This window comes from Levilactobacillus lindianensis (assembly GCF_003946095.1).
GTDB lineage: Bacteria > Bacillota > Bacilli > Lactobacillales > Lactobacillaceae > Levilactobacillus > Levilactobacillus lindianensis.
Genome location: NZ_RHOD01000007.1, coordinates 57,672 through 114,414 on the forward strand (window position 1 = coordinate 57,672; position 56,743 = coordinate 114,414).

General features: G+C 47.4%; 42 protein-coding genes, 1 pseudogene and 2 CRISPR repeat arrays (1 of these 45 running past the window's edge). Of the genes and pseudogenes, 10 read left to right on the forward strand and 33 right to left on the reverse strand.

The window, feature by feature from the left end; genetic code table 11:
• Window positions 1-766, forward strand: the 3' portion of a protein-coding gene (locus tag EKM70_RS04260) for a hypothetical protein (protein ID WP_125545569.1). Its footprint begins 416 nt before the window's first position; 766 of the gene's 1,182 nt are visible here — the last part of the coding sequence; its start codon lies off the left edge, out of view; it ends in the stop codon at window positions 764-766.
• 93 nt (window positions 767-859) lie between these two features.
• Here EKM70_RS04260 and EKM70_RS04265 read toward each other — a convergent pair whose 3' ends face one another.
• From EKM70_RS04265 to EKM70_RS04290, 6 genes are all read right to left on the reverse strand, one after another.
• Window positions 860-1,912, reverse strand: coding sequence for a helveticin J family class III bacteriocin (locus EKM70_RS04265; protein ID WP_125545571.1), 1,053 nt, complete (start codon window positions 1,910-1,912; stop codon window positions 860-862).
• 144 nt (window positions 1,913-2,056) lie between these two features.
• Window positions 2,057-2,257, reverse strand: a complete 201-nt coding sequence (locus tag EKM70_RS04270; protein WP_125545573.1) for a hypothetical protein — start codon at window positions 2,255-2,257, stop codon at window positions 2,057-2,059.
• 122 nt (window positions 2,258-2,379) lie between these two features.
• Window positions 2,380-2,721 carry a phage holin, LLH family gene (locus EKM70_RS04275; RefSeq protein ID WP_164506326.1) on the reverse strand — a complete coding sequence of 114 codons (342 nt, stop codon included), beginning with the start codon at window positions 2,719-2,721 and terminating at the stop codon, window positions 2,380-2,382.
• Between the two features lie 125 nt (window positions 2,722-2,846).
• Window positions 2,847-3,260: a transcriptional regulator gene (locus EKM70_RS04280; RefSeq protein WP_164506327.1), complete on the reverse strand. Its 414-nt coding sequence runs from the start codon at window positions 3,258-3,260 to the stop codon at window positions 2,847-2,849.
• Window positions 3,261-3,286: 26 nt separating this feature from the next.
• On the reverse strand, window positions 3,287-3,511 hold the full coding sequence (locus EKM70_RS04285; RefSeq protein WP_125545579.1) for a hypothetical protein: 225 nt from the start codon (window positions 3,509-3,511) through the stop codon (window positions 3,287-3,289).
• An 8-nt stretch (window positions 3,512-3,519) separates the two neighbouring features.
• Window positions 3,520-3,957, reverse strand: a complete 438-nt coding sequence (locus EKM70_RS04290) for a hypothetical protein (protein WP_125545581.1) — start codon at window positions 3,955-3,957, stop codon at window positions 3,520-3,522.
• Between the two features lie 428 nt (window positions 3,958-4,385).
• Between EKM70_RS04290 and EKM70_RS04295 the strand changes: the two genes are divergently transcribed.
• Window positions 4,386-4,997 (forward strand): LexA family protein, encoded by a 612-nt coding sequence (locus EKM70_RS04295; RefSeq protein WP_125545583.1) that lies wholly within the window; start codon window positions 4,386-4,388, stop codon window positions 4,995-4,997.
• 93 nt (window positions 4,998-5,090) lie between these two features.
• On the opposite strand, the gene EKM70_RS04300 is transcribed toward EKM70_RS04295, so the two are convergent.
• The 4 genes from EKM70_RS04300 to EKM70_RS04315 form a co-directional block, all read right to left on the reverse strand.
• Window positions 5,091-7,055 carry an elongation factor G gene (locus EKM70_RS04300; protein ID WP_125545585.1) on the reverse strand — a complete coding sequence of 655 codons (1,965 nt, stop codon included), beginning with the start codon at window positions 7,053-7,055 and terminating at the stop codon, window positions 5,091-5,093.
• A 23-nt stretch (window positions 7,056-7,078) separates the two neighbouring features.
• Window positions 7,079-8,635, reverse strand: a complete 1,557-nt coding sequence (locus EKM70_RS04305) for a hypothetical protein (protein WP_125545587.1) — start codon at window positions 8,633-8,635, stop codon at window positions 7,079-7,081.
• A 132-nt stretch (window positions 8,636-8,767) separates the two neighbouring features.
• Window positions 8,768-9,919, reverse strand: a complete 1,152-nt coding sequence (locus tag EKM70_RS04310; protein WP_125545589.1) for an MFS transporter — start codon at window positions 9,917-9,919, stop codon at window positions 8,768-8,770.
• Window positions 9,920-10,168: 249 nt separating this feature from the next.
• Entirely contained in the window at window positions 10,169-10,906 is a 738-nt protein-coding gene (locus EKM70_RS04315; protein ID WP_125545591.1) for an SDR family oxidoreductase, read from the reverse strand.
• A 137-nt stretch (window positions 10,907-11,043) separates the two neighbouring features.
• Between EKM70_RS04315 and EKM70_RS04320 the strand changes: the two genes are divergently transcribed.
• Together EKM70_RS04320 and EKM70_RS04325 are read left to right on the forward strand one after the other, a co-directional pair.
• Window positions 11,044-11,541: a MerR family transcriptional regulator gene (locus tag EKM70_RS04320; RefSeq protein ID WP_125545593.1), complete on the forward strand. Its 498-nt coding sequence runs from the start codon at window positions 11,044-11,046 to the stop codon at window positions 11,539-11,541.
• Entirely contained in the window at window positions 11,538-12,029 is a 492-nt protein-coding gene (locus EKM70_RS04325; RefSeq protein ID WP_125545595.1) for a GNAT family N-acetyltransferase, read from the forward strand. The genes EKM70_RS04320 and EKM70_RS04325 overlap by 4 nt, the downstream gene beginning before the upstream one ends.
• 34 nt (window positions 12,030-12,063) lie before the next feature.
• Here the strand turns inward: EKM70_RS04325 and EKM70_RS04330 are convergent, their stop codons facing one another.
• From EKM70_RS04330 to cas3, 10 genes are all read right to left on the reverse strand, one after another.
• Window positions 12,064-12,492, reverse strand: a complete 429-nt coding sequence (locus tag EKM70_RS04330) for a hypothetical protein (protein WP_225416375.1) — start codon at window positions 12,490-12,492, stop codon at window positions 12,064-12,066.
• A gap of 230 nt (window positions 12,493-12,722) precedes the next feature.
• Window positions 12,723-15,293, reverse strand: a complete 2,571-nt coding sequence (locus EKM70_RS04335; protein WP_164506328.1) for a MucBP domain-containing protein — start codon at window positions 15,291-15,293, stop codon at window positions 12,723-12,725.
• Window positions 15,294-15,717: 424 nt separating this feature from the next.
• A CRISPR array of direct repeats spans window positions 15,718-17,822; the repeat unit is 28 nt; unit sequence GGATCATCCCCACATACGTGGGGAGTAC.
• Window positions 17,823-17,851: 29 nt separating this feature from the next.
• Window positions 17,852-18,742 (reverse strand): type I-E CRISPR-associated endoribonuclease Cas2e, encoded by an 891-nt coding sequence (gene cas2e / locus EKM70_RS04340; protein ID WP_125545601.1) that lies wholly within the window; start codon window positions 18,740-18,742, stop codon window positions 17,852-17,854.
• Window positions 18,739-19,692 (reverse strand): type I-E CRISPR-associated endonuclease Cas1e, encoded by a 954-nt coding sequence (gene cas1e, locus EKM70_RS04345; RefSeq protein WP_125545603.1) that lies wholly within the window; start codon window positions 19,690-19,692, stop codon window positions 18,739-18,741. The genes cas2e and cas1e overlap by 4 nt, the downstream gene beginning before the upstream one ends.
• 4 nt (window positions 19,693-19,696) lie before the next feature.
• Entirely contained in the window at window positions 19,697-20,368 is a 672-nt protein-coding gene (cas6e, locus tag EKM70_RS04350; protein WP_125545605.1) for a type I-E CRISPR-associated protein Cas6/Cse3/CasE, read from the reverse strand.
• A gap of 12 nt (window positions 20,369-20,380) precedes the next feature.
• The gene (gene cas5e, locus EKM70_RS04355) at window positions 20,381-21,082 is read right to left on the reverse strand and encodes a type I-E CRISPR-associated protein Cas5/CasD (protein ID WP_125545607.1); all 702 of its coding nucleotides are present in this window, start codon (window positions 21,080-21,082) and stop codon (window positions 20,381-20,383) included.
• Entirely contained in the window at window positions 21,063-22,133 is a 1,071-nt protein-coding gene (cas7e, locus tag EKM70_RS04360; RefSeq protein ID WP_164506330.1) for a type I-E CRISPR-associated protein Cas7/Cse4/CasC, read from the reverse strand. The genes cas5e and cas7e overlap by 20 nt, the downstream gene beginning before the upstream one ends.
• Window positions 22,123-22,725 carry a type I-E CRISPR-associated protein Cse2/CasB gene (gene casB, locus EKM70_RS04365; RefSeq protein ID WP_125545611.1) on the reverse strand — a complete coding sequence of 201 codons (603 nt, stop codon included), beginning with the start codon at window positions 22,723-22,725 and terminating at the stop codon, window positions 22,123-22,125. The genes cas7e and casB overlap by 11 nt, the downstream gene beginning before the upstream one ends.
• Window positions 22,726-22,734: 9 nt before the next feature.
• Window positions 22,735-24,462 carry a type I-E CRISPR-associated protein Cse1/CasA gene (locus tag EKM70_RS04370; protein ID WP_318531966.1) on the reverse strand — a complete coding sequence of 576 codons (1,728 nt, stop codon included), beginning with the start codon at window positions 24,460-24,462 and terminating at the stop codon, window positions 22,735-22,737.
• On the reverse strand, window positions 24,443-27,223 hold the full coding sequence (gene cas3, locus EKM70_RS04375; RefSeq protein WP_191985882.1) for a CRISPR-associated helicase Cas3': 2,781 nt from the start codon (window positions 27,221-27,223) through the stop codon (window positions 24,443-24,445). The genes EKM70_RS04370 and cas3 overlap by 20 nt, the downstream gene beginning before the upstream one ends.
• A 379-nt stretch (window positions 27,224-27,602) precedes the next feature.
• A CRISPR array of direct repeats spans window positions 27,603-30,805; the repeat unit is 28 nt; unit sequence GGATCATCCCCACATACGTGGGGAGTAC.
• A gap of 415 nt (window positions 30,806-31,220) precedes the next feature.
• Here cas3 and EKM70_RS04380 point away from each other — a divergent pair.
• Both EKM70_RS04380 and EKM70_RS04385 read left to right on the forward strand, forming a co-directional pair.
• The gene (locus tag EKM70_RS04380; protein ID WP_125545617.1) at window positions 31,221-32,384 is read left to right on the forward strand and encodes a DUF2075 domain-containing protein; all 1,164 of its coding nucleotides are present in this window, start codon (window positions 31,221-31,223) and stop codon (window positions 32,382-32,384) included.
• A 368-nt stretch (window positions 32,385-32,752) separates the two neighbouring features.
• Window positions 32,753-33,124 (forward strand): nuclear transport factor 2 family protein, encoded by a 372-nt coding sequence (locus EKM70_RS04385; protein ID WP_125545619.1) that lies wholly within the window; start codon window positions 32,753-32,755, stop codon window positions 33,122-33,124.
• Between the two features lie 94 nt (window positions 33,125-33,218).
• Here EKM70_RS04385 and EKM70_RS04390 read toward each other — a convergent pair whose 3' ends face one another.
• A complete protein-coding gene (locus tag EKM70_RS04390) occupies window positions 33,219-34,538 on the reverse strand; it encodes a replication-associated recombination protein A (RefSeq protein ID WP_125545621.1) in 1,320 nt (439 codons plus the stop codon).
• A gap of 190 nt (window positions 34,539-34,728) precedes the next feature.
• Here EKM70_RS04390 and EKM70_RS04395 point away from each other — a divergent pair, with 190 nt between their 5' ends.
• On the forward strand, window positions 34,729-34,917 hold the full coding sequence (locus EKM70_RS04395) for a helix-turn-helix transcriptional regulator (RefSeq protein ID WP_125545623.1): 189 nt from the start codon (window positions 34,729-34,731) through the stop codon (window positions 34,915-34,917).
• Between the two features lie 3 nt (window positions 34,918-34,920).
• On the forward strand, window positions 34,921-35,451 hold the full coding sequence (locus EKM70_RS04400; protein WP_125545625.1) for a DUF3278 domain-containing protein: 531 nt from the start codon (window positions 34,921-34,923) through the stop codon (window positions 35,449-35,451).
• 103 nt (window positions 35,452-35,554) lie between these two features.
• On the opposite strand, the gene EKM70_RS04405 is transcribed toward EKM70_RS04400, so the two are convergent.
• The 6 genes from EKM70_RS04405 to EKM70_RS04430 all read right to left on the reverse strand — a co-directional run bounded on the left by EKM70_RS04405 (window position 35,555) and on the right by EKM70_RS04430 (window position 41,800).
• Complete coding sequence (locus tag EKM70_RS04405; RefSeq protein ID WP_125545627.1) at window positions 35,555-35,704, reverse strand: sortase family protein; 150 nt, start codon at window positions 35,702-35,704, stop codon at window positions 35,555-35,557.
• Window positions 35,705-36,259: a sortase family protein gene (locus EKM70_RS04410; protein ID WP_125545629.1), complete on the reverse strand. Its 555-nt coding sequence runs from the start codon at window positions 36,257-36,259 to the stop codon at window positions 35,705-35,707.
• On the reverse strand, window positions 36,260-36,952 hold the full coding sequence (locus tag EKM70_RS04415) for a class C sortase (RefSeq protein WP_125545631.1): 693 nt from the start codon (window positions 36,950-36,952) through the stop codon (window positions 36,260-36,262).
• Window positions 36,953-36,994: 42 nt separating this feature from the next.
• Window positions 36,995-38,494, reverse strand: a complete 1,500-nt coding sequence (locus EKM70_RS04420) for a SpaA isopeptide-forming pilin-related protein (RefSeq protein ID WP_125545633.1) — start codon at window positions 38,492-38,494, stop codon at window positions 36,995-36,997.
• A gap of 4 nt (window positions 38,495-38,498) precedes the next feature.
• Window positions 38,499-41,051 carry a SpaA isopeptide-forming pilin-related protein gene (locus EKM70_RS04425; protein ID WP_125545635.1) on the reverse strand — a complete coding sequence of 851 codons (2,553 nt, stop codon included), beginning with the start codon at window positions 41,049-41,051 and terminating at the stop codon, window positions 38,499-38,501.
• A 389-nt stretch (window positions 41,052-41,440) separates the two neighbouring features.
• Window positions 41,441-41,800, reverse strand: a complete 360-nt coding sequence (locus EKM70_RS04430; RefSeq protein WP_125545637.1) for a zinc-ribbon domain-containing protein — start codon at window positions 41,798-41,800, stop codon at window positions 41,441-41,443.
• A gap of 1,354 nt (window positions 41,801-43,154) precedes the next feature.
• Between EKM70_RS04430 and EKM70_RS04435 the strand changes: the two genes are divergently transcribed.
• Window positions 43,155-46,769, forward strand: coding sequence for an SEC10/PgrA surface exclusion domain-containing protein (locus tag EKM70_RS04435; protein ID WP_125545639.1), 3,615 nt, complete (start codon window positions 43,155-43,157; stop codon window positions 46,767-46,769).
• A gap of 186 nt (window positions 46,770-46,955) precedes the next feature.
• On the opposite strand, the gene EKM70_RS04440 is transcribed toward EKM70_RS04435, so the two are convergent.
• Window positions 46,956-48,797: a DUF5776 domain-containing protein gene (locus tag EKM70_RS04440; RefSeq protein ID WP_125545641.1), complete on the reverse strand. Its 1,842-nt coding sequence runs from the start codon at window positions 48,795-48,797 to the stop codon at window positions 46,956-46,958.
• Between the two features lie 504 nt (window positions 48,798-49,301).
• Entirely contained in the window at window positions 49,302-50,012 is a 711-nt protein-coding gene (locus EKM70_RS04445) for an SDR family NAD(P)-dependent oxidoreductase (RefSeq protein WP_125545643.1), read from the reverse strand.
• A 70-nt stretch (window positions 50,013-50,082) separates the two neighbouring features.
• Here EKM70_RS04445 and EKM70_RS04450 point away from each other — a divergent pair, with 70 nt between their 5' ends.
• The gene (locus EKM70_RS04450; protein ID WP_125545645.1) at window positions 50,083-50,463 is read left to right on the forward strand and encodes a MerR family transcriptional regulator; all 381 of its coding nucleotides are present in this window, start codon (window positions 50,083-50,085) and stop codon (window positions 50,461-50,463) included.
• Between the two features lie 272 nt (window positions 50,464-50,735).
• Here the strand turns inward: EKM70_RS04450 and EKM70_RS04455 are convergent, their stop codons facing one another.
• The 4 genes and pseudogenes from EKM70_RS04455 to EKM70_RS04470 all read right to left on the reverse strand — a co-directional run bounded on the left by EKM70_RS04455 (window position 50,736) and on the right by EKM70_RS04470 (window position 56,662).
• Window positions 50,736-51,236, reverse strand: coding sequence for a hypothetical protein (locus tag EKM70_RS04455; RefSeq protein WP_125545647.1), 501 nt, complete (start codon window positions 51,234-51,236; stop codon window positions 50,736-50,738).
• Window positions 51,237-51,341: 105 nt separating this feature from the next.
• Window positions 51,342-51,506: pseudogene (locus EKM70_RS04460) on the reverse strand (23S rRNA (pseudouridine(1915)-N(3))-methyltransferase RlmH); the annotation flags it as partial.
• 66 nt (window positions 51,507-51,572) lie between these two features.
• Window positions 51,573-54,350, reverse strand: a complete 2,778-nt coding sequence (locus EKM70_RS04465) for a sigma factor-like helix-turn-helix DNA-binding protein (RefSeq protein WP_125545649.1) — start codon at window positions 54,348-54,350, stop codon at window positions 51,573-51,575.
• Window positions 54,351-54,916: 566 nt separating this feature from the next.
• A complete protein-coding gene (locus EKM70_RS04470) occupies window positions 54,917-56,662 on the reverse strand; it encodes a DNA methyltransferase (RefSeq protein ID WP_164506329.1) in 1,746 nt (581 codons plus the stop codon).
• Between the last annotated feature and the right edge of the window lie 81 nt (window positions 56,663-56,743).

Genomic DNA, 56,743 nt, shown 5'->3' on the forward strand with positions numbered 1-56,743 from the left:
GACCGTTAACCGCGTGTCTAAACAAGCCTTCAGCAAGGTTAGTTCACGACTAAACAAGATTACCTATTACCGTACGACGAAAAAAGTGAAACTTAACGCCGATTTTACGAGCTACATGAATGTCGGTTCTACAACCCTTTCAACGACAATTCCCGCTGGAACTATCGTCGGTGGCTATCGAACGTCTAACGACCTAGCAATTGACACAGACGCTTTAAGCCAAAACTTTTTACGTTCAGGTTATCGGCAAGGGCTGTGGGTCGCTGGTGGGGAACTGATCACCAGCCCCGCTAAAATTAAGGCATTCAAACAAATCAAACGCCCTGCTTATCTTCCCAAATATGACAGCTTTGGTCTCTTGTACTCCGGCGGAATCAACGCTATTCGAAATCAGAAGGCCATTTTATCAAAACAGAGTGTTCAAATTACTTCCAACGGTTATGTAGAAATTCGACAGAACAATCCTCACGGACAGGCTACCGAATACAACTCGCAGCCACTAGCCTCGGTTAAAATCAAACGAACCAAAATCAAAGGCCACACACGTTATTTGTATTTGGCCAAATCCTTAAAGGGCTACAAAACCACCAAGGTTCGCTATCACGGCAAACGACAGTACCGCTTGGCTTTGGTTAACCAGCAAAAGACTTACGCCATCAAGGACCCCGGAACCGACGAATTCACCAGAACGACGTATTACGGCGGCCTAACATTCGGTGGTAAGACGTTCTACACTTCTTATGGAACGGTTTCGAACGCGAAATAAACTGCAAGTTTGATTATTCAGTTACATAAAAGAGGAGTGGATAAATAACATTATCCACTCCTCTTTTATCTTACACTCACCAAATTAAAACCATTAAACTAACGTTTTGTCAAAATGATATAATCGGTTTCTCACTTCATCAGGAGTATTCGTAACCTTGTTCCAAGGATGATACGTAGCACCCATATAGATATCGCCACCTACGATGTGAATACCTTCCAGTTCAACACCATATCCTGGCTTACCTTGTTCCGCCGTATAATTTCCCCAGTTCTCATTAATAAAAATCTTTGGAGAACCAACTGTCTTCGAACCAACTGCAAACTTCCAGATATTCTTAGCTGCTGAACCCACTTCAGGATCACCAGTACCTGCTTCACATACCACGTAGGCATTCCCATTGTTGGTCAACGCAATCCCTTGTAGTGAGCAAACATCCACGGGCTGATTGCTATTTGTAATCTTTGGAGGAACCACATTGAACAGATCTTCCTTCTTCTTGCCATTAAAATCACTAGCATTTCGATAATTGGTTCTCCCAATTGACACCTCATTCGTATTCGACTTTCCAGCTGCCTTGAATAAGGACTTAATGTCGGACATTGCATAAAGTGCCATGTGACTCGTATTACCTGGAACAAAGACCCACAAAACAATGTTAGCCTTTGCGCTGTCTACAGAAAATTCTACTCGCTTAGGTACGCCAGCACTTTTACTAACACCAGCATTATTCATAGACCCAATACGCAGCAGATCATGGTAAGAAACTGTTGCATTCTGATCAACCAAAGAAACAGGCACCTGCGTCAACTGAGTACCATAACTACCATCACTACTCCCCTTAGTCGTAATCAAAAGATACGTTTCACCATTGTCATTGTACACATCCATCGATTCACAATGACCTGCGAAATAAGTCTTATCACCATCCGTATAGCCCTTAATTGTCAACATGGAGAGCGGTGTACTGATACCACCTTCGACGAAGTTATACTTAACAATTTCTTGCTGAGACTTCCCTTTAGAAACGAAAATCCCATAACCAATATTGCTCTGTGCTGGATCCAGTACGAAGTTTTGCATCGCGTTATTCGGCACCAAATCCGTCTTCTCAAAATCAGATAATAAATGTGTTGTAATAGTCATACTTATCATTCACCTTTACAGTTTTTTGTCATCAGCGCCGATAACAATGATAAGTATATCTAGTTTTAAACCGTAGCACGTGCGTATTTCGTGCCTTTTTAAGCGAAAAGAACGGACCAGAAAAACTCTTCTGGTCCACATTTCTTATTCCTCCTCACCTTTGAACAACGTTTTTAACTCCTCATCGTGCCGAGCTAAGGTCACCTCATGCTCGTGGAGCTTGCCATCAATCGCCCTATGTTCCCAATCCTCGTGCTCCCGATTCACATGAACCTCATGGGCTAGCGACTTGACGGCCTCGCTAAGATCTCGGTTCTGTTCATTCAGCGGCCTTAAAATAATCATCCGAAAGAGATAAAATATCCCACCGCATATCGTTGCCATAAGTCCTAATAGACTTGCCCAGTCCTCAATAGTTAGTCCGAAAACCTGCATTCCCAATCACCTCCCTCCAGAATAATCAGCGATCACCGATTATTATTGATCTGCCGCTTATAGTTTTGGTAGGCGGCTTCAACCTTTGCCGTAGCATTTTCTTTCGAAATAGCCTTGCCGAGATTTGCCATCTCATTAATTAAAAATTGCACTGCTGCTTCCCGACGATCGGCGTTGGTCATTCCTGACATCGCTGACAACTCGGCTACAATTGTTTGGGCAAAGTTGTCAGCAATTTCCAGATCACGCTTCAGCCGTTCGTCCTTCTGAGCCGCAATTCTGGCTTTAATCAATGGCCGTAGCAAGGCATAAACAGCGGGGATAACCGTTAAACTAAACGTTAACCAGACTGTCGCATCTATCGTCTGCGCCATTATCACATTCACCTCCCTCTTCTCGGACCCTAGCAAAAAGGACAGACCCATCAGTCTGCCCCTGGCCCTAGCACCATTCTAGGGAAACTTTTACTGTCATCCGTGCGGGTTTTGTGCTTTTTAACCTAGCATCGAAATCCCAGTCGCTTCGCTACCGTATTGAAGAAACGGGTCCGCTTACGACTCGCGGCGCTACGACCGATGTGTAGCTGATACGCGACACCTGTAATTGTTAGTATCGAATCCCGCTTAAAATACAACGCCGTAATAATTGCCTGTGTATCCTCATCACTCTCCGCCAACGTCTCTGCGATCACTGCTTGATTCTCACGTAATAATCGCAGATAGCGATCTGTGGCAATCGTTATGGCTACCCGCGTCTGCCGATGCTTGCTCCCATCTTGCGATCGTTCAATCGTTACCTCGTCACCCGGCCAATAAGGCACTGCGATCTGCTGTTCACGTTCCCGAATGTACTGATCCGTACTCGGATAATCATGTAGGATGTCTTCAATGTAACGAAATGTCCCAATTCTCAAATTACCCCCACCTCTCCAAGTGATCATTAATCTTTAACCTGCCGACTCTCACTCAAAGCGTAGTCATAGATAGATTTTAAGTTAGCTATTGTCAGCACCGTTGACTCACATTTCCAAAATAATAATTGTTGATCGTCAAACGTAATCGTTCGCTGACCATTCAGATACAGCGTCGATTCAATCACCCGCGGATGGGCGTGTCGCAGGCTCTCTGTCGCCTCTAAATTACGAACAAGTTCACTTGTTGTCATTCATGACATCATCCTTTCTCGTTAAGTTGGTACCCCTTACCTTTAGACTCAGTGGCCCTGTTTTCCTTTGATCCAAGCTGGAGCTGATCAACTAACTGAAACGTTGGCTGCAACCACTGGGCATCAATTTCCAAAATAGCCATAACCTCTCGATGACTATACCCCGCCAATCGTAATTGAAAAACATTTTCGCTGATCCGATTGGCCTCATCTACCGGAAGTTCTTGCAACGACCGATGCCGATAGGGGACTGGGACACCACGACAAGCTAGACTTTGTAACGTCTTGAGTTCCTTATCTCCATCTGGAATTGCCACCAACGAACACCCGTGACGACGTTCAACATTGTCAATCTGCTTGATGATTGCCCGCCGATAAGCCAATGCCAGCTGAAGATATCGTTTTTTACGTTGGACATAACGTGCTAAAAGTTGATTTAGTTTCATTCTTTTCACCTCTTTATTATTGCTTAATAAGCTAAAATAACACGCTTTAAAACGGTTTTACCGTAAACGAGTGTATGTAAAGTCCCCCGTTATCTTCATAACGGTTATTCTCGGTTTCCGATTTAGGTCACTAATTTCTTCCTATCAATCCTCACTTCTTACCACACCTCTGCCAGCATTAACACTACGCGCATTTAATCCCACCAAGTTAGTCATCCCATTTACAGAAACGCCGTTTAACAAATTGATTATATAACGGTTTAACCGTAATTACAATGTTTTTTACCGGAAAAATTATCTTTTCATCAGTGAAATATTGCTTTTATCCGTTAAAGTTCTATAATATAAGGTGTAGTGAACCAGCACATTAACTGATAATCAAAACTAGAGACCCACCGCTCACACCAAAGGATCAGGAGGAACTACCAATGAATAACAAAGAAGTCGTGGCACAGAACTTGGATAATCTCATGCACCGCCATAGTGTCACGCGAAGTAAGCTCGCTGACGACTTGGGAATTAAGTATTCCACCCTATCCGATTGGCTGAACGGGCGAACCTACCCGCGCGTCGGGGCTATCACCCAACTGGCAACCTATTTCAACGTCTCCCCCTCTGCCATTGTAGATAGCACGGAGCCCAGTGAAGTCTTACAAGGCGTTGTTTCTATCCCCATTATCGGAACGATTGCGGGTGGCTCACCCATCTTAGCCGACGAACACATCGAGGGTTACGTCAAAGAACTCAAGGCCGGTCTCCCTGTGGGTGAACTCTTCTACCTGCGGGTTAAAGGCCACTCGATGGAGCCCACCATTAAAGATGGATCACTGGTCCTCATCAATCGCCAACCAGAGGTCTCAGACGGCGACATTGCGGCCGTCCTCATTAACAATGAGGCCACACTGAAACGCGTCACCATTCAGGATGGCAAATACATTCTGATCCCCGACAATAAAGATTATCCCCCGATTCTACTCGACCAAAGCAATGAAAACCGCATTCTCGGTAAGGCCATTCGGGTCACCATTAATTTAGAATAAGCCTTCACAAAATAGGGCCACCACAGTTAGTCAAAACTAACCGTGGTGGCCCTTTCTACTTAATAATTATCGTCGTGTTTCACATGAAACATCCTAGCTGAGTTTGGCCAATTCGGCTGGCGTATAGGCATAATCCACGTGCGCCATCCCCGGAACCTCGTCCCAGGGGACGGGATAACCGGCACCGTGCGCACAGAACACGGAACCCGGGGTATTCGGCAAATCCCCGACCGGGTCGTACGCCTGTGCCGCCACCACCTCATCGGCATTGTGACATGGGCGATAGCCATCGATCAGGCACTCCAATTGGCCCTTGCCATGTGTATAGGCATTGACCTCCTGCGCATAGTCCTGCATGGCGGTCACCGGGGCGGTTCCCGTCAGCACAGCCATCTCACCCGCATCCACCGGTGTGTCAAAGTCACCACTCATCCGTTGAATATCCGTCATGGCGCGACCAATTTGATCCTGACCTACTTCCAACCGGAAACGATACCAGGGTTCCAACAGTTGAAGGCCGTCATTTTCACGAAGCATCATCAGGCCCTGACGCACCGCGCGCCACGTGGCCTCCCGGAAGTCACCGCCGACCGAATGGACAATGCTGGCGCGACCAGTCACGAGAGTAACCTTGGCATCTGTAAGGGGTGATCCTGTCAGAACGCCCAGTTGTTCCTTGGCGCGAAGATTCGATAACACTTGATGTTGCCAGTTTTTTCCGAGGATCTCCAACGAACAGTCCGCTGCAAAGGTCAGACCACTGCCCCGGGGCGCCGGTTCAATCAACAGGTGAACCTCCGCGTAATGCCGGAGGGGTTCGAAGTGACCGACCCCCTCAACGGCCTTTGTGACGGTCTCCTTGTACAGAATGCTTCCGGCATCAAAACCAACATCCAATTGAAAACGGTCGTGCAGAATCTGTTGGAGAATTTCCAATTGAACGGTCCCCATGATTTGAACACGAATCTCCTGCAGGTGGCTGGACCATGTGACGTGGAGCTGTGGATCCTCATCTTCCAATTGCCGAAAGATCGTGAGGCAGTCATGCAGATCGTGGCCTTGCGGATCCACCGCATAGGTTAGTACCGGCTGAATCTCTGGCGTGCGCTCATCCGCCACATTACCCAGTCCCTGACCGGGATAGGTGTCTGTTAGATTGGGGATTGCACAGACCTCACCGGCCGCGAAACTCTGCCGAATTTCAAATTTAGTGCCGTTATAGACCCGGAGCTGGTTGACCTTCTGTTCCCCGAGTAGCACGGTCTTGGTGGCCAGCTGGCCCCCAGTGATCCGTAACCAGGTCAGCCGCACCCCCTTGTCGTCATGCGAAATTTTGAAAACCTTGGCACCGAAATCTGGTGTTGTCACAGGATCGCTGGTCCAATGGGCCAAGCCCGCTAGAAAGGCGGAGACGCCCTCGAGCTTTAAGGCTGATCCGAAGTAACAAGGGAAGACCTTGCGCTGGCGAATCAACTGCCGGACAGTCTGGTCGGCAACCGCACCCGTATCCAAGAACTGTTCTAGGACGGCGTCGTCTTGCATTGCCACGTCCTCATAGGCATCCTCGGGAAGTGTCGCCGCCGTTCCCTGGTCAAAGGCCAAGCAGCCCGGCGAGAAGGTCGTTTGAAGCTGGTCGAGAACGCGATCGCGATCGGCCGTCACGGCATCCATTTTATTTACAAAGATAAACGTGGGAATCTGGTAGTGATCCAGCAAGCGCCACAGGGTTCGCGTGTACCCCTGAATACCATCGGTGGCCGAGACCACCAGAATGGCGTAATCCAGCACGCTGAGTACCTGTTCCGTCTGGGAGGCAAAATCCACGTGTCCCGGAGTATCGAGGAGCGTTAGGGTCAGGTCTTGTATAGTCAGGCTAGCTTGATGGGAAAAGATGGTAATCCCCCGTTGCTTTTCGAGGGTGTCCGAGTCCAGAAAGGCGTCGCCGTTATCGACGCGGCCTAACTCCCGCACGGCGCCCGCTTGGTATAACAGGCCCTCCGAGAGCGTCGTCTTCCCGGCGTCGACGTGGGCGACGATGCCCGCTGTGATTTTTGGCATGGATCATGACTCCTTTCTTGAAACTATTTCTTCTGGTGATGCTTCAAAAGCTTTTTAGCCTGTTTCATCGAAATTACTTTTCCCTTAACCTTAGCCTTCTTGTTCCACGTTGGCAATTCTGCTCGCACCACACGCGTGAGTGCTTCGGCTCGTTTAGCTGGGAAAATTTTCTGATCGGCCATCATGGCAAATAGACTGATCAACCCTTCTAATCGTTCAATATAGCCGCCGGGTTTTTCCTCACATAGCCATTGACTATACTGCCGTATCACCGGCGCCGTCCAATCGGCTGGCTTCTGGATGTGCTGCGCATACAAGGTGTCAGCCACATCACTCAGCGCCTCGATAGCATCTGACGAGTGCCAAGACGGCATCACTGGATAGGTCTCGCGTTGTGCCCACAGTTGTAAAGCCAGCTTGATCCCCTGTGAATGTACCTTAAATGCCGTTAACCGTCGCCAATGATGACCATCGACCTGACTTTGATGATTCTGTAGTAGCTTCATCCGATCTTCTTTCCTCAAAAATGCTTCAACTGTATCCGTTAAAGAAGCCGGATCCGTACTGAAATCATACTCTGCGTGCAGCTCATCCAAGAGTTTATCCAAGCCATCAGCAGATACGGCTTGTTCCGCGTACAAGCGATCAACACCGCCGGCCCGGTTCAGATCTGCCATGTAAGCTTGAACTGCAGTGTTATCTGACGGATCGATGTCAGCCTCCCGAAGCCCCTGAAGGAGTAACTTAGATGGGCCAAAGTGCCAGCCATCTTGAGCCTTTGCAATCATTTCTGGGGCAGCGGCGGTCACGTAACGTTGGTAGGTGGCCGCCTTCTTGGCGTTCAGCCAACCATTCTCTCCTACGAATGCCAACAGGCCATTCAAGGCTGGCGCAATCAAGCTATACTCCGCTGGCATCAAATCTAGATTGGACACAAAGTAACCTGTCATGACCCCGGTAATGGCGTATTTAGTCCACGACTTAGGCGTCTTACGATACTCGCCATAGGCTTGGTCTACCAGAGTCTCCAGCACCAGTCCTAATAGATCAGTATTGACCCCTTTCGACCGCTTCTGCCATGCTGCGCTCTTAACATAGGCTGCCAGCCAGTCACTCGTGTATGCTTTTATGTCCTGGGAGGTGCGCTCTTGCCAGGCTGGGAGACCATCGTCACGCGGTGTTGTGAAGTCGAGTCCGGGGCCTTCCATTCCCGTCGCCGCTTCAAAACTTGCAAGTTCGACACCCAAATCATCCGGATTGATTCCCAATTGATTGGTGCGACTCAGGTATTGTAACAAGGCTCGTAAGGTGTCATAGGACACAATGAAAGCCGCGTCATCTTCCTCAGAATTACTATTATCTAGATCATCAGCCGTTGACGCCAGTGGCCCTAGTATTGCAAATAAATCATCGCCATCCCAATCACGTAGCGATTTGGAAGTGACCATCCCCATGAATTCGCCAATGTGGGTGAAGGCCGACTTTACATCCTCTTCTGGATAATAGGCGACATCTTGAAACTCGGGTGATTTCACAAATTTGGGCCAGTATGGAACAAGTTCATTCTCCGGCTTGGGCATGCTTAAAAACTCCCTTTCAGTTGGCTAATTTCGTTTTATTTATTTCCAGTTATTGTCTTCCCAATTATACCGGGTTTTACCCGCAGGATCAGTAAAAGCCGGTCAAGTTTCAACCGGCTTCCGAATATTGACTTAAGCAGCCCCTAATTTGCGAGAATGGCGGCTCAACAGTAACGCCAAGGCAATGTAAATAGCCGCGACCGCCGTGAGCACCAAGAACATCCTCTGATAACCAACAGCTTCGACGACCCAACCCAAGACGACGGCACCTAGACCCATCCCTAGGTCGTAGGAATTCAGGAACATTCCCGTCGCTGTATCTCGATTGGCCAACGTCGTTTCTTTAAAGATCCAGGCCTGAAGCGTCGGATAAATGGCCCCATCGGCCACACCGTAAAGGACACCTGCCACCAACAATAACCAGTTGCGATCGACAAAGGCAATCATCAACACACCCGCGGTCAAAAATACCGTATTCAACAGCAGAATTGCCCGCGGTCCCCGGTGGTCGAAGGTCCGGCCCACGATTGGCCGAATCACAACTCCAGCAATGGCGGCCACGAAGAAGAACCCGGAGATTACACTCAGATGGCGAATTTCCGCGTAAATTGGCGTGAAGGTCATCACGCCACTCATTAAGACCCCTAGGACGAAGACTAAGCCACATTGTGGAAGAAACTGTCTGTCGAATACGGGTGCGGCTTCCACCGCCTCAGCGGCCTGCTGGGTGGGTTTGCTCGTACCAAAGATGGCCAGCATAGCCGCAAAGAGAATCCCGATGCAGGCTAAGAAGAAGACCGCAAAACCGTGACGATGCACCAGATCCAGGGCCAACAGCGGCGCCAGAGAAGCCGTCACCATGGTCCCAATCCCGAAGTACCCCATCCCTTCCCCGATCTTGTCATTCGGCAATTCAGCTGCCGCCGAAGTGGCGAAATAGGTCGTGGTGATGCCGTGACCGAGACCGTTGAACAACCGCAGAAGCACCAGCAGTCCGAAACTACCGAGTAACGGGTACCCGACCGCCGCCAAGAGGTAGAGGAGAATGCCGACGACCAGGAGGACCTTTTTACTGAACCGATCCGAGAACCACGGCACGAATAGCCGCGTGATCAGAGCCGCAAACATGATGGCCCCCACGAAGATCCCAATTTGCGCCGGTGACATCCCCAAGTGCTTTCCGTAGAGAGGCAAGACCGGCACCTGCATGTTGTAAACCATGAATAGCAGGGCATTCCCGATTAAAATTAAAATGAAATTACGACTCCAGTACGACGTTTGCATGAAAAGATTCCTCCCTGAAAGACAAAAAAGGCCAAATAAGATGAGCGATCATCTTATCTGGCCGTAACCCTCCGATACCCTGACGAGTACCTTATCTAACTAAATAGTCTTCCGATAGTGTATTAAGTTACTCAAAGTGTAGCGCATCTGGCTACTGGAGCGCAAGGGGAACTTGACCGACCCCCTAAGCGGTGGGCTGACTTCACTATCGATCACAATTAACACTGTTTCACGTGGAACACGCTATGATTAGCTGTCCTGACGTGTTGCCGCTAAATCAATTTCACGAATATTAACCTCTTGTGGCATATCATAGATGAACTTCACCGTTTGGGCCACGTACTTGGGATCCAGGGTTAAGCCTCCCATGGTTTCTTTCCACGCCTCATAGTCCTTTAAGGCTGCGGCATCGGTCACGTGTGTCAGCAGTTCTGTTTCACCGGCACCAGGTGCCACGAGAGAAATTCGAACGCTGTCGTTAGACACTTCTTGGCGAATTGTTTCCGATAGGCCGTGAACCCCAAATTTGCTGGCAACGTACGCCGCATGGTTGGCGAACGCCTTGAATCCAGCAATGGAAGACATGTTGATGATTGTGCCGTGATGACGTTTAACCATGGCTGGCAAGACAATCTGGGTTCCGTTGAGCACACCCATCACGTTGGTATCGAGCATCGTTTGCCATTCCTTCGGGTCCTGCCGTTGAACATTTCCTAGCAACATCACACCGGCGTTGTTAATTAGCAGATCCGTCTCACCGTACTTGGCCTCGGCTGCATGGATCGCTTCGGCCAGGGCGGCCTGATCGGTCACATCGACAGCAGCGACCATCACATTACCAAAGTTTAATGGCAGTTCGCGAATCTTCTCGACTCGCCGACCCAGTAACAACATGGGATAACCCGCCGCATTAAAGAGTTTGGCATCTTCGGCCCCAAAACCTGAGCTGGCACCCGTGATGACGATTAAAGGTTTCGTATTAGTCATAAGATAATTCCTCCTAAATTTTTAACAGTCCATGGGACGTGACGATTTCACCGCCGCGCCTCAAGCAATAATGGTAGTATAGAATCTAGAGCTAACTCTAGGTCAAGTACTAATTTAAAAATAAAGGAGAAATTGCCATGAGCTATTCAATTGGACAGGTTGCCGATAAGCTATCGATCAGCCCCTACACCTTGCGTTATTACGATAAGGAAGGTCTATTGCCCTTCGTCGACCGTAATTCGGCGGGACGACGGCGGTTTAAGGACAATGACTTTAACTTTCTAGAAGTCATCGTCTGTCTCAAGGAAGCCGGCGTCCCGGTCAAACAAATTGGTAATTTTATCGACCTCTGTATGACCGGTGATACCACCCTTCAAGACCGCTACGACTTTCTCAATGAACACGAGGCCAAGCTGGAAGCAAAGATGGCCCGTCTTCAACATACCCTGGACTTCCTGCGCTGGAAGAAATGGTACTATAAGACAGCGCTCCAGGCCGGGACAGAAAGCATTCACTACCTACCTGGCACCAACCACGTCGACCCGGCTGTGCACGTTGAATTTAATCAGTTAGTAGCGGATGGCGCCGACCCTAAAGACTTGGGCAATCTGCCAGAAGGGACGGCCAAAGCATGATCACTCTGAAAACTTTGACCCCCGCAAGTTCCCTTTGGACCACGGCCGCTACGCAAATTGGCGCGATCTCCTGGTCAGCGGGGCCCCACCTCGCCCAGGTGATGACCACCGTTACCTGGCAACCCTGGGAACGGGTTATTTACGCCACTGACGGAGACCGCTTTGTGGGGTGTTGTGCCCTGTTGGCCAACGATATCGTTCCGGCCACCGACTACACCCCATTTATCAGCACCGTCTACGTCGATCCCGCCTATCGTCAACGGGGCATTAGCCTGAAATTGGTCCAGACGGCTGAACAGGCGGCGATCGCGGGCAACATTACCGGCTTGTACATCGTCACCCGCCACGTCGGTCTTTACGAACACCTGGACTACCGGCTGATCGATCAACAGAACGATCAGTTTGGCCGACCTAGTCGGATACTTTATAAGGCACTCGATGAGACCCAGGCCTTCACCAAATCAGACGACTTGACGAAAAAGCAGTAATTCCACCCTCGTGAAATCACTACTTTTGGACATCTTAGTATCGCTTTAAGATGGGCCCACCGTTCTTGAAATGTTTGACTTGCTTAGCATGGTTCACCTTGGAGAAACCGTGTTTCTTGTAGTACCCGTAGTCGACACAGGCGAAGGTCTTCCCCTTCCGATACACGGCATAATCGGCGTTTCGCGCCAGAATGAAGCCATTCTTGGCGATATGGCCTTTGAGACGATAGAGATGCTTCCCAATCTTTTTGTATTTGAGGTGGGACATGATCTGAACTGGCATGTTGGAAACGCCCATCTCAAACCGAGACTTGATTAGGGTAAACGCGGCCCCGAACCCCTCTGCCGACGAGGTCCGTTTAGCCTGAAAATTACCGCGTAAAGCCTTGGGACTGCCCTTGTGCCACTTGGCCGCACTGGCCGACGTCGGGAACGCCCCACCTATCAAAAGTGTTGTCAGCATAACAAGCACGACTCTGCCGAATTTAGTCATCATTTCTCCTCCAAAACTGTTCTTACCCCTTTATAAAAATAATCATTAATAGGGCTAACGACTGGTTGTCCTCACTATAACTTGTGGTCCAACCAGCGTCAATCAGGACGTGCTATAAATACTGTTATACCGCGCAAAAGGCCCTCCAAAAACGACATGTTTGTCGCTTCTGGAGGGCCTATTTTACTCGTGTTTAACGATTAGTCTTGACGCTTGGAACGCTTGAACCCCAACAGAGATCCAATCACAGCCAGCAGTGTCAAGCCCCACCAGGATGGCGTTGTCTGATCACTAGTCTGTGGTAAGGTTGTGGCCTTGGCAGGAGCTAATTTAGCCGCTGCTTGACCCTTGGTTGCCAGTTGCGTGGTCTTGGCCCCTTGGGAGCCGTTAACGGCCGTCTTCTTAGCTGGCTGGTTCGTTGTTACCTTATCAGCCTGACTGCCCTTCTTGGCCGGTGTAGATGGCTTAGAAGGCTTGTTAGGGGTTATTGTCGCCCCATCGCCCCCGTTATCGAGTGCTTGGTAAGTGTAGATCACGTCTTGGCTAGCTGATGTGTAAACACCACTGGCATTAGCTGGTGTTGCGGCTAGCTTGTAGCCGTCGAGGCTCTTAGGAGCTGTCGTGTAGGCCTGACCAACTGTCCCAGTTAACGTATCATCGGGTGCCAGTTGCTTGCCGGCTGCCGTTTGGTAGTGGACCGTAACCGTGCCATCCGTAACGGGTTGGCCGGGATCGACTGGGGTAACGGGAGGCGTCACGGGCTTACCATTCGCCTTGTAGTAAACATAGATATCGTTGTTAACATCTTGGATGGTTCCGCTGAGCGTCTGATCCGTCAACGTGCCATTCCCCTCAACGCGGTCAAAGTCAAAACCGTCAACTTTAGGCAGGTCAACACTCCAGGCCGTATCTTTCTTTCCGGATTCCTTGACGATCTTGTCACCGATCGCGTTGCCGTCCTCATCAACCAGGTAAATCTTCTGTAGCGGGTTGAAGAGTAGCGTGATGTTTTGGGCATCGCCATCATAGGTCACCGTAGAACTCTCGGTATTGCTGTGGAGATCTTGACTAAGTTTAACGGGCTTTTCATAGGCGAACCCGCGGTCTTCGAGATCCGCGATAGCCTTTTGAACCGAGGCATCATTCAAGACATCCAAGGTTGAACCCGTTTTGCCACTCAGGATGGTAAATGGCGCAATCTTAACGCCACCGTCGAGTTGGAAGGCAACTGTCACGGCGCCAACGCTAGCATCTAAGGTGTAAGGGACGATGATGCTTCCACTAAAGTTAAGCCCATTCGGTGTCTCAGGTCTCGTGAGGTCATTATGCCGACTGGGATCCCAAATCAATTTCACTTGGCCAGTTCCATCGGCATTAGTCGTTAGTTGCTTCCAAGTCGACCAGTTTCCGCCACCAATCATGCCTTCAGTTCCCATTGATTGCGGATCACCCTGCATAAATTCATTGAAGTCGTACAGATTGTCGTAGGCAAAAGACCAGGTCGATAATTCAGACGTCGCAGGATTTAAGGCAACTTGATCTGTTGTCCAAGTTTGGTTATCTGCGGAAATTGTATACATAATTCCATTATCGCCAAATGGTTGCCAATTGAGGCCCAAAAGCGGTGTGATATCAAAAATGTGATTACCACCAAAGATCAAGAAACCTGGCACTGCCGTAATATTGCGTAACGGTGAGAGATCAGAAATATTGTTATTTTGAAAAGACATGCTGGATAAATTGACTAATTTAGCTAATGGCTTCAGACCCGTAACTTTATACAAGCTGTCTGCTTGCTGCGAAAAATTAGCGGATGTTAATGCCGTCAGATTGCTCATAAATGACAGATCCGTGATGTTGTTATAAGACAAATTAAGGGAGGTCAGTCCCGTCAGGCTAGCTAATGCAGCCGTGTCAGCATCACCGATTTGATTCCAGGATAGGTTTAAACTGGTTAACTGAGTGAGTCCTTGGAGCGCCGAAATATCTGATAACTGCCCACGTTTGCTGGTGTTTCCCCACTTTTTGCTAGCGGCCGAATCAGGCACGATAGCCAGCTTTGTCAGGCTCTTGGCGTACTGAAGACCTTCTAAAGATTTGATATTGATAACTGCATTATAGAAATCGCGATCGTTCACCTGCTTGTTAGCCCTGTCGTTCCATATATCAATCTTCGTTAACTCTCTCAAAAGATCCGTGTTGATTTGCGAAACATCTGTGATCTCCGGATGCGCTTGTTGAATGGCATATAAGACCACCTGTTGAAGATTCTTATCTGGAATAAGGTCATCCACTGTTGGCGTGGCTGCCTTTGGAACCGGCATGGACCGCAACATACTGGGCCGCTTTGGCGTCGTTAACGTATTTTCTGGTTGTTGCTTATCCGTATTCGTTGTCTCTTTAGTGTTGGTTGGCGTCTCAACAACTTTCTCAACAGGACCTTCAGGATCTTTGTTTTCCTTATCCTCAGGGGTCGTCCCATCTTCTGTTGTGTCAGGGTCTGATGTAGGTGTCTGGGTATCGTCAACTGAGGGGACAATGGGGTCCTGTTCAGGCTTAGTATCTGTAGCAGGTTTCTTAAGCGAGACTTGTGGCTGTTGTTCTTGACCAGTCACAGTCTTTCCCGGTGTATCGCTAGTTTCACTAGCGGTATCGGCATGTGCGACTTCAGTTGTCGCTAATCCCACAGTTCCCAGCGTTAAAGCAACTGCACTTGTGAGAAGCCAGCGATTTTGATGTTGTTTTCTTGTTAGCTTTTGATCCATTTTCATTTTTAAGTCCCCTGTCATGACGTTTCCCTAGTCGTTATTAGTCAGCAATATGTAATTTATTTAACGCTCACATTTAATATAACACCGTTAACTGTTTTTAACAATACTGTGAACGTTAATTCTCCAAAAAGTTTTTCGGGAGAAATCAATCAAGCGTTACTGTGACAAGAGATCTCACGATTTGAGGTTAGATTTGATAATATATATCTTCATTCCTTATACCAGCCTAAAATGTTGGTGTAACAGTGTTCTTATAGTGTTGGTTTATTCTCATTAGCCCTTCGCTTTTACTGTTTCACTTATTACTATTTGGGGCAACCAAGTGGCACTATTCTGTCAGACATAGACCATTCATCACTGAATTAAAAACCGGCAGGCTCCCTCCTCATACGAGAGTCCCTACCGGTTATATTTATTACTTTTCAATTCACCCCCACATACGTGGGGAGTACACACAGACCCATCGTTAAGCCAGACACGTCTAAGGAGCATCCCCACATACGTGGGGAGTACTCTGCAATCGTCGTAGCAACTGCACTGCCCCCGGGATCATCCCCACATACGTGGGGAGTACAGTTCTTTTCGTCTTTCATATTGCTCTATCGGGGGATCATCCCCACATACGTGGGGAGTACTCAAACTACGGCTATAATCCCACAGCATGATGAGGATCATCCCCACATACGTGGGGAGTACCCCTGGGATGTTCGCCGAGTGAACCAGAGCTCGGGATCATCCCCACATACGTGGGGAGTACATCAGCATTTCGAGGAGTTGAGTTTGAATTATGGGATCATCCCCACATACGTGGGGAGTACTCGAAGTTAGGCGACGTGCCGCGTGGGGCGACGGGATCATCCCCACATACGTGGGGAGTACGAACCCAGAGAAACGGATTACTTAATTTTGAAGGGATCATCCCCACATACGTGGGGAGTACTACTGGCTGTTTACGGCCCAGGTGATCGTGTCGGGATCATCCCCACATACGTGGGGAGTACTTTATTTTTTCGTTAGACCAACCGGCGAACGGGGGATCATCCCCACATACGTGGGGAGTACACAAAAATTCCACAAGGGGATCGTGTCTACATGGGATCATCCCCACATACGTGGGGAGTACAAATCTTATGATGATTAATTTGATTGTTGAAGAGGATCATCCCCACATACGTGGGGAGTACACCTTTAGAGCGACCGTGTAAGGGTATAAGTCGGGATCATCCCCACATACGTGGGGAGTACTCACCGTCCGGGTCCTCATCTTTGTCTGTAATGGGATCATCCCCACATACGTGGGGAGTACTCATAATCGCAGCATTGCAAGTTTGAGCTGTCGGGATCATCCCCACATACGTGGGGAGTACGACAGGCTGTGGGCGCTTTGGTTAATCGTACGGGGATCATCCCCACATACGTGGGGAGTACTCTGTCACGAATTTTTCGACCGGTTTCCATGGAGGATCATCCCCACATACGTGGGGAGTACTGTATTGATGATATTCCTGATGGCGAGGTGTGATGGATCATCCCCACATACGTGGGGAGTACACAATGAAAGAAGCCTCTCGAATTACTGACAAAGGATCATCCCCACATACGTGGGGAGTACAGCTACTGGTGACTGCTTGTTTGTCTTTCATGAGGATCATCCCCACATACGTGGGGAGTACCACCCGTAGAATCCATAAATCAACGGTATCTGAGGATCATCCCCACATACGTGGGGAGTACAACGCCCCAGCAACTATTGCAAGGAAAAACGGTGGGATCATCCCCACATACGTGGGGAGTACATCACAACACAATTCATACCCCTAATCGCAATAGGATCATCCCCACATACGTGGGGAGTACTTCTGGCATATCTGCAGGGAAGTATCCCAATTGGGATCATCCCCACATACGTGGGGAGTACTCCTGGATGAGAAGGTGATTACTGGCTATCTGAGGATCATCCCCACATACGTGGGGAGTACCCGAAGTGATTAGAACGATTGTCTTATCTCCCGGGATCATCCCCACATACGTGGGGAGTACTTTGGCTAAGTCATCGGCGCTATCTGAGGCTTGGGATCATCCCCACATACGTGGGGAGTACACTTGCTACTACTCGCTGGGGTAAAGTTAAGAGGGATCATCCCCACATACGTGGGGAGTACGGCTAACGTGTATGCTTGATCATTACCCTGGTTAGGATCATCCCCACATACGTGGGGAGTACTCTAGTGTTGGCATTTAGCACTCTCCTTGCTAAGGATCATCCCCACATACGTGGGGAGTACCCTTATCAGGATGCTAAGGGAAAAACGCGATGGGGATCATCCCCACATACGTGGGGAGTACCCATCAAACTTCGGCAACGAGTTCGCTCCCAGAGGATCATCCCCACATACGTGGGGAGTACGTTATGGTTCGACATTTGAATTTGCGAATACGGGGATCATCCCCACATACGTGGGGAGTACGGAAGCACTCACTTTTCCGCTCCTACCAATGGGGGATCATCCCCACATACGTGGGGAGTACACTAAAGAAACGCAGTCATACCGCGGTTCTCAAATTTTCAAAACGCCTGTTTCATTCAGTTTGTTTGCTAAATCCAAAGTCGCCTGAGCATCGGCTAGAACTTGATGAGGTGTCTTATTCTCAACACCATAATCATCCAACACCGTCTCTAAACGATAGTTATCCAAGAACTTATTAGCTTTCTTGACCACCGGCATCAAATCCACCATTTGATTATCTAGATCCGGTGAGCCAATTCTTTTAAAACTAGCCGTCAGGAAGGTTTCATCAAAGTGCAAATTATAGCCAATCAGCGTCATATCACCAATGAACGCCTTGAGGCCCCGCAAACCAGCGGCCAAACCGATCCCCTTCTCAGTTAATAATTCAGAAGTTAGTCCGGTTAAGCTCACAACATTTTTAGGAATTGGCTTATCAATCTGAATTAATTGATAAAAACGTTCAACTGGTTGGCCCTGAACATGTTTAACCGCACCGATCGCCATAATTTCATCTTCAACGGGATCTAAGCCCGTCGTCTCAAGATCAATCGCAATCATGGGTGGTTGCGACACCACAGCCTTTTTCTTAGCCAGCTTACGCGTCATAACTTTAGCCTGGTGGAACTTGGCAGCGTTACTGAACCCGTGTTTTACCGGACCAGTTGCCTCGTTCAGATGCATCATCAATGGAATCCCATCGAAATCAACCACATTGCGATCTTTACGCGTAGTGCGAAAGGTATACCCTAATTCGTTGTTAGCATTATAGACCATGGTGGCTTCACCATGGCCAATATTTTTCATGATTCTATCCCACAACATGTCTCGAATCCGAGCGCTCACGTTACCGACGTATACGCCTGTTTGAATCTCCTGATACCACTTGGTAAGGTCGCCGCGTAAAGACCTGGGGACCTTCGTCAACGTCACCACAATCATGAGCGCCCATCTTCCTGAAGCTCGTGGTATTGAACGCCAAATTTCTGGAGCCCCATCCGGTCATCCCACAAACTCACGACGTCAACTTCACTCTCATCGTCAGTCATGCCCAACAGGGCTTTTAAGTCTCGTACCATGCGAGCTAGCAACTTACCATCTACGAAAGCATCGCGCATAGCTCGCCGCGTTCTGGACCCAATATCCGGATCGTTACCAAACTTAGCCGTCACCTGAAAGGCAATTGGAATCGAAAATTCAGCCTTGTAAAGATCGGCAAAGTCATACACGAAGGAAAGGTCGTGCCCCGTGTGGACAAAACCCAGTCCCGCCGAGGCACCCAATGCCGAAATGACACTGTAACTCAGACCGTAAATCGCTTGATGCGCGGCCGTAAGTGCCTTGTTAATCGGTGTTCCCGAATCAAAATCGTCCGGATTATACTCGCGATGTGCCCAGGCCACGCCAGTTGCCTGCGACTGTTCTAAGTAGACGCGACGAACCCGCGCGCCTTCCTTGCCACGTAGCTGTTGCATGGTTAATCCTGAAACATCATCGTTAGGAAACCGCATCTGATACATCTGTCTAGCGACCATTAATCGGGTGCGTTTATTCGAAACGAGCCTAGCTTGGGCCTCGATCAAAGCTGAGGAGTGGTTCAGTGGCCGGCCGTAAGCGTACTGCCGAACCCCACGTTCACCGACCCAAATCACTCCTAACCCAGCCTCGCCAATCAGTTCCATCGCACGATGGGTCATATCCACACCAGGGCCCAGCATCAATACACTGATAATTGCTGCAGGAACATAGACAATCCCTCGAGAATCCATCACCTGGATGGCACTGTCCCGTCGATTTAATTTCGCATGTTCCAAATATAAGAAAGTTGTTCGATCCCCAACTCGGCCCAACTCTCGCCGTTCTGGTTTTTTAGCCCCAACTTGCTTGCCCATCCTATCAAGCCTCCGGAATCACCGTCATTAACCCCATGCCAAAGGCTTTCTCACGTCCAAGTCCTTTGGTCAGCGTCTGCTTAAATTCGTCCACATCAGCCACTCGTAGGAGGCCTTCAAAGGTCACGCGGCTCAACCGCACACCATGACCGGCCTTCCGATGGAGCATTGGCCACTCCCGGTTCACGATATCAAAAGCCAGCGCTGACTCTTGATCATCTGAATGTACTGATTCTTGTTTGACGATCTGGAACCCGGCCTTTTCAGCTCGTTTTTCCAGCCAGCCTCGCTGTTGGGCGACCGTAATGTGGGGAACCACTCGTCCCTGTTTCTGGCCAGGCTTAATGATCGAATACGTGGGGTTCGCCGTTAAACGAAATTGGAGAATCTGTCCTTCATGAATACTGTCTAACAGGCGATCATAAGACTTAGTCATCGCCGTTCCGGCTACCCCATAGGCTACCAATTGGTCGAGATCTGGGGCCGATTCACTGAGGACTAGCAAGTACTTCTTACCGGCCAACCGGTCGATCCGCCACAAGTGTCGCGTCCGTTGTCCCGCCGCAATCTCTTGGGGAAAGCTCTGCTCAACCCAGTTATGATAGGCACCGAGGTGCGTTAAATCTTTCGTTTTAGCGCGATTATTCACGTCAATTTCAACTCTTGATAAGTACATGCTGACTCCTTTCTAGAGAGCGCCAAAAGGATCCTGTGTCGTTTCCGGCTCGCTCTCCCGAGAATTTAAATTAGTTAGATTAACCGTTGTTCTGGCAATGGCTCGAAAGCCGTAACGCCGATCACGTTGGTCAAAGGAGACGACGCGGTCTTTGACCATGGCACTCTGCTTATCTGAAATCAAACTGGCATCGGCGATGATCTCCAACTGCTTCCCCTTGTTTCGGTTCTGATACCGTTTAGTTGCCTGCCAAGGAAGCTTCTTCAACGCGGCCACTGGCGTCGCATCTGAAAACTGTTGCGTAACGAGCACCCCAGCAGGAACATTCGCACGGCGTCCCAAAAACAATTGGAAATGCGGGTGATGTAGCGCCACATCAATTCTTTCGATCAATGCGTCATCATCACTGCCCAACGCGACCACAAACACCGCGTCCTGGATATAATCGCGATAGGTAATCTTACGCGTATCTTTTTTCCATTCACCCGTTTGAAAGTCCGTCAAACTTCGACCAATCTGATCGATTCTGACCGCAAAATTCAAGTCATTTAATGCCACAATCCGGTCATCAGTGCGGCGATAACCTAAGGCGGCCGCAGCCATCCCGATCACGGCACTCTTTGTAGGGTAATCATTCGTTGTCCGTCGCGTAAATGTGGCTTCATTTCCGTACGATTGTAAGGGTGCAGTGAGTTTAATCGTTAGTGTTTTCATCTGAAACCACCTTCGATAACGTCTCTGTGACCTTATCTACAAGTTCAGATAAATTGGCCACGCTGTCACCAAATTGTGAATCTGGCTTACCTAGAATAAAGTTTGCCAGGGGTGCTTCAACAAAACTCTCTGTGCGTTGATACTCATGGTCCAACCGCTTAATGGAAGGCTCAACATACCCACCGTCTGAATGAACAGGGTTTTCAAAAGCCGAAACTAAATTAACCGGTGTATCTGTCCGAATCGTAACCATGACATAGCTTGGCAACGTCTTATTCGCAAAGGTATTCTGCTTTCCAGTAGGCATCGAGAGGACGAAGTCTTTAATGAAGTCCGTTGCCCCATGGATGGCATCTTCTGGGTTAAGATTGTAGACCAATTCATTCATATTCACGTTGGCGTAACGGTAAAGAGTTGCTGAATTGTAATCAATCGTCCCCAGCATAGCCGCACCAGCTGTGTCATCGGCCTGAGCATCATCGACCGCCGTAAAGTAATCATATTCCGGAATCACTTCATGCGTTGAAACGGCATGGGCAACTTGGGCTGAAGCATCCACGTTTAATTCTGGATTGTCTGCCACCATGCGCCCAAACAAAGCCAAGTCTAAAGACTGATCACCCTTCAGAACCTTTTTGACTTCCTTTTTATCCAGTTCTTCATTATCTAAAGCATACTGTGCCAACTTGCGAAGTTGCCCCTCACTAACAAACAGCAGGGCTCTCGTCTCGTTTTCTTTGTTCAGCTTGATCGAAGCTGCTTTAAAAATATCGCTGACCTTACCCATGGCCGCCTCGTCATCTAAAGTTGGATCAAGCGTCTTTAACTCAGCTAACAATAAGCTAGCGGCCTTTTTCGTCCGTTTTCCAGTGGCCACGTTATCTTGACTGAAACGGTCACGAACAGCTTTTTTCCAACTCTGGGAGGAAACCCGAGCCCGCGTCACACCACCATAGAAGGCCGTCTTAGGAGCACCCGTATCATCACGATTAATGTTGGATGATGGCACGGTTTGTAACACGTTCAAATCAACATATAAGTTAGTCATTATTTTTCTCTCCCTTAGCGTTATCTGCTTGTCTGAAGTACTGTTGTCCCCAAAGTAACCGAATTCGGCTGGCTTGTTCGTAATTCACTTGTAACCAGTAGAGATCATGTGCTAGCTGAGCAAAGTCAATCCGCTGGTTATTCCCATGCGATTTCAGAATGCTAATCAAGTGGGACAACTCATTAATCACGCCAGCCACGTTCGTTGTCGCTAAAAGTGGCTGCACGCGGCGGTCCATGGCAACTCGTAAATCGTCATTTCCTCGTAAATTGCCTAAGGCCCCAAAGAGTGTTTGCCCTTTGGCATCCGCACCTTGAGCTGGTGCATAAACACAGAATTCCTGGTTTCCTTGTTGATAAATCGCATAGAACCGAATGGCCGTGTACACCGCCACTTCTTCTCGCGTTGGCACTCCGTTTTTGCTAAGTTGGTGACCGCTTAGATTGGCCATTAATAGCGGCCACACCTTCTGCGCCCGTTGACTCGTCACGGTCGGTGCATTTCTCAAATTAGCTAACATTGCCTTATCTGCCGCGCCGTCTCGATAAATCGAGTGAATTATTCGACCGGCAATCTGTTTAAGTTCTTCTGCCATAGACCCTCATCACTCCTTCTTCAACTCAAGATGTTTCCGGACATTCCCCATCAGGCGATTCTTGGCCGTAAAGATATTCAACGGCCCGTGATCAGTAGAAATCCCCTTAACATCTCTGGGCGAACTAGCCTGCATCACATCATTAACCGATGCCACCACAATTCTTTGAAGTTCCTGTTTCCATAAAGTAATTTTTTCTTCTCGATTATCCTGATCGGTCAGTCCTTCTAACCATTCCTTAAACGGACTATTTAGTTGTTCATAGAATTTCGCACTCATCCCACTGGCAAACGGCCGAACATCCAAATTACGAATTTTCCCGATGTCACTAGCGAAATGGTAATAGTCAGTCCCAATCGTTTGTGTGAAGGCAATAGTGTCTTCAATCCGCGTTGGCCAACGTTTCAACGGTTCATTCTGATCATCGCTGGGAAACAAGACATCAGCTTGTAATTGCATATCGTCAACGACCTCTGCCGCTGGAGACTGTGATGCCGCGGTTCCGTCGCTAACCAACGCAATTGAGTTCAAAACCAGCGGATCATCACGCGAAATTAACTTTCTCTTTTTCAAGTTGTGTAGCCAAACGACGATGCCCGGTTCATGGACATCGTCTGCTTGGCGAACTTTGACGTACTGTCCAAAGTTACGCCACATCGCGATTCCTAACGACCGCAAACTCTTAGTTGCTGGCCGATAAGCATGCTCTTTTTTATCAAAGCGCCAGGTTGTCATCGGTTCAATCAAAGCGTCTTCAGAGGCGAATATAGGAACTCCAGCGCTGAAAATGTGAGGTGAATCTGTTTCATCCCACTCAATATGTAGCAGCCGTGACCAAGTCGTATACAGCTCAGCCAGATTGTCTGGTAGAAGTTGGGCTTTCCGGTGCGTTACATAGCCTTGAACGGAATTGTATTCCCAAACTGGCTTAGGCAGTGTATATTCAGTTTCATCCTGCCACTCGTTCACCAGAATCAAATTAAGCAGTAAGGTTTCAAAGAGCGTCTTTCCCTTCGCAAACACGGGATTAATTCGATAGATCCACCCAGTCGAGTTCGAGAATTTTTCAGCAGTTACGACCTTCGATTTGTCGGTCACGCCCGTAAAGTTTTGGTAAGTAATGAGCCATCGCACCAACTCGTCCAATGACAAATCGTTCTTAGCTTCTCCAGCCTTTGGCGCAAAGATCGCCGGCGTATGCCCACTCTCTGAAATCTGGCGATTAAGTTGCTTAATGGCAACCTGCCCTTTACCTCCAGCAACGCGCTTCACTTCGGGAACCAAGGCATCGTAATCTTCCGTTGTCACTTGATAGAACGGACGAGGCCCAAAGAAATCAAAATCGTCAGCGTGTGTCTCTAGATAACGCGCCACCACTGATGAAAATTTCCCCGCCTGATTCAGCTTCTGCCAAGTCTTGAATAAATCATCTTCACTGTCGTCTTCATCAAATTCATCCGCATCAATACTAACTTCTGCTTTGTCGTTGGTTGTTAACCAACTATACAACTTACCATCGGCATCAAATCGCGAATAGACAGTCGTCAGAACTGCCAACAGAAGCCGTAAGATCGCCAAGTCTTGGCTCCGCATGTCGCCAGCTAATTGACGATAGCGGTGGGCATTTTCAAACAAATCGATTAGAGATACTGTTTGTTCTTGATTATTATCTAGCGTGATGACCTTGATCCACGGTTCCGTGGTTAAATTAAAACTTTTACCGTCCACGATTGTCATCCTCCTGCACATATTTAAGTCCTAGTTTTGAAGAATACGTTAGACGCCAGCCTTCAAAGGTCACTGAGAAGTCCTGGTCTAACGGCAATACTAGTGAACCCTTGAGCCAAACATCACTTTGCCAACCCGAGAAGTAACGGCTGGTTAACGTCTCGAGATCCTTAATCGCCTGATCAACCTTGTCAGGATTCGGCGTAATTACAAAGGGAAGTCGAATAATCTGCTGGGCAATCTCCTTTGAATGAACATCTGCCAAAGATCGACCATCCAGCAAGAAGTTTCCTTCCTCCGTGTGCTGAACCAGAATGACTTCCAAGGTTTCCTTGATATCACGAACCGCTGCACTGGCCTGCTGTTCATCGTTAGCGATGTTGCCGCGGTCTCGACTTAACCAGCCATGAATAGTCTTACCAGCTTTGAGTTTGGGCTCTCCCACTTGAAAAACATGGGCTTTCTTCTTTTCCTTCTCACGCTTTACTTCAAAATCAGCTTTAGCCTCATCAATGTCTGCAATTTCACTATCCGTCTTGGGATCGTAAACTGCTTGGACTAGTGGTGAAATGTCGTTTGGTAAGGTGATCTCATCCTTTAAAAAGTGATCCGTCTTCATGAGGAGATACTGACCATAAACAGTCCCACTGCCAGACTCATATTCATTCGTTCCCTCAATGCCCATGACAAATAGTTGCGGACTTCGTAGTGCCGCCGGGCGCTCAATCTGGTGTCGATGGAGACGCCCAGCTCGCTGAAGAATCAAGTCCATTGGCGCGATATCCGTATACATAACATCGAAATCAATGTCCAGTGACTGTTCCAGAACCTGTGTCCCAATGACGATCATTTTATCTGGACGCCTGCCTCGCTTACCAATTGCCTTTTGTATCTTAGTCTCTTGAGCTGACCGATCATTGGCTAAGAATGCCGAATGTAGCACCATTAACTTGATGTCACCGGGCACCAACTGTGCCAGTTTCTGCGCCCGCTTGACGGTGTTAACGATAACCCCGGCAATCCCACCATCATGAATTTTATTAACCACATGGGCAATAAGAGCTTCATCCGGAAGATCCAGGCGTTTAACTTGTAGGTGAGTTGGCTGTTGATCACTTTTGCCTGGGAACGACGTCACCTGTTTAATCTGGCTGCCATCCAGGATGCTGAGTAGCGGATAGGCCTGTGTCTCTTCCCAACCTTCTGGTGCAGCCAGTTTTTTCCTGTACTTTTTACCATACTTTCCCACTAGATAGGCTTCTAAAAGCTTATTACGCTTAGCCTTAGGCAAAGTCGCTGACAGAATAACGATCGGCACATGGTAAGCACCTAACCAGTTAATTGCTTTATACAAATATTGATTCATATAGGCATCGTAGGCGTGAACTTCATCAATCACGACTACCTTGCCACTAAGTCCTAGATGTCGTAAGAACAGGTGCTTTTGTTTTAACCCCATTAATAAGAGATTATCGATTGTCCCAACAGTAAACTTGGCTAAGATAGACTTCTTGCCAGAAAACCAACCATTAACTACAACTTCTCCGGGTTTGTCCTCGTCACCATAAACGCTTGAAGCATCTGGCAAATCTTGATACTCCTTGTTAAATTGTGCCTTGCTATGCATCAGCTTGATCTGAAAATTTCCGTGTTGTAATTCAGCTAAACCGGCCAACCAGTCGTCGACTCGATCAAACATGGCATTGGTTGTGGCTTGGGTTGGTAATCCCATAAAAAGGCCGTCACTACCGGTAACATAAGCTAGCTGTTCAACTGCCAGCAGGGCTATCTCGGTCTTCCCCAATCCCATTGGGGCCTCAATAATCACCATACCTGGATCGAGTGCTTCCCCGATAGCTCGACTCATGGATCTTTGAACCGGACGCGGCTTGAATTTCCAACGAGCAAAGTAAATTTCATCTAGACTGTTTAGTTTCTCCGAATCGAGACGTTGTGGGTTCCATTCATCATCAACTGACCAATTTTCTAGTGCGCTTCTAAAACGAGAATTCACATCAATATCTCGCCATGACTGATCGAGCGAAATTAGAGGGAACAGCGGTTTTGTCTGCTCACGATCTAGATATTCACTAGACGCCAACCAATCTGCCATAATCAGCAGGCCTTCCAAAATAACCGCTTGCGGCTGTGTGATATTGGGAATATCCTCTACCTTTTGATAGCCTGAGCTGATCAAACCATACTTAAATAGTTCTTCCTGCACATCTTTCCACGGTTCTTGAACCTTAGGGTCGACATCATCCTGATAGTAATTCGCTGTGTAGTCGTCAATTTGGCCCTCTGGCACTTCTTTAGCCGGCTTCCCATGGTGACCACCAACAATGGCCCCAATGGACTCAGGGACCCCTAGCTCTTCAATGATGGCTTCACCAGCCAAGGCATGTGGCGATTTGTTTGCGGAGGCTAGCAGCACCTCATCCAGTCCCTGAAATCCACCTTGGGCCAGTCGCGATCTGAGATCCTCATCAAGTGCATCATCATGGTCATATGACTTCTTGGTCTGAAAAGCTGCGGTACTCTTACCAATATCATGAATAAAGCCCACAAATTTTACCAACTTTTGTGTGGCTTCTTCCGATAACGATCCAGCTAATATTCGCTGCTGTCCGGGACTTAGCCAATGCGTAAACAAGTAATTAATCGTTTTTTGTGTATCTGTCAAATGAACAATCAAGGGCAACCAATACTGGTACCCGTCCTCACTACGTTTCTTAGCCCACAACACTGCGGCCTGATCAGATATTTCCATTCCCATATGTACAGCCTCTTAACCTTTATCGTTAAACTACTATGTGTAGATACACAAGTCATCCCAAGCTTCACGATCAACTATCCAGGAGCGTCGTAACCTTGAAGATACAGGTCCGTGCACCCCAAGTCAATACAGATGACTTATGAAATAATAAATAGCATTGCTTAATCTATTTGATACTTTTTACCCAATTTTTGCTTTTTTGTAACCGTATTCACTTATTTTATCATAATTTTCTATGTAAAATGGCTCGTTAACGGCATAAACCATCAAAATTAAGCCTTATTTCCGATCGAATCCCTACTGTTTATACCTATAACTAACTTTAGACTAAAGGAAATACTGTCTCAGAACCACCTATTGGATAAAAATTGAAAAATCACCCTCACATACGTGAGGAGTACAAGTTCTTCAAGACCTGTGCCTGCTCGCGACGGGGATCATCCCCACATACGTGGGGAGTACAAGTTCTTCAAGACCTGTGCCTGCTCGCGACGGGGATCATCCCCACATACGTGGGGAGTACCACTACCACGAGAGCGAGATTGACGACCCGCAGGGATCATCCCCACATACGTGGGGAGTACTATGCCTTGTCTTCGAACAGCTTCATAGCTTCAGGATCATCCCCACATACGTGGGGAGTACTTGCTTGATGTCGTCCAGCACTAGCGACAGTTGGGATCATCCCCACATACGTGGGGAGTACAAAAACGTGGTCACCTACGGCTCAGCCAGCTGGGGATCATCCCCACATACGTGGGGAGTACTGAATAACGTCTGTAAGGGCGTGTCTGTGCGCGGGATCATCCCCACATACGTGGGGAGTACATGAAATGGATATGGGGACGTTGTTCCCGGTAGGGATCATCCCCACATACGTGGGGAGTACAGGGAAGTAATGTTGTCGGCAGTCACACTGTCAGGATCATCCCCACATACGTGGGGAGTACAATCGGACGGTTTGGTCCCTAGAGCTGTCTTCAGGATCATCCCCACATACGTGGGGAGTACTTCTTCGTAAATATCATCGAATAAAAGGATTGGGGATCATCCCCACATACGTGGGGAGTACTCACACTTGCGGGTATGCATCAGGCGTACAAAAGGATCATCCCCACATACGTGGGGAGTACGCCGGCGGAACGAATCACAATGCGTCCTTCGCGGGATCATCCCCACATACGTGGGGAGTACTAGATTTAGCCACAGGAAAGAATTCCACCGTAGGGATCATCCCCACATACGTGGGGAGTACCCCGGCTATGATGTCCGCCGTCTCAATGACTGAGGATCATCCCCACATACGTGGGGAGTACAATTGTGCAGCACTCACATTGCGAGGCTGTTCGGGATCATCCCCACATACGTGGGGAGTACTTGAGATGTCTCCTACTGTGGGTTTACTCGCCGGGATCATCCCCACATACGTGGGGAGTACCACACGGACTAGAACTTGATGATATTGGTGATGGGATCATCCCCACATACGTGGGGAGTACCTGATTTTTTTGAATTAGTCATCATGCCACTGTGGATCATCCCCACATACGTGGGGAGTACGATGAAAACCGAACGATCAGCAACGTCATCAGGGGATCATCCCCACATACGTGGGGAGTACCAGGAATTGCTTAGCAGGCAAAATTATCTGGTTGGATCATCCCCACATACGTGGGGAGTACGTGGGCGGTCGCGGTTGGCGACAGTGATACCTAGGATCATCCCCACATACGTGGGGAGTACCTGTCACCGGTGATCCCATCGCTATATGTCACGGGATCATCCCCACATACGTGGGGAGTACTTGGATCGTCCCGGTTGATGACGCTGGCAACGAGGATCATCCCCACATACGTGGGGAGTACTTGGGACGAGATAATCTTCATATTAGGTGGCATGGGATCATCCCCACATACGTGGGGAGTACAACGTCAATGCGACCGCAAAGACAACGCGGGAAGGATCATCCCCACATACGTGGGGAGTACGAAGCTCAACAGATTTTTAGCGAATTTATTCGAGGATCATCCCCACATACGTGGGGAGTACCTGCCGATCCCGGTAGCTTTTTGGATCTCATAATGGATCATCCCCACATACGTGGGGAGTACTGAAGATGACGATGAATTGGCACAAAAGCTAAGTGGATCATCCCCACATACGTGGGGAGTACACCGAAAAGAGTTAGACGACTTACGTGATGATAGGATCATCCCCACATACGTGGGGAGTACCTTAATAGCTCGACCACGGTTTTCCTTCGGTCAGGATCATCCCCACATACGTGGGGAGTACACGGTAAGACAATTTCTTATCAAACTAAGCAAGGGATCATCCCCACATACGTGGGGAGTACGTGATGGTTCGACATTTGAATGTGCTGACACGGGGATCATCCCCACATACGTGGGGAGTACGTGATGGTTCGACATTTGAATGTGCTGACACGGGGATCATCCCCACATACGTGGGGAGTACGTGATGGTTCGACATTTGAATGTGCTGACACGGGGATCATCCCCACATACGTGGGGAGTACGTGATGGTTCGACATTTGAATGTGCTGACACGGGGATCATCCCCACATACGTGGGGAGTACGTGATGGTTCGACATTTGAATGTGCTGACACGGGGATCATCCCCACATACGTGGGGAGTACACATTGCCTCTGCTTGGGAGTAAACACCAGTTGGGATCATCCCCACATACGTGGGGAGTACAAGCAAGCAAGATAAGAGCCATTGCTGCTGGAGGGATCATCCCCACATACGTGGGGAGTACCGACGCTCAGCATATTATTTTCGACCATTCCTGGGATCATCCCCACATACGTGGGGAGTACCGTAGCGATAGTTTGAGGTCATCTAGTGTTGACGGATCATCCCCACATACGTGGGGAGTACAAGTACGTTTGGTAACTCGCAGACAATGGTCAAGGATCATCCCCACATACGTGGGGAGTACACTATGCAAGGCGATTTTCACTCAAACGTCATGGGATCATCCCCACATACGTGGGGAGTACTCAAGATTACGGGGTACGCGCCTGGCGATACGAGGATCATCCCCACATACGTGGGGAGTACTATCCACAAATTACTGTTAAGGAGATGGTTTAAGGATCATCCCCACATACGTGGGGAGTACGCTAAGCAGGACAATCCACACTTAGCTAAGCAAGGATCATCCCCACATACGTGGGGAGTACGAACGAGCAACGTAAGGCTGATTACAAAGCTAGGGATCATCCCCACATACGTGGGGAGTACACGCAACACTTTTACGCTGCTATTAACGAGATGGGATCATCCCCACATACGTGGGGAGTACTATCAATTAACGGTACGGCCTATGAGGATTCCAGGATCATCCCCACATACGTGGGGAGTACTTCAAGGATTAGCTGCCAGCGCTGCGAGTGTGAGGATCATCCCCACATACGTGGGGAGTACCGTTTTGTATTCTTCATCATTTTAGCCGTGTTAGGATCATCCCCACATACGTGGGGAGTACATCCAGCCTTCTGACGGTGGGCTGGCCTTCGCAGGATCATCCCCACATACGTGGGGAGTACACTAAAGAATCGTTGATATACCGGCATTTCAAATTTACAAACTGGCCTGTTTTAGTTAGTTTGTACTTTGTGATCCACTCACCTCTATAGCATAACCCAACTGACTTCGGCTGCCAATATACAAATCCTGAGTAAATACTAACCTGTCAAAAGAATAGCCCTTTATCAACCTCTCATAATAAATCCACTATCATTCCAGTAAATATACGGATATAACATCTAAAGCCTCCCTGCCAACACTCCCCACCCATCTCTATCCAACCCCCAAATATGATATAATCACCGCTGGAAGTAAATCTGAGTAAATGGTCCAGCCGCCATCAATATCCGTCAAACCGGACATCCCCATTTCTCGCGATTTACCAGGCGCCTAATGCCCAAATGACGCTAAAAAAACTAAATTAGGAGCCCTACCATGAATGAAATTCTAAAAGCCCAGTTCTTCGTCGATGACCTTTCCGACGACCAGAAACGGGTCATCACCAACATCAACGACTACATCAAGCAAGGCCTGCAAAACACGCCGTCTTCCGTCGCCATTATCGAAGGCGCTGCGGGAACCGGAAAGTCGGTTGTCCTGATGGAACTGGTTCGCCAATACATGACCGACAAGCGCTACAAGACCTCTCTGGTGGTTAACCACCCCGAGTTGTACAAGGCTTATCAAGACATTGCCGAATCAATTCCGAACATGAAGGTCAACTCGATTCGCCGGCCAACGTCGTTGATTAACTACGCACAAAAGAACCACAAGAAGTACGACATCATTTTCGTTGACGAAGCACACCTGCTTTATTCGAAATCAGAACCTTACGCCCATTACCGCGGCCAGAATCAACTGACCGACCTGATGGCACTGGCCAAGGTAGTTGTCGTGGTTTACGACTTCGATCAGGTCTTCCAATCCAAGATGTATTGGGACAAGGACCTGCTCTTTAAGACAATTGGTTCTCACCCCCACAAGTCGTTCAACATGAACTTCCAGTACCGAATGGTGGCTAGCGACGAGCAGGTGGCCTGGATGGACGATCTGACCGCTGAAAAACCGCTGAAGCCCTTCCCCGATAACAGCGACTTTGACTTCAAGATGTTCGATACCGCTGGGGCGATGTTTGACACTATCAAGAAGCGCAACAAAGAAGTCGGCATGAGTCGGATGGTTGCCACCTCGGGCTTCCCGCGGATCGACGGCCGCCACAATGTCGAAATGGACACCTTCAACCTGCCATGGGACGAATGGGACCCGCAACGCACCCATTGGGCCAAACGGGAAGGATCCATTACCCAAGTTGGGACCATCTACACCCTTCAAGGCTTCGATTTGAACTACGTCGGCATGATTATTGGGCCTTCGTTCGGCTACGATCCGCAGACGGACACCATGACCATCATTCCTGAAAAGTACTCCCATAAGGAGATCTTCAAGAAGCGTAAGGATATGAAATTCACGCAGGACGAATACCGGACGTTCATCGCCAATGTCCTGAACGTGCTGATGAAGCGTGGTAAATACGGCCTGTACCTGACGGCCTACGACGACGCGCTCCGGAAGCGCCTGCTAGAAATTACTAAAAAGTAACCTAATCCACTAAAAGACGTCACGACTGACTTCCCAGGAAGTCGATCGTGACGTCTTTTAATGTTTCACATGAAGCATTCCCACAACTTATTTTCATCAAATCACCTATAAAGAACGAGTAGCTTGTCCCCCACTCAATTTATCCAAAACACTAAACACAATGACCCCCCCATTCGATCTTAATTATCATTTATTATACACACTGCCACTCTAAGCGGTGCTCTCCACGCCCATTAGAAAAATGCTCCTTGACTGTGACGCAACGGTACAGTTCACACGAAGTCTATCGAACTTAACAAAGAAAATCGACTCATGATAACTAAAATCACCGAATTATCAAAAATAATTATTAGTCTGGGAAAGGGGCCTTGATTAAAGGGTTGCACGGAGACACCCCCAGCTATCTCAACCTGTGTTCTCAGCAGGACTTCTCCTACTTCGACAGCTTCAAGGCCAAGCGAGTCGATACCTACACCGAAATCAAGCAATTTGTTTTAGCCAATGTGGAAGGCAAGCTCTTCGCCGACACCTATGACTTTGAGCTCCCGCGCGTTCAGGTAACCAACGACATGGCCATTCTGACTTACCAACTGTTCGCGAAGACCTCGCTGAACGACATGCGCTACAACTGTATTGAGGTTTTTCAACGTGAAGACACCACCTGGAAGGTTATCCACTCAACCTGGTCTGTCATTCGGCCAATGGATACCACGTTTGATAATAGCAAGCCACTAGTTTAATAATTAAACTTAATTATTAAAAAAGGCCTGGGAACTTCCCCGACCCTTTTTATCTCAAAACTTACATAGAGCTGAACGCCTTTTGTCCCACTCTCTACCCATGCTGTTCATGCCAAGCCTTGATCTGAACCAACCGATCCTTAAATCGGCTTTCACGCCCCTCACTCGTCGGCAAATAATACTCATGGCCTTCGACCGACGGCGGCATCGTCTTCATGGTTGTTAACTTATCCTTGGCATAGTGTGCCAGCTCGTAATCCTTGCCATAGCCCAGGTCCTTCATGAGCTTCGTTGGGGCGTTACGAATTTGGAGTGGCACTGGGTCATTGGCCGTCTGCTTCACGTCCTTGGCCGCCGCTAAGCGGGCCTTATAGATGGCATTAGACTTGGGGGCCAACGACAGATAGGTCACGGCCTCTACCAAATGGATATCACATTCCGGCATCCCCAGAAACTGGCAAGCCTGAAACACGTTAATCGCCACGTTTAAGGCATTGGTGTCCGCCAACCCCACGTCCTCACTGGCAAATCGAACCAGCCGACGGGCAATGTACAACGGGTCCTCGCCACCTGCCAACATCCGAGAAAGCCAGTAGATCGCTGCGTCCGTGTCACTATTTCGCATGGACTTATGCAGTGCGGAGATAATGTTGTAGTGCTCCTCGCCGTTCTTATCGTAGAGTACGAATTTTTTAGTAATTAACTGGCCCAGATTAGCCATGGTGATCGTCGTGGTCTGATCAACCGGTTCGGCATTTAAGATTGCCATCTCCAGAGTATTCAGCGCCATGCGAGCATCCCCATCGGCAAAGTTCGCGATCGCCTGAATCTCATCCTGGCCAATCTTAATGGTCTGTTTGCCGTAGCCAGCGGGATTCGTCAGGGCATTTTTCAGCAACTGAACGATATCCGCCTGTTTCAAAGCCTTCAGCACAAACACCTTACACCGCGAAAGCAAGGCCGAGTTGATCTCAAATGAAGGGTTCTCGGTCGTAGCTCCGATGAGGATGATGCTGCCCCGCTCCACGTACGGGAGAAAGGCGTCCTGTTGGGCCTTGTTAAACCGATGAATTTCGTCCACGAAGACCATCGTGCGCTGGCCAATCTCGCGGTCCAGTTCGGCCTGTTTCATAATCTTTTTAATCTTACTGATACTGCTATCCACGGCGCTGAAGCTCAGGAAACTTGACTGCGTCTTGCGCGCGATGATTTCGGCCAGGGTCGTCTTACCCACACCCGGCGGACCCCAGAAGATCATCGACGAGACCTGATCATTTTCGATGATCTCACGTAAAATCTTCCCGGATCCCAACAAGTGCTGTTGACCCACGAACTGGTCCAAATCCTGCGGCCGGACCCGACTCGCCAAGGGCGTGTTCTCCGGTTGACTCGAGAATAACGATTCCTGTTTCATAAGCTACCACCTACCTTCTGTCTTCATTCACTGAGGGCTATCCTAAACTATAACGTTGCGTGACAGTCAACCAATATGGCCGATTTACGTAAAATGTCATATATAGTTGACACACCACACTCCGAGCGCTATGCTAATGATGTCAACTATATGTGACATACCAACCACCACTGACCTAGGAGGTGTCGCGTTGAATCGAGTCAAAGAATATCGGAAGCGCGCGGGGATGACGCAATTTCAACTCGCCCAGGCGATTGCGGTTGCGCGCCAAACCATTAATCTTGTCGAAAACGACAAGTACAATCCATCACTGGATCTCTGCATCCGTTTGGCCAAGGTCTTAAAAACCGATTTAAATCATTTATTCTGGGAGGAATAGCTCATGGAAAAAGGGAAGAATTTTCGCGATAACATTTTCAAGCATTGGTTCGGCGTTTCCGGGGAATTCGACGAATACAAACACCAGGAAGTCAACCGCATTGCGGCGAATGCCTTCATTCTGTACTTTCCTGGCATGTTACTCTCGCTCGTAGCCGCCGGGATCTTCGCGGTTAAAGATCCCGAAATGACATTGGCCGTCCTACTGCTGGGTCAACTCGGTTATTTTGTTCTCGTCGTCTGCACCTACATCATGTTCGCTTCACGTCGCGCCCACCTAACCGATAACGAAATCGACGCCAATACCAGCAAACAGGCCTACCACCGGATCATCCGCAAGGGCCTCTCAACTGGCGTCTACTTCGCCTTGTTCATGTACCTGGAACAGGCCGTCATGAATCTTTGGTTTGACGGCACCAGCCTGACCCAGTCGCTCACCCAATCCCATGTCATCTGGGTCGCTATCTGGAGTGGCGTCGGCATGGGTATCGTCATTGGTATTCAGGAAGTCATCCGGCTTCGCAAGTTTCGCTAAAAATTACTGCATTGAAAAAGCATCGAACGGCCACGCAACGGCCATTCGATGCTTTTTAACGGTCTTCAGAATCACCCCAATGTTTCACATGAAACATTCCCAGCTACACCGCGACCCGTTTCACGGATTTGAGTTCCCCGCGAATCACCAAGCGGTTCTGTTCACCCCGTTTAGCCGTAGCACAGGTCACCAGCGTCACCAGTTTCTTGCCAGGAACATCGTCGATAACCTCGACGTGATAGCGATTCGTCATTCAGACCCGGCTAACCTGGTAGCGATATGTCTGTTGCTTATCGGTCAGGTAGATGTTGTTGCCCACTCGCACCCCCGCTAGTGGCGAGAACAGGATGCGCTTGGCCGTCATATAGTGGCCAGCCAGAGCGTAATTGCCTTCACCCATCTGTTGGTCAACCTTGAGGGTCCCGGCCCCGCGGACCAGCACGGCGTCGCTCACGCCCACGCCAATCGGCAAATCCAGACCAACTGCGGGGACCCGTAACTCGCCGACCGCGCGATAGGCACTTTTTCCGAATAACTCTTGTAGACCGTAACGCGCGACCGTGAGCGGCGTTAACTGCGACGTGTTGGCATAGTCGAATGCCTCTGTCTGCCCCCGTGCCGCCCGTCTTTGCGCCTGCTTGTTAGCCTTCTGGACACTCGTTGCCGTCATCTCATGCTTGGCCCTATCTCCTAAATGCGTCACCGAGAAACTCTGCGTAAGACCCAGTAGCACCAGTCCACATCCGGCCAGAAACATCAGTAGTAGCCCGAGGGACCCCCATTTAACCCAACGTTTTCGAGTTGTCATTTAGAGATCCTCCTTTGCCTGCCGATTGTACCGAATACCGGCCCACATCCCCCAAATGAAGAGGACGCCTACCAGGAGTCGGTGGGAGTTGACCATATACGGCGTACACGTCATCAGCGTCACCTGGTTTTTAGTAGCGTCTCGTTGGATGGGCCGGCTCGCATTGGCCTTCACCTTGCGGATGCTCGTGACCTTATAGGTCATCATCCCGTAGGCATTTTTCAAGTAGAACCGGTCACCCTTCTCAACCCGCCAGAGGTCGGTGAAGAGTTGGTTACCCGTCAGACCCCGGTGCGCCGTGATCAGGCTGTGCTGGTTCTGCTTGCCCTGGGGGATATCCGTTCCCTGAACCAGTCCGGCATATTTCTGGAGGACCTTTTCGCTGGTGCCCTCAAAGACTGGTAGCTCCACATCGACGCTCGGAATCGCGACTAATGCCAGTGGTGTGGTCTCCACAAACCGTTCCGTTCGAGTCTTGAAGGGATCCTTCACCTGCGTCTTATTGACCGTTTCCTGCCGCTGTAAGGCTCGTCTGAGTGCTCTGAGTTGCCCAGCACTCGCCGTCTTCAACTGGCTCTTGTACGCCGTTAGAACACCCTCTTGACGCCATTCCGTCACCAAGTTATTGGCGGCTGGGTAGCCAACGACACCCAAGCCTAAACAGAAGATGAGAATCGCTAGCCATTTACGCATGTTAGGGTCCTCCCTCTGCCAATATCTCAGTGGCTGCTGCCATTAGTTTGCTTTCCGTTGCCGGTAGTATAGGTAGCCGGCCCCACCCATCAGGAGTCCCCCGATGAGCAGGAAGAACCAGATACCCATGCCTCCGGTCGTTGGCAGGAAGCCGCGCCGGATCTTGTCACCGATGCCGCCACTACCATCCTTACCTTGACCAGTCGCCACGCCCCTCGTGTTCTTAATCTTCAGAATTTGTTGATCGTTAATCTTAAAGCTCGTGGCACGCTTGAGGAGCGCATAACCCTTGGGTGCCTGCGTTTCAACCAGGTTGTAAGTCACTGCGCCGCCCCGTCGGTCGTACACGTAAGGGACACCGTCAAATTCGAATTTACCCCCCTTGTCAGACGTTAGCGCCGTAGCCTTATCCTTGTCGCTGACCCATTTGACGAAAGTCTGACCATCGAAGACCGCCCAGAAAATCTTGCCGGCGTGGTCAATCTTTTGAACCTTGAACTTGGCCCCCGCCAAGCCTTTCGTCGAGTCGGTCGCGTCAACCTTCTGGAACTTAGCTCCACCCAGAATCAGGTGATTTAGGATCCCAATCTTCGTGCCGCTAATCTTGAAGTCTTTTTCGCTTGGTAACATCTCCTGTGGGTCGACATTCCCGTCTTTATCAACCGTGAACTTCAGAGAAATTTTGTGCGTCTTGTCGCTACTCTGGTAGTACCAAGGGTACTGGGCATTTGAGGATTCCGTTAACACATACACCGTCCCCACTTCCAGGCCACCGAAGGCGATGTCGCCGTTGTCATCAGTGATTAACGTCCGCGTTTCGCCTTTGCCATCTTCTCGTTCCAGGGTAAATTCAACCTGGCCAAGATCGACGTGCGTGTCGCTGGTGGGCGCGTTCGGGTCGATCCCCACCTTGTGAATCTCCGGGTCGACATCGCGCGCGATGAGGTTCTTAGGATACAGGTGAATCTCTGACCTTTCATTCAGAGGAAGCCCGATAATCATTGGGGCTGAGAGTCCCGTCAAATGGTGCGCTGGGGCCGCCATTTCCATAATCAGGTAGAAGCCCCGATTGTTGAGGTCACCAAATGTCAGGTAGCCACTCTTGTCGCTCAACGTCTGGGTTGCCACGGCATCCAGCTTATTCGCATCAACGAAGGCCTGTTGCGCCTGAAGCACTTCGGCTGGATCCGTTTTACCACCCGTGATGTCATGAATCAGCTTGTCGCGTTCTGTGGTGAAGGCATCGCTAGTAACCTGGCCATTCTCCACGCCCCGGTCCTTCAGGAGGCTACTCACGTCGTAGATGCTACAGGTCACGTCGCCATACTTGGTGGCGTCGTAGACGGACATGCCACTCTGGAGCGTCAGCTCATCCCCAGTGTTTTGTACCATCTGCGTCGACTCGTTATCCACCTTGTGCAGTTGAATCGTGACCTTGTCTGGTGCCTTGGTGCTAGCGTGAGCGGCGGTGTGGCCACCTAACGCGAGACCGCCAATCGCGAAGGTCGCGACAATGAGTTGTCGTAATCTCGTGAATTTCATGGCCTTAACCTCCTTCAGGGTGTGTGCGCCAAATTGAGAGAGAAATTAGGATGAGGATGAGCCCACCAGCCAGGAACCAGAAGATCCCATGGCCCCCGGTTACGGGGAGCGTGTAAGGGTCATTCTTGATCTGGTCTGGAGCGGCATCCTGCTGCTCCTTGGAAATTTCGAAGTCATGTGCGTCGCCGATGACGTAGCCATCTGGCGCCTGTGTTTCAATCAACGTGTACTTGCCGTATGGGAGACCAGTCACCTTGAAGTTCCCGTTCTCGTCACCTTTCAGGCGCGTTGCCGCTGATTGGTCTTCCACAACATCTTTGAACTTGCCCTTGTCGTCAAACGTCAGGTACTGGCCAAACTCGTTTTCGATAATAAACTCGGCACCGGCCAATGACTTGTCAGTCGTACCATCAATCTTTTGGAATTGGTACGTGCCCCGAATATAGTGAGTGACCACTTCATTCGTCTCTTGCTCCCACTTGGGACCGAAGCTAACTATCGCCCGGTTTTTGAAAGTTCCGACGAAGTCATCGTCAACAGTTGCTCGTATTCTGATGGCAAAGCTTCCGCCATCGAAAATCAACTCTTCGATTTCCGCCTTGGAGAGCTTGTACGTTACCAGACCTGTGTCAGAAACAGTGATGTCACCAGGTATCTTCTCACCATCTTCTGCTTTTATGATGACTTCCTGATCATCCGTGTTGAACAGCTTAATGTCAGCAGCATTAACCGTTAGTCCTGCCGGTAACTGGTCGGTCATCGTAATGCTCTTTGGCTTAGCAATCGTTTGGTCTGGAATACTGTACGTTGGCTGGTAAATCGTGTAGACCAGCGTTTTCTGGTCCGCCTCGTCCCGGTCAATCGTCACACCATCTAAATCGTTGTTCTCTAACTCAAATTCATCGTCCTTGTCGACCGCCTTCGTTGGTGCCGGCGGCTTGAGTGGCGTGAGCATTGCTGTGGAGAATGACTGCCACGTAAACGCGAAATCACTTCTTAACTTGAATGGTTGCTTAACGCCAGTCATGGGGAAGGAAACGGCTCCCAGCTCGTAGTCACTAGACCCGAGGTAGTCACCCCAGTTTGTTTCTTCAGTCTCTTCACCTTTAGGCGAACCAGTACCCGTCCCTTCATACCAACCTTCTGGATGTGGTGTGATGAATGCGCCCTCAACTCTTTCGGCGTCTAACCCTGAATCGGTACCGGCCCACTCGTTCAGGTCTCCTGGATAACCATTCAGTGACCCAAAAGTGAAGTAAGTTCCGTATTTACCATCCTGGTCTTTCCCTGGGAATTCGAGGGCCTTCGTCCAATCTGAGTTGGTAAACGTCATGTCAATGGTGAAAGACTTAATCCCGTTGTAGACTAATCCGGAGTAGAAATTGTTGGGGAAGTCAATGTAGGCCCGTCCGCCCCGGATAGTGTCACTGAACACAATATTGGAGATTTCAACGATGACTCCCATCTGCTGGTCAAGGTCTGATTCAGTAGGTGAATCCGTGTAAGCCCCGACATTGTCGTAGTAGATGACAAGCTTGTCATTCGCTTTCGGTTCTTTCTCACCATCCATTGAAATCGCATAGGCTGTCGCAGTATCTGATTGCATGTAGGACGAGTGATAGTAATGTTCATAGTTGTCAAAGTAATTATTTTTGGTGCCGTAGTAACCTTTGGGTTTAGTATTAGCAAGCTCCTTGGTTATTTTCTTAACACCATCGTGCTCTAACAGGCTCCCACCAATCAGTAAGTCACTGGACCAGTTGTTTGATTTTACCTGTGCCCGGTTAATCTTGATGGCACCATTTTCAGTGGGAATGGCTGGCAGGGATGCTTGCTTTTCCGAACGGTCATGGTTATTAGTCGTCTTCACTTTTGCTTCCGTCTTGTCAGGCACATCATCTGCTGGTGTCACCTTTTCAACAGTCGCAGTTATCTTCTCGTTGTTGGTAGTCTGGCTGTCGTCGGCCGTGACCTTGTCCGCACTACCCGCTGCTTGCGCGGCTACCCGTGAGTTGTCCACGACTTTACTAGTCTTCCGCTTTTTGGTCTTCTTTGCTTCTTCGTCATCTTCATCCGCGATGACCTTGATTCGGCGAAGCTTGTATTCTTCCGTCGAATCGGCAACGCGTAACTCAAGTTGGAACTTCGCGATGAGGAGGGGGTCAGTTAACTTCACTGGCACCAGCAACTTCACCTGTTGGGCTTCTTCTTGATCGTTGTTGAGCATAAGACGGTGTTTTTCATCAACTTCTGCCGTAATGTTGTCGACCTGGCCATCTTCAACCGCCTCCAGGTCAGTGAGCTTACCTGGTTCCAGCTTAGCCTGGTCCTGTTCGGCCAATGTGATAACCGTTTCCCCCGCGGGGAGCGTCAGGTCCAGTGCCAGTTGTAAGTCCTCTGGCTGGTGGCTGGTCACTGTCTTCGCAACTCGATTCGTCTGATCCTGGAGAGTTGCCTTGTTAATGACCGGGCCCCGTTGTTGCGCCTGGATACGCAATAACGATGTCAAACCAACGAGACAAGCAATGATTGAGATAATTCGTAGCCATTTTTTCATGGGGCAATCCTCCATATCCGAGTGGGTTGCGAACTGTCGTGTTCTTGAATAATCCCAGATTAACAGTGAAATGTGAAAAACTTATGAACATCATATGCTTTTTGTAATACAATTAAGTTAGTTGTTGTGTTATATATTAAATCTATTGTGACTAAATATACCTATTAACTTAGCTGTCCCCACTCGTTTCTACCACAGAGTTGTTATCAAGCCGGAAGCCAACCAAGCCTTGGCCACTCCTGACTCGTTCGCTAATGTCTAGTAAACAAAAATAAAGGCCATCCAGTAGAATTGGACGCCCTTCTTTGATTCACCCCACCATATCGGCAGGAATTATTTATATTGGCCAGCGACTAAGCTTACCCCAAGCTCAGTCACTGACTTTCACTTTACATGGCCCCAAAGAAACCTTGCGCAAACCCTGTCATCCCCCAAAAGATAAAGATGACAGCTGCAACAATCAAAACGACTCCTGCAGCAACGCGTTTACTCTTAATCGTTAAGGATCCTAGGACAATCGAAACAATCCCAACGATTGGAATAAAGAGTGAAACTACTGCGGATAGCCATCCCCAAAGAAGAAACATGCCCGTCTTTTTGCGGGATTGTACTTGTGACTGAATCTGCGTTGGGCCTGTTGTGTAGCCGCCCATGGGCTGCGCCTGCATTGCCCCACACTTAGGACAAATCTCTGCATCGATTGCCATCTTCGTGCCACAATTTGGACAAATCTTGGTTCCCTGATCCATGAATCTCTCCTCCAATACATCTAAGTTGTCGTCCAAATTTGCATTTGGTGACACTTATCCACGGTACTAAAGGCTAAACACCCGCAACCATCGGCAGATGTGCTACACTGGGGCTAATAACCACCACGAATTCAGCCTGACTAACCAGTTAGGACCTTAGACAAAACTTCGCCAAGACACAAACATAGACGGTGTTCCTATTCTGTTGGCGAATAAAGGGCTAGCTCTACCCGACCATGACTCTTTTCTCCAAGCTAAATAACAACCCGCTCTGTAGCAGATTGCTAGTTCACTCAGAACTTCTCATGTTACCAATGAATCATCCCCACATCCGTGGGGAATACGCCTCAATCTATCAAGATATGGGATCACCCCCGATGACTCGGGGAGAGGCTATAAACAAATAGTACAACATATCTTGTTATATTGCAATATCAGTTACTGATTTTAGCATAGGCCACGACTCATTCTCGCATTAGGAGAAACTGAAACCCTTTAAACAGCAATGTTCCCGCTACCAGAACATGCCCCCTACCTGCACAACTCATTAAAACCTCTAGACAGGCACAATCTCTATAGTCTTTCTTAAAAAACATCGTCAATAAACAAAAGCGATCGCCCGAAAATTAGGACGATCGCTTTTAGATTAGGATTATCTGATACAGACACCGCCAGTAATCAATTCAGTAGGCACTCTCAACAATTTAGTATTCTGGCTAGGTGCCTCCCTCCACATCTCAGCTTTGTCAGTTCTGATAACATGGACCAGCTTAGCGAGTAACATCTACCACCCACGATCAGTTCCCGTGGGAACATCACAAAAAAACAGACTTTTATCATTACGGTTTAACTTTCACAATCCATACAACCGGTCATAATCCTGGTCCAGTACGTTTTTCTTGGCCACATAGCCTAGACGAATAGCAAGCAGTCCTGAATGCTAATACTTCAACCAGTTATAAAAACACAGTATTTATTATGAGGGATAAAAGGTGTAGACTGAGGGCAAAATATATTTATCTAAGAATAAATATACAGTGCAAATATTTTCAGTTTATAAGTTAGCCAGAACCGTAGCACGATGACCATCTCGGAATTTCGACTAGGACGCCGGTAGTCATGATGACTAACTGCCTGAAACAGGATTTTTTCATGTAATGCCGATGCAGCTGCCCTGTAATTATTTAAGTCAGGAGCATCAGAGCATTAGCGAAGTTAGTTAGATTTTTCGGATGTTTTGTAACCGCTAACATTGTTGACTTTGAACTCATTCTTAATCAACGGTCAATGACGGTTACCGTCTGTCCCAATAGTAAGTTTTATATACTTTTATTTCCAAGGGAGATTATTCTTTATGAAGAAGACTATTCAGATTGTCGCGGGAACAACCGCCGTTCTGGCCGGTACTGTGATGACCAGCAATGTGATCGCTAATGCCGCCACAATACCCACTACCAGTGACGCGACGACCGTTAACCAGGGATCACAAGACGAGTTAAACCCACAAGTTGAGGCTTCACCAGAAGTCAAAACTGCCAGCAGTGCAGCTGACTCAGCCGCCGCAGCCGTCACAGATGCCGAGTCCAGCGCTACCAAGGCTAGTTCTGATGCCGAATCGGCCTCATCTACTGCCGACCAAACGTCACAAGCCGTAACCAAAGCCGCAAAGTCCCTTAGTGACGCGACCGATAAGCAAACTGAATCTTCCGGCGCTAAGTCAGAAGCTCAGACAGCTTTAGATACTGCCCAGGACGATGCAAAAAAAGCCAATAGTGCCAGTTCGACTGCCGTTCAAGACAGTTTGGCCGCCGCGGAGTCTACTGCAACCGCCCAAAAGAATTCCACTGATGCTGCAAGCTCAGCTGCAGCTGCTCAAAAATCTTTGGAAGATGCAAAAGCAGCGGTTTCTAGTGCATTACAAATCGTGCTCCAAGCAGATTCTCCCTATACAAAAACCCCTTCTGTTGCAGACTTAAAACAAAGAGTCTCTGACGATCAATACGTTGTCGACACCGATACCGCCACTCTCAACTCAGTAGCTAATGACATTACCAACCAGACTCAAGCTGCTAACGACGCTAACGATACGCTTGCGCAAGCCAAGCAAGCGGCCAGTGAGAAAACGGCAGCCTTACAGACTGCTAAGGACGCTCTAAGCAAAGCACAAAGCGACTATAATACCGCACAAGAAACAGCAACTAGCTCAAAATCAGAGCTAGATGCCGCTAATGAAGCACTGGCAACTGCAATAGAAAATGTAAATGATGCTACCGATAAGGCCAGCCAAGCAAACACAAATCTTAAGAAAGCTCAAGCTGACTCAACTGCCGCTGATGCAGACTTTGCTGCCAAGTCCACAGCTGCCTCAACAGCCGCCAAAGCAGCTGCAGACGCCGCTAACGCTCAGACCGCTGCTCAAGCGGCTGTCGACCAAACTTCAGCAGCCATAGCTACTGCTGAAGCTGCTATTCAAACGCCAAGCACAATTACATTACCCACCAGCCTGACTGCACAAGCTCTTATAGATATGGCCGACGCAAACAATTCACTTGCCCCATATCTCCAAAAGTACATTAAAGACAGTGCCTTGTGGACTGCAGCTGTTGCGGCCGACAAAGCAAATTCAACTACTGACACAAAATCGGTAGCCGATTCTTATGCTAAAGTAGTATCCGCGGATTCCTCAAACATGCTTCCATATCAAAGCGCTGTGACAGCAGCTGCCGCGAACTTAGCAACTTTAGCCAAACCCGGCTTGGATAATGAAAATAACCAGTATCAATCAAACGCTAGCGATGAAGCTATTCCGTACACTGCTGGATCGTTAACCGATGAACAGTCCCAAGATCTCGCAAAGTTTGCGGTTTCTTTAATCAATCAGATACGAAGCCAACTTGGACAAACACCCGTTACACTTACGACAACCATGATAGATTTTGCCAAAGAAATTGCGAACACCTACGATACAGACAACTGGGATCTTGACAACCCGAACAATGCAAGTGTTCACGATACTCCCGCCATCACCGCTGCCGCTAGCGACTATGGATTAAACGCCGATAGCAACTACTATGAAATCACTGGAACAAAGGATAAACTGGCCGGTGCTACGACATTAGATGATGTTAAACGTGGTATCTATGACACTATTAAAACTATGATGTTTAATGACCAAGATGCCGCCTTTGGCAGTGCGACCACGTTAGCTGGTGTCGTCGATAAAGATAGTAGTTCTCCAGCCAACTATTTTGGATTATCGATTGATTCTCTTGGTCAAATTCACTTTGAACAAGTCATAGGTACCTCAACTTACATTAAGGATGCCTCTAAATTCGATACCAGCACTAGTACAGTCATTGACACGACAACAGATGCCGCAACCGCACAGAAAAAGGTCGACGATTTAAAGAAACAACTTGGTACGCAACAGACTGCTTTGGCTAATGCTAAGATCGCTACAACTGATGCGCAAGGTAAATCCACAACGGCTGCTAGTGACTTAGAAACCGCTAAAACCACTCAGACTACGGCAAAAGACCATGCTGACGCTGCTCAGAAGGCCGCCAATACGGCTAATGCTGCCGTAACCACAGCCACAAGTACTGTATCTACCAAGCAAATAGCCGCTAACACAGCTAGCGACACCAATGACGCTAACAACAACGATTCAAATGCAAAGAAAGCCCTACTTGCTACCGCCCAAGATGCTTACGACAAAGCTAGCATCGCGGCAACCAATGCTACAAAAGCCGTCGCTCAAGCTTCGTCTGCTCTCTCAACAGCCAACTCTAAACTCAACGACTCAAAATATCATCTGTCTAGTCTCCAATCGCTCGTTCCAGCGGAACAGGCAAAGACAGATAGTTTAGCTGCTCTATTAACTGCATATAACGCCGCTTTGGGCGATGTCACTACGGCACAAACTACCGCCACTAACGCTGCCACGGATAGTGAAACGGCCGCTAAAGCTGCTCAAACAGCAGCCCAAAACCAGACGGATCTTGCCAACAACGTCACAAAGACTTATGATGCCGCTTCTCTAGCCAACAAAGCCTTAGAGACCGCTCAAAATTCGTTTGATACTGCATCGAGTGCTGCTACTGCCGCAGACACTGCTGTTGCTACTGCCGAAGGTCTCCTCGAGAACGCTAAGACTGCCAATGCCACAGCAAATGATAATTTCGACAAGGCTCAGAAGACCTTATCCGCAGCCAATGACACCCTCGATAAGGCTAAGCTAGCCAAGACTGATGCTGACCAAAACTTGGCCACCGTTCGTCAAAAGGTATTGAACGACCTGATCGCCGCAAATAACAATCACAATAACAGCGGTCAAACCGGAACCACGACGCCGACTCAGCCAGCCAATCCTGGAACTGAACCGGCAACAACAGACCCCGCTGACAAGCCAGCCACTGACCCGGCTAAGAAGCCCGCTAAGGCGGTTAAAAAGGCCACTAAGAAATCAGCTAAGAAGACTACCAAAAAGGCCACCACGGCCGATAAGAAGGCAAATAAGGGCACTGGTGCTTCAACTAGCACTGGCCGTCACGCCTCATTCACAACTTCTCGTTCTGGAAACTATCAAGGGACCTCCATTTTAGCCTTTGCCGATAACCAAGCTCAAGGTGCCCTGAGCGCCGTCATTCCAGCTGTCAGTAACGGTTTCGACCAACTCACTGGGACGACCGTTGCAAAGGCCGCTACGACCGATACCACGTCCAAGAAGTCTGGTAAAAACACCACTTCTAAGAACAAGGCCAAGTCTAATAAGCAGTCCAAGCCGAACAACGATAATTCAACGACTAGCAATACCACGCAACAAGCCTCTGCTCCTAAACACAATGAATCAGCTACTAACAAGGCTAACGACAAGCGTCAGTTCTACATTTTAGGTGGTGTCGTCGCTCTTGCCGCAGCTGCCTTCTTCTGGTTCTTCGGTGCACGCCGCCGTCGCAATCAAGACTAATTTGGCGATACTCAGCCATCGTTAGCTATCAAAAAACCTCCTCACTAGAGAATCAGCTAGTGAGGAGGTTTTTAAGTATTATCAGGTATCGCTCTCCTCCGAGACAAAAGATAGGCAGGCTCGAATCGAAATTTACGATTCAAGTCTGCCTATTTTAATTACGAAGTTTCAGTCTACTAGTAACCGTTACTTCTCAAGCACTTTCATCTTATTACTCGTAACGAAACTCCCGTCACTTAGAACCAACCGTGTCGTTAAGTGATAACGCACAATCTTCTTAACGTGTAATACCGTTCCACGCTTCAAGTGTTTTACCCGATGCTTAAGTACCTTGTCACGATAAACGTTCGTTCCTAAGATGACCTTGACGCGCTTAGGGTTGTGCTGGTAATACGTATGCACCGTAAACGCCCGCTTGGCCGTAATGTATCCGGTCTTGCCATAGCGCTTGGATCCAGGTGTCACGTCGCGGACCAAGTACCGTTTGAAACCGTTCTTGGACTGTGCAACTCCGGTAATCACAAACTGTGGCCGTCGCGTTCGTTTCTGCTTGGCATAGTAGTATTGACGCGTCTTCTTACTGAAGTCTGGCGTATTGTAAAAGCCGATCTTCTTAACTGCCGTGATCGCCCGATCCTTTTTAGCGACTACTTTGGTATGGCCCTGGTCACCCGTTGAAGAACTGTCGCTGGAGTTCGACGACTCACTCGAATTGCCTGAGCCATTGCCACCCGGCGTAACAGGTGCCACCTTATATGTCAGCGTTACACTCTGTGGATCGGCCGTATAGGTCCCGGTGAGTGGGGCATCAGCACTGACATACTGATAACCCTTAATCGTTGCTGGCTTAACGGTATAGGTCGCGTCTAACGCACCTGGGAGTTGCGTATCCGGCTGAATCGTTTTGCCATCCTGAGCAATGTAATGAATCGTCACAGGATTTCCTGGCGTGACTACTGGTTCCCATTGATACGTTTGATTTCCAGCTGGAGCGGTGCTCCCATTATATTCAGAAATCAAACCAGCCGTAGTATAAGTAGTTTTATTGGAATCATCGGGCTTCAAATATTGATCGTTACTATTTTCCCATTTTCCAGTATAGTCTGAATCCTTAGTAGCATTCGTATCTGGTCCAAGTAATTTAGAATCAGTCAAGTTGTCCTGAGGACTTAAGGTTAGCTTACTTATTTTTGACATATCAGAACCAGAAAACATCCCAGCAAGAGATATATTGGGCTTCCAATTACCAATATTAAGATTCTTAACATTAGTCCCAGCAAACATATCAGTAAATCCACCCGCTACGGGACCACCATATTGGGCAACACCTTTATCCGAATTTACCTTACTAACATCAAAACTCGATAAATCTAAAGATGAAGGATTATCATCGCCATATTCTCTGAACATCTCTCCCATATCAGTAACTTTTCTTGTATTCAGGTTCTCATAACCCTCACCAAGAATAGTACCACTAAACATGCCATGCATGTTTAGTGCCTTACTTGTATTAAAATGCGACACATCAACGTTATCTTGTTTACTATCATAAAACATGAACGAAAAATTTGTCGAATCACTGGTATCCAGATTTTGCCAGTTTTTGATCTGTGGCGCACCATCATCACCGTTGTAAAGTAACTCAGAAAACAAAAACGAAGCATTCACCGGTGTCTTAACTTGACCGTCAAACGAAATCGTCTGAAATGGGAAATTATGATGGTCCGGTTCCCCGTTCTCTCCTAGTTCTCCATTTTCCCAAATCTGAATACTTGTAAGTGGGCCAGCCATGTTACTCCACAACTTATACGCTTCTGGCAATGTTCCGCTCTCAACATGGAGGACGCCATCAGCCGTAATATTCCACGGACAAGTCCCCAACGTTCCCGAATCAACAACCTTTGCATCCGACGCATGCGCAACGACCTCTGTTCCAATCGTAGGCAACGTGGGCACTGTTCCCAATACCTGAACACCACAAAAGGCCACTCCCGCTGCTACTGCAACTCCGACTACACTTCGCTTCATGAACTACATCCTCCCTAGTATTAGCTGAGTCCATCTGCGTTTCCTAACAACTGTATACAAATAACTGCTCAACTTAATGTTATCTGAAACCGTTTCCTTTAACACCCATAGTGTAACATATTCTATGCCTGAGAAAGTGTGAGTCTTGGACTAAAAAAGTCGTCAAAAGTTATGGTTGCCCCTAACAGACTCGCCTCCGGTTACTCCAATCACTTAGCTTACTATGATGTACTGTTTTCTAAACGTACACCAATAGGTATCAAAATCAATGGATTCAAATTTCCCTCATTCTTTGCCATTTTTGTTCCATAACAAAACCCTCAGGTTGGAGTTTATACTCAACCTGAGGGATCATCTCAATCCAGCTTCTTCACATGACGGATTTTTCTGGATTATTAATCATTAATGATTATGCTTTTCGCTAGGAGAAAAATCTGCGGATGTAATTTCATTTTCAAATACTTTTTCCTTCAACTCTACCTTGTCGTACTTGGTTTAAGCCGATTACCAAGGGACGACACCATCGATATCTGAAAATGTGCCAGAATCAGTCAGCTCATCAGAAGTGGCCAATTCCACAGTCCGCGCCACACCCACTTGCACGGTCCGATTACCGCCGCCACCACCAAAACTAGTGTCGACCCAACCAGGATTGACGGCGTTTACCGTAACCGGTGTTCCCTCAAGTTCAGCGGCGAGTTTGATAGTGAACATATTAACCGCTGACTTGGAAGCCTGATAGCCAGATGCTTGTAGCCTGTGAATGCTGGTATTGGCATCGCTGGCCAGCGTCAATGACCCCACTGCACTAGAGATATTGATAATTCGGCCAGCCGGCGCCGCCTTCAAAAGTGGTAAGAAGACCTGCGTGACGTCGATTAAACCGAAATAATTCACATTAAAGTCTTGCCGAATTGCGTCTAGTGATAATTCTGATGGCTTGGTCTCATGATCAACGGCAATCCCAGCGTTATTGATTAGAATATCTAGATTAGTAATACTCTTTTTCGCGGCAACAATCGACTCATGGTCGGTCACATCTAACTGTACCGCCTGAGCCTGAACACCAGCAGCCTCGAGCTGGGCAACAGCGGCCTGTCCTCGAGCTAAATTCCTAGAACCAACATAGATATACTGGCCTTTCAAACCAAGTTCTAGGGCTAATTCATAACCCATCCCGCGATCAGCACCAGTAATTAATGTCTTGATAGTCATATCCATAGCTCCCTTTTCTGTTATGATGGATTTACTATAACAGCCTAACGTAACGGGAGGTCAAGCCAAAATGGAAAATAATCAAGTGATGCGGATCGGTGAGTTTGCGAAAGCCGCTAATGTCACGATTCGAACAGTCAGATATTACTTAGAGTGTGGCTTATTACCACCAGAAAAGCGCAATAAAAATAATCAGCGAATCTTTAACGATGAAGACCTACACTGGATAACTAATCTCCATTATTTGCGAGAAGCTGGCATGTCGATTGTTGAATTGCAACACTACACCACCTTAGTACGCGAGGGCGATAGCAGCTTACCGCAACGAATTGAATTAATGCGCGAACAGCGTAAACAAGTCATCGCTTCAATTGCTGATAAGCAGGAGCAGCTGAAAGTGATTGACCATAAGCTGGAACGATATTTAGCTGGGGATGGTGCGGTGATGTGAGCAGCATCAATGAGTGGGACAGCGTGAACCAACCAAAGGATATCTAGGTATTCACCCGCTTCTAGACGGCTGACGTCAGTCCCAGTAACTCGAAAGTGGTGTCGTTGCACTTGCTACAGCTCCCGTCGTCACAATCAAGACTAGATCCGGTAATACTAAAAGGTCCTCACCAGACAAGAAACCATCTTGTCTGGTGAGGACCCTTTTTCACTTCGTAGCACAATCACCAAGAAGTATTAGAGCATAACATGGAACGCCCAGTCATCAAGGCGTCAATAACCTTCATATTCAATGATGGTCCCATTATCAATCAAACGTTGTACTTGAGCCTCTTGCTTAGAAACTATCCGACTCCTTACTCGTAGATAGATGGCTAAATCTGCACAGTTTTTTCGCGACAAGGTAATTGTCAATGAATGGCTTGTTACCTCTCCATTCTCGTTCGCCAAAGGTATCTTTAAATAGGCAACACCGTCTTGATTATCAAATACCACTTGAAGATCATTTTCGCCATCCAAATTTGTGTACACGGAAGTAAATGGTTCAGCTTGTCGTCCTAATGAGAAGTCTAAACAACTGGTTGCTAATGCCTTAATATCTGGCCATCCCCAGCTGCTTGAATACTTTACAGCTACTTTGTTTCCCCACAAAAATCGAATCGAGAACCCTACTAATCTGTCAAAATATTCTTCATCCTCCACGCGCAATCGATTTGCCACAACACTCGTCTTGAAGTGTAGATAACAACCTTCCAGATTCAATAATAATTCCATCTCAATCTATCCAATCTTTTCAATACCGCATGGAATCTCACTCGGATACAAGATACGAACTCCCTGTAACCACCCACTCAGCGATTAATCCCAAGAAAAACCGCGTCACTTATGATATGGAGACCCTTCATTAATCATAAACGCCCGGTAAACCTGCTCCGTCAACACTAACCGCATCAACTGGTGTGGCAACGTAAAGCGGCCAAACGAAATCTGCGTGTTCGCCCGCTTCAGGACGGCTGGCGTCAGTCCCAGCAAGCCACCAATGACGCGAACTAAAAGATTACTTGGTAGTGCTTAATAGTGTCTAAAATCTATTATCACAGACCTCTAACATCAGGATTTATGGTCAGTTTTGGCGCTTTCAACCTTTAATCTTTTAAGATGAACCATTTTATAATCATCGATATACAAAACGTCTGACAAAACTTCTGGAATCTGGGTTCCCTTAGGATTAATTAAAATCTGGCAGCTTTTCAGATAATTGACTACTCCTGATACGTTCCACTCACCTTGATAATGACTCATAAGCGTCCGGGTTAGTGCTGTTATAGAAGTGATTGAACTATTTCTACGCACCATAATCATGGGGTCTATTGGTAAAACAACATTATCCGGTCCTTGCCACTCCAGTTTACGATAATACGAATCTTGGGTTGCAATGTAGCTTATTAGCTCAGGCGTCCATTCCAAACCAGTTAAGTGCGGTAAATTTGATGGTAGAGTAGATTGATCTACTAAAGATACGTAGGCATCTGGTTGCGAAAAAGGTAACTGTTTGCCTAAAAAGCGATTTACGGCTTCGGTTACTTTTGAACGATCTAAAAGGGAGGATAAGCGGGAAGCTAACACGAGGTTATTATTACCAACCGCTATTAATCGATTACGATCTTGTAAGCGACGAATGATAAAGTAAATGGAGGAATCTTTATATCCAAGGTCATGATAAAATGTGCTAATTATTGATCGCGATAGAACTTGTTGTTGGAAAGAATCTGCTAATAATTGAGCATAATCAAAATTATCATTTTTATATTTTACAAAAGCATGTCCCTTCCAACGAGGATCCAGCCAAACAACAATGTCTGCAAAGTATTTGGTGCTTGTTAAATATTTTTCTGCGAATGGTAACTGGGAAGTTGCTTCTAAAAGACGTTGTTTCCAGATAGGATCCTCTAAAAGCTGTTTTTTAATTTCATTGATGAGAAGATATTCTGGATGCTGGTTGGTTTGCTGAGTAATTAAACCTTGCAAGTAAATCTGTAGACTTTGCGGTAATACGAAGTCCTGTTGTAAGACCCAATTATCATGAATATTTACAGTTGGACAAAAGAAAACAGTTTGATTCACGGTATAATCTGGCCAACCGAATGCCTGACAAACCTCTTCTACTCGAGCGTAACCACCATTGTTGGTTAAGTATTGTTGTAGGCTTTCCTGAATGGAAGTTATAACAGCGCCGTCCTTACGAATACTCATTGTATTTGCATGCCCAAATGTAAACTCACCGCTTAGAAAATAACGAAGTTCATAGTAAAATTCATATCGGTTTTCAATATTAGCGTAGTCGGCCTCATGTTTAAACTGTTGATACAAACTATTAAGTGACACCTCGGGGACGTCTTTCAGTCTCGCATTCAATGTAGACGCAACTCGATCACACAAGGTCGGGGATAGTTTTCGATGATTAGCTAATCTGAACTGACTGTTTCCTAGATAAGTTAACTCGTTTGTATCGACTAGTCGAAAAAATTTACTCGTAAGGGCACGGGACTCATTCTTCACAGGACGTTGGAATAAATCATGATGAAATTGTTGCTGAAAAATCGTTTTTAGTTGGCTAATTCCTGACGTGTCACAATTAAAAACCATATTAGGATTGTCTGTAGCTAATTTCAGGAGATAGGTTGTACCCGTCATTTTCCGTCTGTATAAAGTATCTCCGAGAAAATAAGGATAATCATACTGACTTTGAATATCACGTATCAAATTATCCGATTGAAGGTCATAGTTAGGAAGTAGTTCTCTAAAAATAGCCAATCGCTTAGTGGAAAATGTCTCAGTCGTATCAACTAGTTGCCAATCTAATCGAATTAATTGTTGACGGATTTCTTTTTCAAGATTAGGCATGACAAGTATTGGTAATCTTGCTATTGTAATTTTAGGAATTTCAAGAACGGCTATTCTAGCTTGAATATCCGCTGATAAATCTTGCCAAAGAACGGCTCTATCGGGGATAATGGCTGTTAGCGCGATAACCTCTTGAATCTGATAGATTTGGGACCACCAGTCTCGAGCACCATTAATTCGTGCTTTAATTTGACGAACTCGTTCACGTGTTAATCCTAATTGTTGGCCAATTTCATTTAATGTTGGGGAGTTCAGAAGCTTATCCAATCTAATGATATCTGCCCAGTGTTTGCTATGATCTACGGCCCTTTGGAAAGCTGCGTCAAACCGTGTAAATCGATCAGCTACCGTTTCAAGGCGATACAGAACTTCATTGAGGATTTCGCCCGAACCGGTACGTACGTCAGAATCAACAATTAATTCTGTAGTATTGGCTGGTAGCCGTAATCCTAGTAAGTCTAATCGAGTTTGCAGTTGATCAATAACGAATTTCTCGCCGGCATGGATTGTTTTCCATTCTTCATAGTGGGAAACTTCTAGGGACCAAGCCCATACTAAATCTTTACTAGTGCTCCCTGTAATTCCCAATTGTTTCAAAAAAAGTTTCACTTGATAATCGTTATCTGACAAACCAGCGAGTCGCGCAGTCACATCGGTAACTATTTTTAATTTTTCAGCTAAAGTAGGTAACAAAATTTCGGGATAATAAGTTGATTGATTTATGTCTGTTTCTATAGGTATCATGTTTGGAATACTTTTGGCCGCAAAATTGGGGTCTAACCAACTATTCACTAATTGAATTTTGGCAGATCCGATTCCTTTAAAGGTTTGAAGCTGTGCTAAAATCTGCGGTGTAATCTCATCAATGTAAGTAATTTTTAATTGATTCACTAAAATATCATGAATTAACTGATTATCCGTTGGAATTAATTGCCGATTAGTTACTGGAGAATCTACTTTTGGTTGGATGTTGTCTAATGACATCTTTGAAGTCACCTCATAAAAAAATCTCTTAAGATTACTATACTACAATAATCATCGTTAACGCTGATTATTCACAAGAGTAATCCATTAGATACAAAAAGGAACTCTACCCTTTATTAGGCACAAAAGGCTACTCATAACGAGTAGCCTTTTATGTATCAACTTCTCCAAAAAAACGCGTCACTTATGATACGGAGAGTCGTATCGGACTAATCTTCTGTTTTGCTCATGATTCAACATCCTTCTGTAATACCTAGTAACATAGAAGGTCCATTTCAACTCAATTTAGTTCAAGCGCCACAAGGGATGAGGCCTATTTGAGTACTTTCAACCTTTAGCAGATAAAACGTACTACCTACGGATACCGTATTGGATCAACTTCAATTACAGAATACAAGTCGAGTTCAAAGCAAATCTTCAAAAGGCCCAATTCGAAAATGAATTGAACCTCTCGGATTCTCTTCACCAACACTCGTTGACAACAGGCCGAAAGAAATCGAAACTATACCGTTCTTGACTTTCATAAAAATTTTAGTCATTTAACTGACTGCTTTCTAGAACTCATCTCACAGAGCATTCATATGCTTTTTTGCCTTAGGATAAATATATTTCTGATACAAGCTAAAAAGCATGTCCGTTCTCTGCTTATCCGAATCGAACCGTTGCCATCCCATTTCCTTCAAATACAAACCTTCCACAAAAACATCCAACTTTTGGAGAGACTCCTTAAGATCATTGGGCATTTTTTCACCATACAAATCTCGAATTATTTCTCCATGCTCTATATGACTATTTCTAATCGATAACATTTGCATTGCCAGTTTGATTGCAGTTTTCTTCTCAAGCTCAGTTGCCTTTGGAAAAACAAACGTATTATAAATCAATGTATTAGTATATTGCATGTCCTTTCGTAATCTACCAGCTATGGCTTTATTCCAAAGCATGTGTAGTCTTGTAGAAAGAAGAGAAAATACCCAATCATCTCGTTTAAACCATCTTAAACCTTGAGACGGAATCATCGGGTACTGATACAGGACTACAGTTAAGTAGTTTCGATTACCAGATGTAGTTTGTGGCATAGCATATATATTAGATAAAATTCCATTATCCTTAGACATCTTTGTAGGCGTGGAGGCATAAGCCCTAGTCGTCCTCGCACCACCCTCTCTATATATTTGGGTTGCTTTTATTTTTTCTCTCACCAGTGGATAATTAATTACCTCTGGATCGTTATCTCCAACATAAATTATTGGCCTGTTGTTATTAGTCACTAAATCTCTCGCACTAACAAAATCAACAACATGCTGCCTCATGTTCTTACTAACAGTGTTCAATTCTTTTACTTCAACATCTGACAACAAATAATTATGATTATCCAAAGTCTTCATGCCTTGCTTCATTACAGATCTCGAATCAATTGGTGTACTTACTGTTTCAATAAATACACTCTTATCGTCTCGAAGATATTGATTAATATTTGCTACTAGCTCACCAACTGCCTCATTCTTGTTCTCCTTACGGTATAAGTATATATACCTGTCCTCGGGTGCCTCTTCCCTCTGTTCCATTCCAATAATCACGACTGTAACCTTGGCTCCTCTATTATTCCAATCAAAGCTTTGATGCGCAAATACAATCACATTATTCAAACTCATCACGTACTTCATCCAAATTGTTGGCTGTATTCCCTGTGTAATAGAATTACTAGAAACAAAAGCTGTCTTTATAGATGGATGCTCCTTCATAATTCTTGCTGCCTTAAGCCACCAACCACATACATAGTCCAAGGAACCAGTTTTTATATCTTGCACTAAAGCTTGTACACTCTTTTTCATACTATTGGAATATTCAGGATTTTTAACCCCCAGGAATGGTGGATTACCCAATATGTAGCTTAATTTCCTGAATGAAACCACACTATCCCAATCAACTTTCAAAGCATCTCCCTGGACAATATTAGCAGTTCTGTGCAAGGGAATTCGTAGATAAGGAGCTCCTGCGAGAACATATTCTGAAAGTTCCCTATTCAATAAATGATCCATCATCCACATACCCGCTTTGGCAATTTCAATAGGATATTCGTTATATTTTTTATTTCCATCTTTATCTACATACGGAATCCCAATTTCAATTCCATTAAATTGCTCCACTTCCACTCCAATTAATGGTTGCCATGTAGCTTGTGAACGTGCTTTCCGAAAATCAATAAAATTTCCAGCTCCATCAAACCCTACATCTGTCGGACCTTCAAAACCGAAATCGACAAAAAGTCCCTTACGACGAATAATTTCGTCAATAACTTGATGCTCCAACCTGTGGATGTAAGCTGATTCCTGAGACAACTTTTAAGAGAGCGTATAATGAATAAATCGTCTCTCAAAAGGAAGGAATTT

What these genes read in the sequence shown, in the direction of transcription:
- EKM70_RS04265 (WP_125545571.1), bottom strand. Translation starts at nt 1,912, where the DNA reads ATGACTATTACAACACATTTATTATCTGATTTTGAGAAGACGGATTTG.
- EKM70_RS04270 (WP_125545573.1), bottom strand. Translation starts at nt 2,257, where the DNA reads ATGATTATTTTAAGGCCGCTGAATGAACAGAACCGAGATCTTAGCGAG.
- EKM70_RS04275 (WP_164506326.1), bottom strand. Translation starts at nt 2,721, where the DNA reads ATGGCGCAGACGATAGATGCGACAGTCTGGTTAACGTTTAGTTTAACG.
- EKM70_RS04285 (WP_125545579.1), bottom strand. Translation starts at nt 3,511, where the DNA reads ATGACAACAAGTGAACTTGTTCGTAATTTAGAGGCGACAGAGAGCCTG.
- EKM70_RS04290 (WP_125545581.1), bottom strand. Translation starts at nt 3,957, where the DNA reads ATGAAACTAAATCAACTTTTAGCACGTTATGTCCAACGTAAAAAACGA.
- EKM70_RS04295 (WP_125545583.1), top strand. Translation starts at nt 4,386, where the DNA reads ATGAATAACAAAGAAGTCGTGGCACAGAACTTGGATAATCTCATGCAC.
- EKM70_RS04300 (WP_125545585.1), bottom strand. Translation starts at nt 7,055, where the DNA reads ATGCCAAAAATCACAGCGGGCATCGTCGCCCACGTCGACGCCGGGAAG.
- EKM70_RS04305 (WP_125545587.1), bottom strand. Translation starts at nt 8,635, where the DNA reads ATGCCCAAGCCGGAGAATGAACTTGTTCCATACTGGCCCAAATTTGTG.
- EKM70_RS04310 (WP_125545589.1), bottom strand. Translation starts at nt 9,919, where the DNA reads ATGCAAACGTCGTACTGGAGTCGTAATTTCATTTTAATTTTAATCGGG.
- EKM70_RS04315 (WP_125545591.1), bottom strand. Translation starts at nt 10,906, where the DNA reads ATGACTAATACGAAACCTTTAATCGTCATCACGGGTGCCAGCTCAGGT.
- EKM70_RS04320 (WP_125545593.1), top strand. Translation starts at nt 11,044, where the DNA reads ATGAGCTATTCAATTGGACAGGTTGCCGATAAGCTATCGATCAGCCCC.
- EKM70_RS04325 (WP_125545595.1), top strand. Translation starts at nt 11,538, where the DNA reads ATGATCACTCTGAAAACTTTGACCCCCGCAAGTTCCCTTTGGACCACG.
- EKM70_RS04330 (WP_225416375.1), bottom strand. Translation starts at nt 12,492, where the DNA reads ATGCTGACAACACTTTTGATAGGTGGGGCGTTCCCGACGTCGGCCAGT.
- EKM70_RS04335 (WP_164506328.1), bottom strand. Translation starts at nt 15,293, where the DNA reads ATGAAAATGGATCAAAAGCTAACAAGAAAACAACATCAAAATCGCTGG.
- cas2e (WP_125545601.1), bottom strand. Translation starts at nt 18,742, where the DNA reads ATGATTGTGGTGACGTTGACGAAGGTCCCCAGGTCTTTACGCGGCGAC.
- cas1e (WP_125545603.1), bottom strand. Translation starts at nt 19,692, where the DNA reads ATGGGCAAGCAAGTTGGGGCTAAAAAACCAGAACGGCGAGAGTTGGGC.
- cas6e (WP_125545605.1), bottom strand. Translation starts at nt 20,368, where the DNA reads ATGTACTTATCAAGAGTTGAAATTGACGTGAATAATCGCGCTAAAACG.
- cas5e (WP_125545607.1), bottom strand. Translation starts at nt 21,082, where the DNA reads ATGAAAACACTAACGATTAAACTCACTGCACCCTTACAATCGTACGGA.
- casB (WP_125545611.1), bottom strand. Translation starts at nt 22,725, where the DNA reads ATGGCAGAAGAACTTAAACAGATTGCCGGTCGAATAATTCACTCGATT.
- EKM70_RS04370 (WP_318531966.1), bottom strand. Translation starts at nt 24,462, where the DNA reads ATGACAATCGTGGACGGTAAAAGTTTTAATTTAACCACGGAACCGTGG.
- cas3 (WP_191985882.1), bottom strand. Translation starts at nt 27,223, where the DNA reads ATGGAAATATCTGATCAGGCCGCAGTGTTGTGGGCTAAGAAACGTAGT.
- EKM70_RS04380 (WP_125545617.1), top strand. Translation starts at nt 31,221, where the DNA reads ATGAATGAAATTCTAAAAGCCCAGTTCTTCGTCGATGACCTTTCCGAC.
- EKM70_RS04390 (WP_125545621.1), bottom strand. Translation starts at nt 34,538, where the DNA reads ATGAAACAGGAATCGTTATTCTCGAGTCAACCGGAGAACACGCCCTTG.
- EKM70_RS04400 (WP_125545625.1), top strand. Translation starts at nt 34,921, where the DNA reads ATGGAAAAAGGGAAGAATTTTCGCGATAACATTTTCAAGCATTGGTTC.
- EKM70_RS04405 (WP_125545627.1), bottom strand. Translation starts at nt 35,704, where the DNA reads ATGACGAATCGCTATCACGTCGAGGTTATCGACGATGTTCCTGGCAAG.
- EKM70_RS04410 (WP_125545629.1), bottom strand. Translation starts at nt 36,259, where the DNA reads ATGACAACTCGAAAACGTTGGGTTAAATGGGGGTCCCTCGGGCTACTA.
- EKM70_RS04415 (WP_125545631.1), bottom strand. Translation starts at nt 36,952, where the DNA reads ATGCGTAAATGGCTAGCGATTCTCATCTTCTGTTTAGGCTTGGGTGTC.
- EKM70_RS04420 (WP_125545633.1), bottom strand. Translation starts at nt 38,494, where the DNA reads ATGAAATTCACGAGATTACGACAACTCATTGTCGCGACCTTCGCGATT.
- EKM70_RS04425 (WP_125545635.1), bottom strand. Translation starts at nt 41,051, where the DNA reads ATGAAAAAATGGCTACGAATTATCTCAATCATTGCTTGTCTCGTTGGT.
- EKM70_RS04430 (WP_125545637.1), bottom strand. Translation starts at nt 41,800, where the DNA reads ATGGATCAGGGAACCAAGATTTGTCCAAATTGTGGCACGAAGATGGCA.
- EKM70_RS04435 (WP_125545639.1), top strand. Translation starts at nt 43,155, where the DNA reads ATGAAGAAGACTATTCAGATTGTCGCGGGAACAACCGCCGTTCTGGCC.
- EKM70_RS04440 (WP_125545641.1), bottom strand. Translation starts at nt 48,797, where the DNA reads ATGAAGCGAAGTGTAGTCGGAGTTGCAGTAGCAGCGGGAGTGGCCTTT.
- EKM70_RS04445 (WP_125545643.1), bottom strand. Translation starts at nt 50,012, where the DNA reads ATGACTATCAAGACATTAATTACTGGTGCTGATCGCGGGATGGGTTAT.
- EKM70_RS04450 (WP_125545645.1), top strand. Translation starts at nt 50,083, where the DNA reads ATGGAAAATAATCAAGTGATGCGGATCGGTGAGTTTGCGAAAGCCGCT.
- EKM70_RS04455 (WP_125545647.1), bottom strand. Translation starts at nt 51,236, where the DNA reads ATGGAATTATTATTGAATCTGGAAGGTTGTTATCTACACTTCAAGACG.
- EKM70_RS04465 (WP_125545649.1), bottom strand. Translation starts at nt 54,350, where the DNA reads ATGTCATTAGACAACATCCAACCAAAAGTAGATTCTCCAGTAACTAAT.